Annotated in this window: 40 protein-coding genes and 2 tRNA genes; 18 read left to right on the top strand and 24 right to left on the bottom strand. The window is 71.6% G+C overall.

Annotated features, from left to right (window positions below; genetic code table 11):
- Positions 1–784 precede the first annotated feature (784 nt).
- Positions 785–3,427: a sigma factor-like helix-turn-helix DNA-binding protein gene (locus AB0K60_RS31005; protein WP_364063113.1), complete on the bottom strand. Its 2,643-nt coding sequence runs from the start codon at positions 3,425–3,427 to the stop codon at positions 785–787.
- Positions 3,428–3,599: 172 nt separating this feature from the next.
- Positions 3,600–4,391 (bottom strand): glycosyltransferase family 2 protein, encoded by a 792-nt coding sequence (locus AB0K60_RS31000; protein ID WP_364063110.1) that lies wholly within the window; start codon positions 4,389–4,391, stop codon positions 3,600–3,602.
- Positions 4,392–4,520: 129 nt separating this feature from the next.
- Here AB0K60_RS31000 and AB0K60_RS30995 point away from each other — a divergent pair, with 129 nt between their 5' ends.
- Positions 4,521–4,913 (top strand): MmcQ/YjbR family DNA-binding protein, encoded by a 393-nt coding sequence (locus AB0K60_RS30995; RefSeq protein ID WP_364063107.1) that lies wholly within the window; start codon positions 4,521–4,523, stop codon positions 4,911–4,913.
- 421 nt (positions 4,914–5,334) lie between these two features.
- On the top strand, positions 5,335–6,081 hold the full coding sequence (locus AB0K60_RS30990; RefSeq protein ID WP_364063104.1) for a hypothetical protein: 747 nt from the start codon (positions 5,335–5,337) through the stop codon (positions 6,079–6,081).
- A 179-nt stretch (positions 6,082–6,260) separates the two neighbouring features.
- Here AB0K60_RS30990 and AB0K60_RS30985 read toward each other — a convergent pair whose 3' ends face one another.
- Entirely contained in the window at positions 6,261–8,579 is a 2,319-nt protein-coding gene (locus AB0K60_RS30985; RefSeq protein ID WP_364063101.1) for a BTAD domain-containing putative transcriptional regulator, read from the bottom strand.
- A 242-nt stretch (positions 8,580–8,821) separates the two neighbouring features.
- On the opposite strand from AB0K60_RS30985, the gene AB0K60_RS30980 reads away from it, so the two are divergent.
- The gene (locus AB0K60_RS30980; RefSeq protein ID WP_364063098.1) at positions 8,822–9,616 is read left to right on the top strand and encodes an acyl-CoA thioesterase domain-containing protein; all 795 of its coding nucleotides are present in this window, start codon (positions 8,822–8,824) and stop codon (positions 9,614–9,616) included.
- Between the two features lie 231 nt (positions 9,617–9,847).
- On the opposite strand, the gene AB0K60_RS30975 is transcribed toward AB0K60_RS30980, so the two are convergent.
- The 4 genes from AB0K60_RS30975 to AB0K60_RS30960 form a co-directional block, all read right to left on the bottom strand.
- The gene (locus tag AB0K60_RS30975) at positions 9,848–10,051 is read right to left on the bottom strand and encodes a hypothetical protein (RefSeq protein ID WP_364063095.1); all 204 of its coding nucleotides are present in this window, start codon (positions 10,049–10,051) and stop codon (positions 9,848–9,850) included.
- A gap of 626 nt (positions 10,052–10,677) precedes the next feature.
- The gene (locus AB0K60_RS30970) at positions 10,678–12,804 is read right to left on the bottom strand and encodes a histidinol-phosphate transaminase (RefSeq protein ID WP_364063092.1); all 2,127 of its coding nucleotides are present in this window, start codon (positions 12,802–12,804) and stop codon (positions 10,678–10,680) included.
- 130 nt (positions 12,805–12,934) lie between these two features.
- A complete protein-coding gene (locus tag AB0K60_RS30965) occupies positions 12,935–13,951 on the bottom strand; it encodes a hypothetical protein (protein WP_364063089.1) in 1,017 nt (338 codons plus the stop codon).
- Between the two features lie 122 nt (positions 13,952–14,073).
- Entirely contained in the window at positions 14,074–15,534 is a 1,461-nt protein-coding gene (locus AB0K60_RS30960; protein ID WP_364063086.1) for a glutamate--cysteine ligase, read from the bottom strand.
- A gap of 286 nt (positions 15,535–15,820) precedes the next feature.
- Between AB0K60_RS30960 and AB0K60_RS30955 the strand changes: the two genes are divergently transcribed.
- On the top strand, positions 15,821–16,246 hold the full coding sequence (locus AB0K60_RS30955) for a DUF2267 domain-containing protein (RefSeq protein WP_364063083.1): 426 nt from the start codon (positions 15,821–15,823) through the stop codon (positions 16,244–16,246).
- Between the two features lie 59 nt (positions 16,247–16,305).
- On the opposite strand, the gene AB0K60_RS30950 is transcribed toward AB0K60_RS30955, so the two are convergent.
- Complete coding sequence (locus tag AB0K60_RS30950; RefSeq protein WP_364063080.1) at positions 16,306–16,470, bottom strand: hypothetical protein; 165 nt, start codon at positions 16,468–16,470, stop codon at positions 16,306–16,308.
- 472 nt (positions 16,471–16,942) lie between these two features.
- On the opposite strand from AB0K60_RS30950, the gene AB0K60_RS30945 reads away from it, so the two are divergent.
- The gene (locus tag AB0K60_RS30945) at positions 16,943–17,440 is read left to right on the top strand and encodes a hypothetical protein (protein WP_364063077.1); all 498 of its coding nucleotides are present in this window, start codon (positions 16,943–16,945) and stop codon (positions 17,438–17,440) included.
- Between the two features lie 182 nt (positions 17,441–17,622).
- Here the strand turns inward: AB0K60_RS30945 and AB0K60_RS30940 are convergent, their stop codons facing one another.
- Positions 17,623–19,116: an Nramp family divalent metal transporter gene (locus AB0K60_RS30940; RefSeq protein ID WP_364063074.1), complete on the bottom strand. Its 1,494-nt coding sequence runs from the start codon at positions 19,114–19,116 to the stop codon at positions 17,623–17,625.
- A gap of 266 nt (positions 19,117–19,382) precedes the next feature.
- On the opposite strand from AB0K60_RS30940, the gene AB0K60_RS30935 reads away from it, so the two are divergent.
- Positions 19,383–20,534 (top strand): GNAT family N-acetyltransferase, encoded by a 1,152-nt coding sequence (locus tag AB0K60_RS30935; protein WP_364063071.1) that lies wholly within the window; start codon positions 19,383–19,385, stop codon positions 20,532–20,534.
- A gap of 34 nt (positions 20,535–20,568) precedes the next feature.
- Here AB0K60_RS30935 and pgeF read toward each other — a convergent pair whose 3' ends face one another.
- Both pgeF and glgA read right to left on the bottom strand, forming a co-directional pair.
- Positions 20,569–21,255 (bottom strand): peptidoglycan editing factor PgeF, encoded by a 687-nt coding sequence (pgeF, locus tag AB0K60_RS30930; RefSeq protein ID WP_364063068.1) that lies wholly within the window; start codon positions 21,253–21,255, stop codon positions 20,569–20,571.
- 104 nt (positions 21,256–21,359) lie between these two features.
- The gene (glgA, locus tag AB0K60_RS30925; protein ID WP_364063065.1) at positions 21,360–22,544 is read right to left on the bottom strand and encodes a glycogen synthase; all 1,185 of its coding nucleotides are present in this window, start codon (positions 22,542–22,544) and stop codon (positions 21,360–21,362) included.
- 90 nt (positions 22,545–22,634) lie between these two features.
- Here glgA and glgC point away from each other — a divergent pair, with 90 nt between their 5' ends.
- From glgC to AB0K60_RS30905, 4 genes are all read left to right on the top strand, one after another.
- The gene (gene glgC, locus AB0K60_RS30920) at positions 22,635–23,870 is read left to right on the top strand and encodes a glucose-1-phosphate adenylyltransferase (protein ID WP_364063062.1); all 1,236 of its coding nucleotides are present in this window, start codon (positions 22,635–22,637) and stop codon (positions 23,868–23,870) included.
- A gap of 391 nt (positions 23,871–24,261) precedes the next feature.
- Positions 24,262–24,840 carry a hypothetical protein gene (locus AB0K60_RS30915; protein ID WP_364063059.1) on the top strand — a complete coding sequence of 193 codons (579 nt, stop codon included), beginning with the start codon at positions 24,262–24,264 and terminating at the stop codon, positions 24,838–24,840.
- 192 nt (positions 24,841–25,032) lie between these two features.
- Entirely contained in the window at positions 25,033–27,198 is a 2,166-nt protein-coding gene (locus tag AB0K60_RS30910) for a glycosyltransferase (protein ID WP_364063056.1), read from the top strand.
- A 310-nt stretch (positions 27,199–27,508) separates the two neighbouring features.
- Positions 27,509–28,969: a glycosyltransferase gene (locus AB0K60_RS30905; protein WP_364063053.1), complete on the top strand. Its 1,461-nt coding sequence runs from the start codon at positions 27,509–27,511 to the stop codon at positions 28,967–28,969.
- 38 nt (positions 28,970–29,007) lie between these two features.
- Here AB0K60_RS30905 and AB0K60_RS30900 read toward each other — a convergent pair whose 3' ends face one another.
- The 3 genes from AB0K60_RS30900 to AB0K60_RS30890 form a co-directional block, all read right to left on the bottom strand.
- Positions 29,008–29,949, bottom strand: coding sequence for a helix-turn-helix transcriptional regulator (locus AB0K60_RS30900; RefSeq protein WP_364063050.1), 942 nt, complete (start codon positions 29,947–29,949; stop codon positions 29,008–29,010).
- Positions 29,950–30,148: 199 nt separating this feature from the next.
- Positions 30,149–30,739 carry a hypothetical protein gene (locus AB0K60_RS30895; RefSeq protein WP_364063047.1) on the bottom strand — a complete coding sequence of 197 codons (591 nt, stop codon included), beginning with the start codon at positions 30,737–30,739 and terminating at the stop codon, positions 30,149–30,151.
- Positions 30,740–30,956: 217 nt separating this feature from the next.
- Positions 30,957–32,237, bottom strand: coding sequence for an amidohydrolase family protein (locus tag AB0K60_RS30890; protein ID WP_364063044.1), 1,281 nt, complete (start codon positions 32,235–32,237; stop codon positions 30,957–30,959).
- 89 nt (positions 32,238–32,326) lie between these two features.
- Here AB0K60_RS30890 and AB0K60_RS30885 point away from each other — a divergent pair, with 89 nt between their 5' ends.
- The 3 genes from AB0K60_RS30885 to AB0K60_RS30875 all read left to right on the top strand — a co-directional run bounded on the left by AB0K60_RS30885 (position 32,327) and on the right by AB0K60_RS30875 (position 35,414).
- Positions 32,327–32,845, top strand: a complete 519-nt coding sequence (locus AB0K60_RS30885) for a MarR family transcriptional regulator (RefSeq protein WP_364063041.1) — start codon at positions 32,327–32,329, stop codon at positions 32,843–32,845.
- A 394-nt stretch (positions 32,846–33,239) separates the two neighbouring features.
- Positions 33,240–34,595, top strand: a complete 1,356-nt coding sequence (locus AB0K60_RS30880; RefSeq protein ID WP_364063038.1) for a M14 family zinc carboxypeptidase — start codon at positions 33,240–33,242, stop codon at positions 34,593–34,595.
- Between the two features lie 117 nt (positions 34,596–34,712).
- Positions 34,713–35,414 carry a VIT1/CCC1 transporter family protein gene (locus AB0K60_RS30875; RefSeq protein ID WP_364063035.1) on the top strand — a complete coding sequence of 234 codons (702 nt, stop codon included), beginning with the start codon at positions 34,713–34,715 and terminating at the stop codon, positions 35,412–35,414.
- 64 nt (positions 35,415–35,478) lie between these two features.
- Here AB0K60_RS30875 and glmS read toward each other — a convergent pair whose 3' ends face one another.
- Positions 35,479–37,299 (bottom strand): glutamine--fructose-6-phosphate transaminase (isomerizing), encoded by a 1,821-nt coding sequence (gene glmS / locus AB0K60_RS30870; protein ID WP_364063032.1) that lies wholly within the window; start codon positions 37,297–37,299, stop codon positions 35,479–35,481.
- 11 nt (positions 37,300–37,310) lie between these two features.
- Entirely contained in the window at positions 37,311–37,616 is a 306-nt protein-coding gene (locus tag AB0K60_RS30865) for a hypothetical protein (RefSeq protein WP_364063029.1), read from the bottom strand.
- A gap of 328 nt (positions 37,617–37,944) precedes the next feature.
- Here AB0K60_RS30865 and AB0K60_RS30860 point away from each other — a divergent pair.
- Both AB0K60_RS30860 and AB0K60_RS30855 read left to right on the top strand, forming a co-directional pair.
- A tRNA-Gly gene (locus AB0K60_RS30860) sits at positions 37,945–38,017 on the top strand.
- A gap of 12 nt (positions 38,018–38,029) precedes the next feature.
- Positions 38,030–38,104 (top strand) — tRNA-Val (locus AB0K60_RS30855).
- Positions 38,105–38,208: 104 nt separating this feature from the next.
- Here the strand turns inward: AB0K60_RS30855 and AB0K60_RS30850 are convergent.
- The 4 genes from AB0K60_RS30850 to AB0K60_RS30835 form a co-directional block, all read right to left on the bottom strand.
- Positions 38,209–39,393 (bottom strand): cytochrome P450, encoded by a 1,185-nt coding sequence (locus AB0K60_RS30850; RefSeq protein WP_364063026.1) that lies wholly within the window; start codon positions 39,391–39,393, stop codon positions 38,209–38,211.
- 30 nt (positions 39,394–39,423) lie between these two features.
- Complete coding sequence (locus tag AB0K60_RS30845; protein ID WP_364063023.1) at positions 39,424–43,671, bottom strand: amino acid adenylation domain-containing protein; 4,248 nt, start codon at positions 43,669–43,671, stop codon at positions 39,424–39,426.
- 10 nt (positions 43,672–43,681) lie between these two features.
- Positions 43,682–45,076 (bottom strand): serine hydroxymethyltransferase, encoded by a 1,395-nt coding sequence (glyA, locus tag AB0K60_RS30840; protein WP_364063020.1) that lies wholly within the window; start codon positions 45,074–45,076, stop codon positions 43,682–43,684.
- A 501-nt stretch (positions 45,077–45,577) separates the two neighbouring features.
- Positions 45,578–47,098, bottom strand: a complete 1,521-nt coding sequence (locus tag AB0K60_RS30835) for an amino acid adenylation domain-containing protein (protein ID WP_364063017.1) — start codon at positions 47,096–47,098, stop codon at positions 45,578–45,580.
- Positions 47,099–47,431: 333 nt separating this feature from the next.
- On the opposite strand from AB0K60_RS30835, the gene AB0K60_RS30830 reads away from it, so the two are divergent.
- Genes AB0K60_RS30830 through AB0K60_RS30820 form a run of 3 tightly spaced genes read left to right on the top strand, consistent with a single transcriptional unit; the run spans position 47,432 to position 49,479 of the window.
- Positions 47,432–47,743 (top strand): acyl carrier protein, encoded by a 312-nt coding sequence (locus AB0K60_RS30830; RefSeq protein WP_364063014.1) that lies wholly within the window; start codon positions 47,432–47,434, stop codon positions 47,741–47,743.
- 13 nt (positions 47,744–47,756) lie between these two features.
- The gene (locus AB0K60_RS30825; protein ID WP_364063011.1) at positions 47,757–48,719 is read left to right on the top strand and encodes a chlorinating enzyme; all 963 of its coding nucleotides are present in this window, start codon (positions 47,757–47,759) and stop codon (positions 48,717–48,719) included.
- Between the two features lie 40 nt (positions 48,720–48,759).
- Positions 48,760–49,479: an alpha/beta fold hydrolase gene (locus AB0K60_RS30820; protein ID WP_364063008.1), complete on the top strand. Its 720-nt coding sequence runs from the start codon at positions 48,760–48,762 to the stop codon at positions 49,477–49,479.
- A gap of 81 nt (positions 49,480–49,560) precedes the next feature.
- On the opposite strand, the gene AB0K60_RS30815 is transcribed toward AB0K60_RS30820, so the two are convergent.
- The 4 genes from AB0K60_RS30815 to AB0K60_RS30800 form a co-directional block, all read right to left on the bottom strand.
- Positions 49,561–50,274: a TetR/AcrR family transcriptional regulator C-terminal domain-containing protein gene (locus tag AB0K60_RS30815; protein ID WP_364063005.1), complete on the bottom strand. Its 714-nt coding sequence runs from the start codon at positions 50,272–50,274 to the stop codon at positions 49,561–49,563.
- An 82-nt stretch (positions 50,275–50,356) separates the two neighbouring features.
- Positions 50,357–51,550, bottom strand: coding sequence for a cytochrome P450 (locus AB0K60_RS30810; protein ID WP_364063002.1), 1,194 nt, complete (start codon positions 51,548–51,550; stop codon positions 50,357–50,359).
- 14 nt (positions 51,551–51,564) lie between these two features.
- Entirely contained in the window at positions 51,565–51,786 is a 222-nt protein-coding gene (locus AB0K60_RS30805; protein WP_364062999.1) for an MbtH family protein, read from the bottom strand.
- Positions 51,783–57,668, bottom strand: coding sequence for an amino acid adenylation domain-containing protein (locus AB0K60_RS30800; RefSeq protein ID WP_364063255.1), 5,886 nt, complete (start codon positions 57,666–57,668; stop codon positions 51,783–51,785). The genes AB0K60_RS30805 and AB0K60_RS30800 overlap by 4 nt, the downstream gene beginning before the upstream one ends.
- Positions 57,669–57,671: the final 3 nt, after the last annotated feature.

Genomic DNA, 57,671 nt, shown 5'->3' with positions numbered 1-57,671 from the left:
TGCTCGGCCCACGCGGATCCGCAGGGCGTGGAAAGGGTGACGGCCCTACTTGAGGGGATATCCCCCGCGGCTATCCTGATGCCCTAGGGATCTCCCCGCCGAATGGGCGGGGGCAGATTCCGCTACCCATTGCGGCCGGACTGCCCATCGTCACACCCTCCCTTCCTCTGGGATGTCAGCAGCCTCGAATCAGGCTCTTGACATGCATTCTGACCAGCTTGGAATAGTCTGTCAATCGAAGTCAGATGCGTTGTCATGGTGCGGATGTGACATCCCTAGAGAGCTTCTCTCCGCGTCTCGAATTCCCGTGGGAACGGTTCACCCGTGTGATTCATGTCCAATTGCGGATGGTTTGGACAGGACCGAAACCATCGAGAGTGCCGCCCGAATCACATGACAAGGGAGAAGGTATCGGACGACCCAGTTCGGGTTTACGTGCCGCCCGAATGCGGGCCGACCCGCCGGAACGGACGCAGCACGGCCCTCACGTCATTGACAGCGATCTGTCAAGTCAGTGAGGGCCGTCTGCCGCCGGGCGGGTTGGGGCGGTTCGAGGTGACGGGCGGCGAATGTGGGATGCGGGGGGCGGAAGGGGGGCGGATGGCAGCGGGCGGGGCGGGCGGCGGCGGGCGATGCGAGAGGTCAAGGGCAGGGCCGGTCAAAGGTGACACGGAAGGGATGACGCCCTGAGCCCGCACGCCCGCCCGGTTGACGCCGGTCCAAGCGATACGCATGGAGGCCGATGCCAGCGGGCCGGGCGGGTAGCGGCGGACGATGAGGAAGGTCAGGGGCAGGGCCGGTTGAAGGTGACGCGGATGGGGATGACGTCCTGGGTTCGGACGCCCGCCTGGTTGACGCCGGTCCAGGCGATGCGCAGCACGGCGGTCCTGGTCTTTCCGCAGTTGGCGTAAAGGTGGTTCACGGTGCTGCGGCCCTGGGCGGCGAGGGTGCGGAGGGGGGTCAGCCGGATCTGGAAGCCGTCGCGCCGGTTTGGGCCGACGACTCCCCTGCTGGACGACAGCTGCAGCAGCGGCGTGGAGATCGCGGCTCGCCAGGCGATCGTTCCGTTGACGGCACGCAGGAGGATGATCTCCGACTGGCGGTCGCCTCCGGTGCCCTCCGTCACGATGAGCCTGACCGGGGCGACCGCGGCGCGGCGTCCGGTGGCGCTCGGCGACGGGCGGTGGGACGGTACGGGCGCGCCACTGGGGGACGCCTTCGCGCCTGCGGACGGTTTGGTCCCGGGGACGATCGACGGGAGGGGCTCCGGGTCGCGTCGCCCGGTCCCGCCGGGGGTTGCCGAGGCGACGCCGCTCGGCTTCGGCGACGCGCCCGCGCCGGTTCCGCCGATGCCCGATCGGGATCCGGAACCGCCGGAGCCGCGCGCCCCGGCGTCCGGGGTACGGGTGGCGCCAGGGTTGGGGGTACGGGTGGCGCCGGCGGTCGCGCCCGCGCCGGCACCACCCGAGTCGGAGCCCCCGGCACCGGAGCCCGCTCCGGCGTCGGGGGTACGGCGGGATCCCGACGCCGCGCCGTCGTCGGGATTCACGCCGAAGCCTCCGGAAGCGCCGTCTCCCACGCCCGCGTCCGTGGGCGTCGCGTCCGGGGTGACCTCGACACCGGGGTCGGCCGTGCCGGTGGGGTCGAGGGGCGTCTCTCCGGCGGCGGAGCCGGAGGGGGCCCCTCCGGGGGCGGCGGCTCGCGCCGACGCCTCCGGCGGTGCGGGAATCGGCGTCGGCGGTTCGGGACCGGTGCTCGCGGGCTTCTCGTTTGCCACGTCCAAGGTGACGGCCCGCTCGGACGGGCCGAACACCGCCCAGGCCAGTCCGCCGATCAGCACGACACCGGCGGTGGCCGCCAGCGCCTTGCCCGAACGCCGCCTCTTCTCACCCGGGTGGCCGTACAGGTCCGGGTCCAGGTCCTGCGGATCGGAGGCGAACCCGTCGTCGTACGGCCGGACCCGGCGCGGAGCGCGATCGTGGAACGTGCCAAATCCGGGCGTGGAGCCGTCGGCGGCGGCGTCGTGCGGCGTGCCGGTGCGCGGGCCGAGTTCCTCGAAGCCGTCGGAGCCGCCGGGCAGGCTCCCGTCACGGCCGAGACGACCGGACCACGGGCTGCCGCTCCCTCGGAGCGCGGCCTCCCGGGGCGCGGCCTCCCCGGGCTCGCTCCCCTGGGGCGCACTCCCCCGGGGCGCGGCCTCCAGGGGAGCGGTCTCCCAGGGCTCGCTCCCTCGGGGCGTGGCCGTCCGTGGCGCGGTCTCCCGGGGCGTGGCCTCCCGAGGTGCGGCCTCCCCGGGCTCGCTCCCCCGGGGCGCACTCTCCCGGGGCGCACTCTCCCGGGGCGCGGTCTCCCGGGAGGCGGACGCGAACGGCGGCCAGCGATCAGCGGTGCGACGGAGATCACCGGACGCGGCGCCACCACGCCGGAAGACGTTACGGCGAGGGGAGGCGTCGTCGTGGGAGGGGGCGTCTGCGCCGGATGCCGGGGTGGGGTCGTCGATGGGGACGTCCGGGGTGTCGGGGTCCCAGAAGCCGATGGTGCGGTTGGCCTCCAGGCCCGCGGACAGCACGGGCGCCTGCTGAAGCAGGGGCGGGGCAGCCGGGCGTTCCCGGTCGGGCTGGACGGGGAAGCCGTCGGCGCCCCAGGCGATGCGGACGGGCGGGGGCAGGGAGGGGTCGAGAATGAGGGCGCGCTGCTCCTGCGTGAGCGGGGTGAAGGGAATGCGGCCCAGCAGGGCCATCGCGTCGACGGTCAGGCTCGCCGGGGCGGAGCAGGTCGCGCAGGCGGTGACGTGGGCGCGTAGGCGGGTGCGGGCGTTTCGGACCGGGTGGGCGGCCCAGTCGGCGGCGAGGTCGGCTCCCTCCGCGCACTTGGCTCGGGAGGCCCGGGTGAGCATGACGACGTTGACCCAGGCCTCGTAGACGTCCTGCGCTTCGGTGAGCAACGCGCCCGCCCGCTCGGCGGACAGGCCGGTGACGGCGGCGATCTCGGCGAGGTCCAGCCCGTGGCGGCAGGCCAGTTCCAGCACCTCGCGCTGCCTGCGGTCGAGGGCCTGCAGGCCCGCGAGGATCGGTTCGGCCGCGTCGGCCTCCCGGGTCCGGGGCGGCGCCCCCGCGATCGAGGCCGCCCCTTCCACCGGACGCGTCAGCCGGATCAGGCAACATGCGCGTGCCGCGGCGTACAGCAGTGCCCGGCCCTCACCCCGGTTCCGGGAGGGCTCTCGCCGCTCCCGGACCAGGAGCAGTGCCGCGCGGACCGTCTCGGCGACCACCGCCGCGGGGGCGTCCCCTACCCACATGCGGCAGTAGTCGCCGAGTCCGTCGCCGTAGCGTTCCACCGTTTCGGCGAGGTCCGGCGGCACCGCTCCCGTGGCTGCCGCGTGGACCGGGGTGGAACCGGTGACGTCCCGGGCCGGCGAACGCTCCATGTCCAATCCCTCGACTTTCAGTCAACCTACTTGTCAACCTCATGACGTACGGGATCGGACCTCGGCTCAGCGGGCCGGGCAACGTTATTTATCTGTTATGAACCGTGCTTCGCGGCGCGTTCCGCGCGTGCGACCGAGAGCCAGCTGCCGCCGACCGTCCCCGAGGGGATGGTCAGGCGGCGGCGCGCTCCACGGTGGTGAGGGCAGGGTGCCGCGTCGGCGGGACAGGCCGCCGCTTCCGCTCACGCACGATGGTCTTCAGGACACGCCAGCCGTCGCGGACGGCGTGCAGGTTGCTCTCGCCGTGGATCCGGCAGCGCTCGTGGCTCGCCACCTCGCTGATGACCAGGCCAGCCTGCGCGGCGCGGATGTTCATCAGCGTCTCGATCTCGAAACCGTCGCAATCGAGGCCGAGGGCGTCCAGGTGGTGGGCCCAGAAGGCGTTGTAGCCGTAGCACAGGTCGGTGTAGCGCGTGCCGTACAGCAGGTTCGTCGCGGCGGTGAGCAGCTTGTTGCCCAGCGACCGCACGAAGCTGATGTCGTCGGAGCCCGCGCCGGGGACGTACCGGGAGCCCTTGGCGAAGTCGGCGCCCGCGAGCAGGGCGTCCACGAAGCGGCCGATCTCGCGGCCGTCGGTGGAGCCGTCGGCGTCCATCATCACGATGATGTCGCCGGTGGCGGCGGCGAAGCCCTCGGTGAGGGCGTTGCCCTTGCCCTTGCCGGACTGCACGACCACGCGCAGGTCGGGACGCAGCCGCCGGGCCACGGCCACGGTGTCGTCGGTGGACCGGCCGTCCACGAGGACCACCTCGTCGACCCATCGGGGCAACGTGGCGAACACGTGCGGCAGGTTCTCGGCCTCGTTCATCGCCGCGATCACCACGCTGACGGTGGCGCTCTTGGCCCGGACGTCGCCGACAGGGGCGAGGTGGCCGGGATTCGCGTTGATTCGGTACGTCGTCATGGCCGAAGCATGCTCCAAGCCACCTGCAAACCACTTAACTCCGTCTTATACGGATCTTGTAAAAGGCTCTGACCTGCGGTTTCGCGGCCGATCCGGGAGTGTTGACTTTTACGATCCGTGGATTTGTACGTGGAACCGGCCGGGATCGACACGCGCGGGCGGCTCTGCAAGGCTGGGCGGATGGTCACCGTGGAGGACGTGCGGCGACTGGCGATCACGCTGCCGCGCACCGAGGAGAGGCTCATCAGGGATCGCGTGAAGTTCCGCGTGGGGAGGCTGGTGTACGTGTCGTTCTCCCGCGACGAGACGCTCATGGGATTCGCCTTCCCCAAGCATGAGCGCGGCGCGCTGGTGGCGGCCGAGCCGGAGAAGTTCCTGATGCCGGAGCCGTCCGACGAGCGGTACAACTGGGTCCGGGCGCGGCTCGCGGCGCTCGACGAGGCCGAGATGCGCGAGCTCGTGGTGGACGCCTGGCGCATGGTGGTGCCCAAGCGCGTCGCCGCCGCATACGACCAGCGCTAGACACCCGGCGACCGCGCCGCCCGTCCCCGGCGCACGGCGCTCGACAAGGCCGAAATGCGCCAACTCGTGGTGGACACCTGGCGCATGGTGGTGCCCAAGCGCGTCGCCGCCGCATACGACCAGCGCTAGACACCCGGCGACCGCGCCGCCCGTGCCCGGGGGCCTGGCTTCGGGCATGGCGCGCGCCGGGACGGAGGCGGCGGCCGGGGCCGCAATGGGGACAGCGGATGTGATGGGCGATTCTTTGCCGTCTCTCTACCGTTCTTCGTTCTTTACCGCGTTATCGCAGGTCAGAGCGTGTTTTGGCGATGGCGGACGGCCTGAACGGGGGCGGTTGCCCAGAGGAATGCCAAAGATCGGCTGAAGGGGGTGAGTTGCTGGTCGTGTCCGGTTCTTCAGGACACGAAAACGGGGAGGGTTCATGCCACGCTTCGCCCCATATCGCCAGGGTGGCGCCGGTGCTCCGGACCTGCTGGACATCGCCGAGCGCACGTTCCAACTGCTGTGCCGCGACGGCGGGCCGCTGCGCGTCGACGGCGAGGTCATCGGGTACGGCCTGCCGCCACGGCCGATCACACTCGCCGAACTGCGGCTCATCCTCAGCCACCCGGCCATCGGCCATCCGGTTCGCGACGCCGCCTGGCGTCCGCTGATCAGGCTGGCACGCGAACACGGCGATGTATGGATCATCGGCTGCCTCGGCCTGGCCCTGCCCGTTCTGCGCCGCATGGCCGGCCGTCTGTCCGGCGGACCCGGCGACGCCGCCGATGTGACCGCCGAGGTGGTCGTCGCGTTCACGCACGCGCTCCACGGCCTGAACCTCGATCGCCCGCGTCTGACGCCGCGGCTCTACCGCGCCACCCGCCTGGCCTGCGCCCGCCCCGCCGCGCCGGGCGGACCGGTTCCGGTGGCCCCGCAGACGTTCGACACGATCGTCTCGGGCGCCCCCGCCGACCACCCCGACCTCCTGCTGGCCCGCGCCGTGGCCCAGGGCGTCATCAGCCGTGCCGACGCCCGGCTCATCGGCGTCACCCGCCTGGAGAGCGTGCCCCTGCGGGCCGTGGCCGAGGGCCTGGCGGTGCCGTACGACGTGCTGCGCAGGCGCCGCGCCGCCGCCGAGTCCCGCCTCCGGGCCGCCGTCCTCGACGGCAGGCTCCGCGCCGGGTGAGTCCGTACGCAGGCCGGTCCGGTCCGGCCGGGGCGGAGGGCGTCGCCTCGCGCCCCGGCCGACGGCCGACTGATCGGTGACGGTGTGCGCCCGTGGCGTTGCGGCACGGGCGCGCATCCGGCGTCATGACCCCGACCGCCGTGCTCGCGGCGGCGGGGTCATCGGAGTCATCAGGGTCATCAGGGGCGGTCTCGGTCGGCGGGGCGTGCGGCGGGGCCGGTGAGGTCCCGGTACAGGGCCGTGGTGAGGGGTGACGGGCGCAGGCCGCCCAGTTCGTCGAGGGCGGCGACGAGACGGCGGTAGCTGCGGTGCGCCTCGTCGACGCGGCCCAGGTCGGCGTGCAACCGCATCTGGCGGCGGCGCAGCGGCTCGTTGCACGGGTCCAGGTCGAGCGTCCGGTCCAGCAGGGCGATCAGCCGGGTCGCGTCGTGCTCGTGCTCGATCAGGGTGGTCAGCGCGCGTACGACGCTCCTGCGCAGGTTCTCGGCGATGGGGACGCTCCACGGCCGGGTGACGCCGGGCAGGAACGGGCCGGTGTACAGGTCAACGGCCCGGCGCAGGACGGTGAGACGCTCCCGCAGCCCGTCGGCGGCCGCGGCGGCGGAGAGGGCCTCGGTGAGCCGCCAGTAGTCGACGTCGATCAGGTCGGCGTTGAGGAAGTAGCGGTGAGAGACCTGCCGGATCAGTGCCGTCTCCCTGACGCCGTCGGCCAGGGCGCGGCGAAGGCGCTTGCGCACCTCCTTCTTCCTGCTGTGGAAGCGGTCGTAGTCGGACAGGGCGACGTCCGGCCACAGGAGCTCGTGCGCCTTCTCCCGGGTCAGCCCGTCGCGATGTACGGCGAGCAGCCCCAGCAGATCGGGCAGATCCTTGCCTTTCGTGCAGTCGACGCGCCCGCCGGGGCCCTCGATCACGACCCCGCCCAGGAGCCGGATCAGCAGCCGCGCCGCCTTCGGGGTCACCAAGCACGCGATGGGCGTCTCCCGCGACTCGCCAAGGAACGTCCCGGCCGCCGTGCCGAGCAGAGCTCCCGGAAGATCTGCCGTCGTCACGCCGCAGGCGACCGCATCCGCGCCGGTCGCGCCGGCATCGGTGGCGGAACCGGTTCCTGTGGCGGAGTCAGGCGCTCCATCGGTACGCCTGCCGGAACCTGAGCCGACGCCTGCGCCGGAGCCGGTGCCCCTGCCGGTGCCCCTCCCGGTGCCACTGCCGGCACCTTCGCCGGAGTGAGCGCCGCCGCGGGCGTCACCGCCGGGGCCGGTGGGGGTGCCGTCGCCGGTCACGGTGTCGAGGTCGGTGACCGTGCCGCCGTCGGCGGGGGTGTGATGGCCGCGGGCGTCGGCGGCGGCTTCGGGCCGTTCGCCGGAGTCGCCGTCCGGGGGTTCCGGCGGCGGGTCGGCGTCCGCGGCCGTGATCGTGTCGGAGGCGCGGGGGCGGCGTCGCCACCGCCGTCCGGCGCACGGGCTGAAGCGCAGCAGGGCGGTGGGATGCCGCCTGCCGCGGCGAGCGCCGCCCGGGGTGACCGGGATGACCCGGGTGATGCGTATCAGAAGCAGCGTTCCGGCGGTGATGACCAGACCGAGGACGAGCGTCACGCCGAATCGCAATGTGGCGAGGCCCTCGTCCGCGGCGCCGATGCGGTGAATCGTCCAGACCCGGTGTCGCGGCTTCGCCGATGGGGTATCGGAGGGTTCGGTGGCCTCCGCGTCCGCCGCGGCGGACTGCGAGACGGTCGTGTCGCGCATCGCGGCGGCTCCGCCGGAGCGTCGTCCGGAGACGTGACGGTTGGAGGGGGCGGTGCCGTCGGCGGCCACGCCGGAGGGGAGATCGCGGTCGTTTTCGACGCCGGAAGCGGGAGGACGACCGGTTTCGCCGCCGGGGGCGGTCAGGTGGCCGGTCTCGGGGGTGGTACGCCGATGCCAGGTGGGCGGCTCGCCGTACGTGCCGGGAGTGGAACGCTCCCTGCCCGCCGGCCGGGCGGCGTGCGGGATGCCCGCCCGGTGTTCGGCGCCCTTCGGCGGCGAAATCGCCGGCGTTCGGGCGGATGTTCGGCCGGAGAGTTTGCCTGCCGTCTTTCCGGGGGGCATGACCGGGGCGCGGCCCGGCAGTTCGCCGGGTTCGTCGTTGATACGGCCGCCGCCGTGGCCTGGGCGGACCGGCTCGGCGTCCGGTTGCCGGGGCGGGTGCCGGTGGCGGCGCGATCCGCGGTGCCATTCGGGGTGGGCTTCGGGGTGGGCTTCGGGATGGGATTCGTGGCCGGTGGCCGGGTATCTCTTGCGCCAGCCCAGCCAGGGCTCGTTCCCGGTGAGGCTCCGATGGGGGCGGCGCGCACGGCGGAGCAGGCCGAGCAGGTCGGGTACGAGCCCCTCGCGGACCGAGCCCATGGGCGCGGGGCAGTAGCCGCTCATCTCGTGCACCCGGCGGTCGGGGTAGGACGCGCGTACGCAGTGCGGCTCGGCCGCCGCGGCGGACGGCGGGAACCCGGCGATCGAGCCGCTCATGACGATCGCGATGGCGCTGTGCGCGACTACCCGATGCGATCCGGCCATGCCGTACCCCCGAGAGTGTCAACGTTGGGTGACCAGTCCAACCGGTCCTGTTACCTGTAGTACCCGATCTTGATACGAGGTTTCCGATCTCGATGATCAAAATTTGGGTAATGAACCCTTGCTCCCCGGACCCAACGCCCTCAGGACCGAGCGATACTCTGAAACCGCTTTAAAGTAGTCCGGAGGGATCACACGTGGCCGATACCGCCGATAACCTGCCATTTCTCGTCAAAGACGGTGACTTCTTCGTGCCGCAGCCGCACGCGCGCAGCCCTTGGGCGGCGCAGATGCTGCACGGCCGTCTGGTGGGCGGGCTCATCGCGCGGACCCTGGAGCTTGAGCACCGGGATCCCGACCTGCATTTCGCCCGGCTGACCGTTGACCTGTTCCGCAGCAGTCCGCTGGTGCCGCTGCGGGTGTCGACGACGAGGGTCCGGGACGGCGGGCGCATCCGGGTGGCCGACGCGGTCGTGGAGACCGAGCAGGGGGCGATCGGCCGGGCCGGCGCCGTGCTGCTGCGGCGCGGCGAGCAGCCGCCCGGCGAGGTTTGGGCGCCTCCGGCGTGGGACGCGCCCCCCGTCGAGCCCCTCGCCCCGCCGCCGACCCCCTACAACGGGTGGATCCCGCCGTTCGACCTGTGGCGGCTGACGCCGTGGGGCAGCAAGGAGCGGTCGCGGATCTGGCTGCGCGAGAGGCATCCCCTGGTCGGCGGCGAGCAGCTGACGCCCTTCGTCCGCGCCGTGCTGGCCGCCGAATTCGTCAGCCCGCTCACCCACATGGGCACGGAGGGCCTGCGATTCATCAACGCCGACTACACGCTCTTCCTGAGCCGGCTTCCGATCGGCGACGTCATCGGCATGGAGTCGGACGGCCATCTCAGCGATGCCGGCGTCGCGGTCGGCCATTGCACTCTTTATGACGACTCCGGCCCGATCGGCTATTGCGCGACGTCGGCGGTCGCGAATTCGATGGCCATCCCGCCCGCCTGATTCCGCCGTCGGCCGGGGCGGCCCAACCGAATTGCGGCATGAAAAACGACCGGCCCGGAATCGGGGCCCGGTCGCCGGTCGATCGGATCGTTCGTCGTGGCGCTTCTCACCGCCACGCCGCCACATGGGCCGGGCTCAGGGTCCCGTAGGTTCCCTGAGCCCGGGCGGTGAGCGCCTCGCGTCGATCGCCGAGGCGCTCTTCGGCGTCGTCACGCTACCTGATGCTTCGTATCACCAACCCCAGAAGAAGAAGTCATCGTCGAAGCAGTCGTCAAAACCGCCCCAGCCCCAGCCCCAGTCGCCCCACCACTGAGCGACCTGGCTGACCGAGCCCGTGGACGCGGTCGCCGTGCTGGCGGTGGAGGCGTTCGCGGCGGCCGCAGGAGCAAGGACGGCGGCGGCGATGGCACCGGTAGCGACCAATCTCTTGAGCATTCCAGTCACCTTAATGTGAATAGTCTGCGGCGCAGTTTCGTGCACCGAGAGATTCCGCTATACAGACAGAATCCCATCTGTCATGTTTTTCACCTTATGTCCACTTTAGGCGGGTTACAATCCACTCGCCGCTAACTACCGGTCAAGACTCCGCATATCCCCCGGCCCAGCGTGTCCGTCACACAGGGTCCGGCAACTCCCCGGCAATGCAAGAAATGGCACACGCGCCATATTTCATAATCCTGCCGCGCCCCGCCCGACGCTCTTTCGCCGTCCCCGCCCGCCCCGATGCCTCCGGCATGCGGCGTACGGACACCCCCGGATGTCCAGCACGAGGTGATCGGCGAAGGGGCACGTCACCCGGCTACGGAGCCGGGTGGGCGGGCGGCGCTGCGACCCGATGGCGGTGACCGGCGCGCACGTTCGACGGCGTACGCGCACATGCGTGAGATCCACCCCGTCGCTCGCCGCGCCCGCCGCCCACGGGCTCCGGCAGACGAGCCCGTGCCTCTCGGATCGCCACAGGCCGACTCGCAGCCCGGAAGGCCAGGCTTCCCGCTCGCCTCCGCAGCCGTGAAGTGCGGCCCAGCCGCCTTCGGGCATGGCGGCCGGGCCGGGCGTGAAGATCAGCTGTGGCCGCGACGCTGAATGGTGATCCAGTCGGTGCCGGGCCCCTGGTCGCGGGACTGCTTCGGCACCAGGGAGAACCGGTCGTCCACGCCGAGCGACGCGTAGCCCGAGCGGGCGTTCACGTCGGCGACCGTGGGCCGACCCGAGCCGATCTCGGCGACGGTGGGCCGGGAGGAGCGGTCCGCCTTCGCCCGGGCGCGGGCGGAGGCGAGGTCGGGCGGGATCGACCAGGAACCGGTCTCCTCGATGGAGCGGTTGCTGCTGGGCCGTACCGGAGTGCTGGTGGGGGCGGGGTCCGCAGCGGGCGTCGAGGCGGACGGGGCGGGGTTGTTCACGGCGGGCCACGCACCGGTGTCCGCGAGGTTGCGGCCTGCGGTGATCTCGGCGGCCGTGGAGACGGGCCACTGGGCGTCGGTGTCGGTCACCGAGGCGGTGCGTTGCGGGGCGGTCGCGCCGAGGGTGGCGGGTCCGAGGATGTTCCCGGTCATGGTGGTCTCGGCCAGGGCGTTGCCTCCCCCGTTCCCTGCCCCGTTGCCGCCGCCGTCGGTGCGGACGCCCGCGCCCAGGGTGCTGAAGGCGCCGGTGTTCACCGCTCCGGTGTTCACCGCGCTCGGTCCCCCACCGTTCAGGCCCCCACCGTTCAGGCCCGCGTTACCCGCCGCCGCGCCCACGGTCACGGCGCGGTGGCTGCCGGTGTCGGCGACGGCGAGCGGATGCTGGGCCGTGACGCCGGACACGGTGAGCTGCGGCATCGCGCCCGTGTCGGTGGGCTTGCGGTGCGCGCCGGTGTCGGCGTGGGCGGCGGGCCGCTGGTACGTGGGCTCGGGCACCCCGGCGGGCCGGGCGGCCACGATGTCGGCGACGGTGACCGGCCGCGTGGCGGCGATCTCGGCGACGGCGGCGGCCCACTGGGCGTCGGTCTCGGCGGCCGTGAGCGGGCGCGGCTGCTGGTGGGTCAGCTGCTGCGGCTGGGCCTGCTGCTGGGCCGGCGGCGTCAGCGTCTCCACCCCGTACAGATACGCGAACAGCCCGTTGAGCAGCCGCTGCACGTCGGGCTGCGGCCGTACCACCAGGCGCAGGAACTGGCTGGTGGACCCCAGCTTGTTGCCGCACTCGCGCACGTACACGCCGAACTCGGAGATCAGGTAGTCGCGCAGCTCGGTCCCGTCCCGCCCGTCCGGCAACTTGATCATCAGGAAGTTGCCCTGCGACGGGAAGACGGTGAGCCCGGGAAGCTGCGAGAGCTGCTCGTACATCATCTGCCGGTCGCGGGCGAGCAGCCGCAGGCTGTGGTAGTACTCCTCCTGGTGCTCCTTCAGCATGAAGACCACGACCTCGGCGAAGGAGTTCAGGTTCCACTTGGGCAGCGCCCGCCGCACCACGCCCGCCAGCGCCGGGTTCGACACCATGTAGCCGAACCGGATGCCGTGCAGCCCGAAGTTCTTCCCCAGGCTCTTCAGCACGATCACGTTCGGCCGGATCGCCGCCTCCTCGGCCACGCTCCGGTACGGCTCGGCGTCCACGAAGTCGATGAACGACTCGTCCACGATGACCAGGTCGAGGTCGTTGAGCATGTCGAGCATGCGCACGACGTCCTGGCGGGCGACGAACCCGCCGTCCGGGTTGTTCGGGTTGCAGATCACCGCCACCCGCGACCCGCGGTTCCGAATGAACCGGACATATTCCTCGACGTCCAGCCGGAAGCCCTGGCTCTCCTGCAGCGGGAACATGTCCACGCGCTTGCCGGTCTCCAGGGGCTGGTCGGTCCACCGCCCGAACGTGGGGATGGGGATGGCCAGGCTCTCCCGGACCAGCAGGTGGTCGATCCAGGTGATCAGCTCGGTGGATCCGTTGCCCATCGCCACCGTCTGGGGCTGCAACCCCAGCGTGTTGCACAGCTCCGCCGTGATCGTGTCGGCGTCGCTCGGGTAGTACTTGAGGATGCCCTCCAGGCTCCCCTTCAGGCGCTCGAACATCCCGGGCGTCGGGAAGTACGGGTTGCACGGGATGCAGAAGTCGACCAGATCGGACTGCTCCCCCGGCGCGTAATCACGCGTCAAGGCGAAGAAGGACGGGCTGTGCGCCTTCGTCCGAAGCAGCCTGAGATCGACAGATCGAGCCAACTCAACTCCTCCTCTGGAGCGGGACGGCGTCGCGGGCCCCTCGGCACCCGCCGCGGCATCCCGCACGCGGGTGCACCAACCCGGAAGTACGCGCGCACCCCGGAGGAAGTTCAGCCGATCCGACACGAATTCAGAGACCGACCGCGAACACCGCCCGCCGCCCCCGGAACTCGGTGACGCTCCACAGCGTCTTCTTCTCCCGCCAGCAGGTCAGGTCCTCGGGGCCGACGGGAAAGTCCCTGGTGGTGACCTTGCCCGCCGTGTCCACGACGACGAGCGACCCGCGGGTACGCCCGTCGCGGGCCTGGCTGAGGTACCACCGGCCCTCGTGCGACTGCGCCCCCTGGATCTTGTTCTTCGGCATCTCGAACGCGTCGAGCGCGCGGACCACGCCGTCCTCGCCGGCCGCGAGCGTGTGGTCGCCGTTCAGCGGCCAGCGCGCGACCCGGCCGACGGTGCCCGGCTCGGCGTACTCGCCCGACAGCAGCGCGTCCGGCGAGTGGCTGCGGTCGATCGCGGCGAAGGAGAACCGCGCCTGGCCCGACACCGGCCGCCAGTGGTCCACCTGCGGCATCAGGTAGCGGTAGGCGAGGTAGATCTTGGCCGGCGTCGGCTTCAGGTCGACGAGGCCGCGCACGTCGAAGACCCGCAGGCCGTTGGTGGTGTCGGCCACGTAGATCAGGTCTCCGGACCAGGCGATGCCTCCCGCGTGGATGTTGATCGGCTGGTACGACCCGTCGGGCGCGGGCCGGACCAGCAGCACGTGGGCGTACTTGCGGGTGGCGACGTCGAGGAACGACAGCCGCACGCCCTTCTCCGGGCGGCCGTCGGTCGGCTTCCAGTACCAGCTCACCGCCACGACCGGCTCGGCTCTGCCCGCCTCGGACGCGCAGGCCACGCCCTGCGGATACCAATCGGGCGTGTCGTTGTCGTCGGCCTCGAAGCAGTACCAGTCGACCGGCTGCGGGTTCATGCCGTTGAAGGCCGCGTTCCGCCCCTTCCGCACCGCGGTGCGGCCCGCCTGCGCGAGCACGTTCTTCAGCGTCGTGCCGGGCAGCGCCGCCCGCATCGCCGCCGCGCCCTCGGCGAGCCCGCCGGTGTCCCGGGTCAACTCGAACGGCTTGCCGTCCACCGGCTTCATAACCATCTCGCCCCTCCCGTAGGTGATTCTTGTTTCCTCTCCGATTCAGCCGAGAAACAGAAGGTTCGCAGGCATTGGTAAAGATGGTGTTTCACTGTGCCGCCGGGGGCCGCCGGGGGGACGCCGGGTCAGGCCGACAGCGGCGGCCAGGTGTGCACGGGGCGGTGGGTGAGCGCCAACTCCCGGTAGCGGTTGACCATCTGCGCCCAGCTCATCGGGTCGTTGCCGAGCGCCGTGATCGCCTCCCGCTGCCAGCGCGCCCCCGTGCGGCCGGTCTCCGCGCGCCACCGGATCACCTCCAGCGCGGCGTCGGCGTCGGCGGGCTCGACCCCCGACCGTTCCAGCCCGGCGCGGGCGAGCGGGACCAGCTCGCGCACGAGGGCGGGCGCGGGCACCTCCTCCTCGTGGCCCGGCCAGAACAGGCGAGCCGCCAGGCCGTCCCGCGCGGCCCGGTAGAAGTTCCGGTACGCCTCGGCGAACGCGAACCCCTCGGGTTCGCGCTCGGCGAGCTCCACCACCAGGCCCAGCAGGAAGGCGGCGTTGGCCGTCATGTCCGGCACCGACGGGCCGGACGGCAGGGCGCGCATCTCCACGCGCAGGTGGCCGCCGTCGGCCGGGTCGTACACCGGGCGGTTCCACTGCCACACCGTGCCCTGGTGGGTGCGCAGCTCGTCGAGGCGGGGGACGCCGCCGCGCCGTACGACATCGAGGGGGTCCTCCTCGTCGTCGAGCACGGGCAGCAGCGGCTCGAACTCGCGCACCCCCCACGCGAACAGCTCCTCGGCCCCGTGCCGCACCCAGTCCGGGCCGAAGTGCACGCGGCCCTCGCGGCGCCAGGGCCGCTCCTCGTCCCGGTCGTCGGCGGACTCCTCGAACAGCGCGATCCGGGTCTCCTCCCACAGCCGCCTGCCGAGGAACAGCGGGGAGTTGCCGCTCACCGCGAGCACCGGGGCGGTGGCGAGCTGCGCGGCGTTGTACACGCGGGCGAAGTCGGCGGGCGGGGTGCGCAGGTGGATCTGCCAGGAGGTGTTGGCGCTCTCCAGGATGACGTCCACGACCCGCAGGTCGAGCCGCTCGGCGCCGCTGATGGTGACGAAGAACGGTTCGGCGCGCACCCGGCGGATGCCCCGGCTCAGCGCCCGGTAGCGGCGCTCGTTGGTCATCGCGTCGCCGGTGAAGTCGAACTCGCGCAGCGTCGGCAGGATGCCGATGGGAACCTGGCCGCCGCCCTCGGGGGCCGCCGCCTCGTCCACGGCGAGCATGACCTCGCGCAGCTCGGCCGCGAGGTCGGCGAAGGGACGGCCGGCGAGGGGGCGCGGGGTCAGGTTCACCTCGATGTTGTACGCGCCGAGCTCCAGCGCGACCCGGTCGTCGCCGACGGTCTCCCGCACGGCCTTGTTGCGCTTGAGCGGGCGGCCGTCGGGCGTGACGAGAAACAGCTCCAGCTCGGCGCCGATGGTCGGCGGTCCCGCGCCGAAGCCGGGCCGGTCCAGCAGTTCGCGCAGGGCGGCGAGCGAGTGCTCCAGGCGTTCGCCGAATCGCGCGAACTCCGCCTCGGAGAAGTGTTCCTTGTCCAGGTCCTTGCCCATCGACGTCTTCCGTTCGCAGGGGGTTGCCGCGTCCCCTCCTTCTGTCCGGGAGATCGGGATTCATGCGTTCCGTCGCGCGGCGGGATCGTCCGGCCGGTACGGCGGGGCGGGCGAGAAGGATCAGGGCGGGGGGCGTGTACCCGCCGGGGCGGCGGGGAGGGGGATCCGGAGCCGGGTCGCCCGTTCGCGGCGTCCCGGCGGGGCGTCGCGGCGGAGCCGTACCCGGGAAGTGCGCGGAAACCCGGCTTGAATCTCGACGCGGACACGGGACACGGGGGAACACGAAATGGCTGACACGGGATATTCGTCGTTCAATACGACGGTGGACAAGACCAATCGGATTCTGAATGAAATAGAGAAGGCGTGCGGCTGGACGAAAGAACAGAGAAATCGGTCCTACGCCGCGCTCCGGGCTGTATTGCACGCCGTGCGGGACCGGCTGACGGTCGATGCGTGCGCGCAGTTCGCCGCGCAGCTTCCCATGCTGATCCGCGGCATCTACTACGACGGCTGGAACCCCAGCTCGGTGCCGGTCAAGGCCGACAAGGAGGAGTTCCTCGACCGGGTCAGGCGGGAGTTCCCCTTCGAGGTCGATGACGTGGAGGAGCTCTGCCACGCGGTGCTCACCACGCTGAAGGAGCACGTCACCGACGGCGAGTGGGATCACATCAGGATGAGCATGGGCAGGAAGCTCGCCTCCGTGCTCGCCTGATCGAACGCGCCCCCGGCCCGGCGGTCCCGGCCGGGGCGGGATGGGGCAGTATGCGTCGGTCAGCCGATGCCGAGTCGGCGGCGGTGCTCGTTCCAGGCGCGGACGCAGTAGGGGTAGCGCCAATCCTGCGGGGCGATGTGGCGGCACGCGTACGCGGCGCTGAGCCGGTCCCCCACGTCACCGGGGTCGGAGTCGCCTCCGGTGTGCCCTGTTCCGCCTTCCACCCCGCGCGGCGCGGGACCGGGGCCCGAGCCCTTGCCCGGATCGCCCTGGGAGCCGCGTCCCGCCGACGGTCCCGGGTCCTCACGCGAGCGGCGGTCCGATCCATCCGCCGAAGTGCCCCCGGAAGCGCGGGGCGAAGCAGGCCCCGAGCCCTTTTCGGGGCGGCCGGGCCGGGGCTGGTGGCTGTGGTCATGGCCGCGCCCGGAACCGTCACGGGATGAGGCCGAGCCACCCGGACCGGCGGGTTCGCGGCCGTTCGCACCAGCGCCGCCTCGCCTTTCGTGGCCGCCCGCGCCGCCGCGTCCGGCCGGGTCCTTCCCACCGGTCCGTACGGCCGGGCCGCGCGGTGCCGACCGGTCGCCAGAGGAGGAGCCGCCGTCCCGGCCAGGCCGTTCGATCGCCGTCGGCGGGACCGGGGGCACTCGGACAGGCGGGTTCGGGGAGGGGTGGGTCGGCACCGGAAGGGCACCGGACGTGCCTGATGGCCGGGGGTCGGCCCCGCCGACGGCGCTCGTCGGCGCGGGCGGCGACGTCAGGGAGGTCGTGGCGGCGCCTGAGTCATCGGCGGCCGACGGTTCGGCCGAGGCCGAGGGCTTGGTCGGCGATCCGTGGGCCGGGCCGCCCGGCAGGCCGGACGGCGAATCGCTCGTCACATCGGTGGGAAGGCCGGTCGGGGAGCCGGCGGAGGGGCCGATGGATGTCGCGGCATCCGCCGCGCCCGCGGGCACGCGGTTCCGTGGACCGACCGACGAGGAGCCAGACCAGGCCAGCCAGGCGATCAGCCCGGCCACCAGGGCCGCCGCCACCGCGGCGGCGGCCGTCAGACAGCTTGAGGCGGCGTGGCGGGGCCGTTCCGGATCGTCGTACAGCGGCTCGGGGTCCCAGAACCGGCTGCCGTCCACCCGTCCGGACCGCTCCGGCCCGCCGGGGCCGCGCCGGGGCGCCCCGAACGGGCCGGAGGAATCCGGATAGGGGGCACGGCGCATGCCGTGTGCTGATCGTCGCCGCGACTCCCCCACCGCGCACTCCTTCCGCGTCGCGCCATCGCCTGGCGGCCATGCTGGCGGACGCGACGCGGCAAGGGCGGGCGTTTGCCCTGCGGTAATACCAACCGGTTATGATTCAGATCCGTTCTGTAGCGATACGTCCGTGAATCAGAACGTGATCAGCGGGTCGCCGATGAAGTCGGCGATGAAGTTGATGAAGAAGAATCCGAAGAACAGGAAGTTGAGTACCAGGATCACCTGGTGGTACCACTTCGGCCGGGCCGGGCGCGGCAGTCTGCTGTTGAGGTAGATCAGCATGAACGGGTAGATCAGGGCGCCGAGGTTGGACATGTTCGCCGACCACTGCACCAGGCTCACCGGCAGCGCGAAGTGCAGGATGATCGCGATGACCACCAGCAGCACGATCATGAAGGGGTAGTAGAACCGCCGCGGGTCGCCCTCGATGAGGCCGCGCAGCCGGGGGCTGGTGCCGTGCGAGGCGTCGGTCGTCACGCGGACCATCGCCTCGAAGATGCCGAGCTGCGTGGAGAACAGGATCAGCACGCCGAGCACGAGCGCGATGTAGAACATGCCCCGGCCGTACTCCTCGTTGAGCGCGCTCGCCACGAAGGTCGGCACGTTCGCCTGGGTCGGCTCCTCGCCGGACAGCTCCACGGCGCGGTTCATGAGGATGGTGGGCAGCAGCATGCCGAGGATCGCCCCGACGAAGAACACGCCCCACATGTCGACCATGAGCAGCCGGTACCAGCGCCGCCACAGCGCGGTGTTCTTGTCGTCCTCGGGGAAGGTGACGCCGCTCGACAGCAGGTCGCGGCGGGTGCCGCGCAGGCCCGCGATGTAGCCGGCGCGGTGGCCCATGCCGTACCCCTTGTCGCGGTAGTGGCCCATGACGTACCAGTTCAGGCCGGAGGCGAGGGCGGTGAAGCCGGCGAGGGCGCCGATCTGGGTGGCGGTGATGCCCTCGGGCGGCGCGGCCGGGGTGACGAAGCCGCGGATGCCCTCCCACCACTGCGAGAACGGCACCACGAACAGGTCGATGACCAGCAGCGCGACCAGGATCGCGCCGACCATGAGCCAGTTGGCGAGTTCCAGGGCGCGGCTGATGCGGCGGGCGAGCGCGGTGATGAGGAAGACCAGCACGAGCAGCGCGATCGCCCACAGCCTCGGCTCCTCGGCCCCGGCCGGGGGCACCTCGCCGTGCACCAGCGCGTACACGCCCTGACCGGCGGAGGCCGCCCAGCCGCCCGCGATGAACGAGAAGATCACGATGAAGACCGACAGCGGCACCCAGAGCTTGAACCCCGGGGGCACGCGGCCCCAGCCGACGACCGGCACCTCGCCGGTGGCCATGACGTAGCGCGAGCACTCGATGTTGTAGAACGTCTGCAGGACCGCCGAGACGAGGATCACCCATCCGACGCCGACGAAGCCGTACTGGCCGACCGCCTGCGGGCCGAGCAGCCACTCGCCGCTGCCGATCGAGATGCCCAGGGCGATGAGGCTGGGGCCGATGGCGTACTTGAACAACTCCTTCGCGCCGATCGTGGAGACCCCGAACACCTCCTCGGGTTCGGGGAGATCGGCGACTTGCAGATCGGGGCGGCTCACTCCGAGCGGTCGACCGGTCGTGATCTCGGCCATGAGAATCCTCCTGACCCCCCGTTCACTGTCTGGTCATTCTCAGCGTGAACCCGCTCACAGAGGTCGACAAGGCCCAATCAGCCAGCAACTCCGGACTGACGGATATATCCGACTTACCGTGATTCACCACGCCGGGACAATCACGGAGCGAATGCCGGGCGAAAAAAGCATCCCCCCGTTTCGGTTCTTCACGCGAAAGCGCGATGACGCCGCCCTATGATGCCGAAGGCCATTCCCACCGAGCAGAACCTCCGGACGTGACGATCGTGAGCATTTCAACCCGGCACCCGGCACACCTTGAGCCGATCGTGGAACCGGCGCGGGGCCGCGCGGACGTCCGGGCCTTCGCCCGTCTCCCCCGCGACCTCTACCGCAAGGACCCCAACTGGCTGCCCCCGCTCGTCTCCGAGCGCCGCGCGTTTCCCGGCCGCCGCCCGCATCCGGTCCTCGGCACGGGCGAGGTGGAGCTCTTCCTCGCCACCCGCCGCGGGCGGCCGGTCGGCCGCGTCGCCGCCGTACGGCACCGCCGCCGCACGGGGTCCCACGGCGTCCGCCAGGGCTTTTTCGCCATGTTCGAATGCGTCGACGACCCGGCGGTCGCGCGCCGACTGATCGACACGGCCGCGACGTGGCTGCGGACGCGCGGCTGCGACACGATCACCGGCCCGGTGGGCCTGCTGCCCGGGCAGGAGTCCGGCCTCCTCCTCGGCGACGCCGCCGGGCCGCCGGTCGCGCTCACGCCGTACAACCCGCCGTACTACCCGGCGCTGCTGGAATCCTGCGGTCTGACGAAGGTGAAGGACCTGTGGGCCTGGTCGGCGGGCGCGGAGCCGCCCGAGCGCATCCAGCGCGTCGCCCGCGCCGCCCGGCTGCGCGAGAGCCTCACCGTACGCGCCCTCGACGCCACCGACCTCGACGCCGAATGCGAGCGCCTGCGCGAGATCCGCCGCGGCGACCGCATCCACGACTGGGGTCTCGCCCCCGTCACCGAACGCGACTTCGCCCACCTCTTCACCGGCCTGCGCGGCCTGCTCCCACCCGGCGCCGCCCTCGTCTGCGAGGCCGCCGGCGAGCCCATCGCCTTCGCCGCCGCCCTCCCCGACCGCAACCGCGCGCTCACCGGCCCCGCCGTCCGCCTCGCCCGCCTGGGCCTGCCGCCCACGCTCCTGCCCGTCGCCCGCGCCACCGCCTCGGCGGGCCGCTGGCGTGCCGTCGCCTTCGGCGTCAAGGAGGGCTTTCGCAGCCGCGGCGTCGAGGCCGTCCTCGTCGCCGAACTCTGGCGCGCCGCCCGCCGCCTCGGCTGCGACTCCTGGGAGGCCACCTGGACGCTGGAGGACAACCACGCCATGAACCGCGTCATGGAGGTCCTCGGCGCCACCCGCTCCCGTACCTACCGCCTCTACTCCCGCCCAGCCTGACCGCCGACGCGGCCGGTCGCCGCCCGCTTCTCGGTCAGGGCTCCAGCCAGACGTAGCCGGCCTGGCGGCCGGTGACGACCTCGCGGCGGTGGGAGTACAGGTCGGGGTCCTCGATCGTGCAGCGGGCGTCGTGGTGGATCTCCTGTACGCCCGCCTGGCGGAGCTGGGCGACGATTCCGGCGCGCAGGTCGAGGGCGGGGGTGCCCTGGCGGGTCGTGGAGCCCGTCTCGGGGAGGACGGCGACGGCCCGATCGCGCATGTCGGCGGGCACCTCGTAGCAGCGCCCGCAGGCCATGGGGCCGACGACCGCGACCATGGTGGACGCGCCGTGCGCGGTCATCTCCTTGACCAGGGCGGGCACGACGCCGGCGAGGGTGCCGACGCGGCCGGAGTGGGCCGCGCCGACGACGCCCGCGTCCGGGTCGGCGATCAGCACCGGGGCGCAGTCGGCGGCGAGCACGGCCAGGGCGAGGCCGGGCACGTCGGTGCAGACCGCGTCGAGTTCGGGGGCGTCGTCGCCGAAGGGCTCGGTGACGTACCGGGCGGCGGCGCTGTGCACCTGGCGCATGAACACCACGCGCTCGTGGTCGATGCCCAGATCGCCCGCCGCGATGCGCCGGTTTTCCGCCACCGACTCCGGATCGTCGCCGACCAGGCCGCCGAGGTTGAGGCTCTCCCACGGCGGCGCGCTCGTCCCGCCGCATCGGTCGGTGAACGCCATGCGCACTCTGCCTCTGCCGAATCGGAACACGCGCCCAGCCTAGTGTCCGTACGGCGGCACGGGCCGCCGCGGATGGGCGACGGCGGGAGAGAAGGCGCCCTTCGCTAGCGGCCCGCGGCCACGGTGGCGTACAGGGCGTGGACGCGTTCGGCGATGCGTGCCCAGGAGAAGTGCTCGACGGCGCGTTGGCGGCCGCGGTCGCCCATCGCGGTGGCGATGGCCGGGGCGGCGATGAGGGTGTTGACGGCCTCGGCGAGGTCGGCGGCGAACTTGCCCGGGTCCACCGGGGTGCCGTCGGGGAGTTGCTCGGTCGGGACGAGCAGGCCGGTGACGCCGTCCTCGACGACCTCGGGGATGCCGCCGGTGGCGGTGGCGACGACGGCGGTGCGGCAGGCCATCGCCTCCAGGTTGACGATGCCCATGGGCTCGTACACCGAGGGGCAGACGAAGACGCGGGCGTGCGTGAGGATCTGGATCACCTCGCGGCGGGGGAGCATCTCCTGGATCCAGACGACCCGGTCGCGGACGGCGCGCAGCTCGTCGACGAGGGCGGTCACCTCGGCGGCGATCTCGGGGGTGTCGGGGGCTCCGGCGCACAGCACGAGCTGCGCGGCGGGGTCGAAGGAGCGGGCCGCGTGCAGAAGGTGGACCAGGCCCTTCTGGCGGGTGATGCGGCCGACGAACACCGCGTACGGCCGCGCCGGGTCGATGCCACGCGCGGCGAGCACCTCGGTGCCGGGGTCGGGCGCGTACTCGTCGGTGTCGATGCCGTTGTGGATCACGGTCACCCGGTCCTCGGGGATCTCCGGGTAGCAGGCGAGCACGTCGCGGCGCATGCCCTCGGAGACCGCGATGATCGCGTCGGCGGCGAGCAGGGCGGTGCGTTCCGCCCAGGACGACAGCGCGTAGCCGCCGCCGAGTTGCTCGGCCTTCCACGGGCGCAGCGGCTCCAGGCTGTGGGTGGTGGCGACGTGCGGCACGCCGTACAGGAGCTTGGCGATGTGGCCGGCGAGGTTCGCGTACCAGGTGTGGCTGTGCACGACGTCGGCGTCCGCGCAGGCGGCGGCGATCTCCAGGTCGGCGCCGAGGGTGCCGAGGGCGGCGTTGGCGGCCTGCAGGGCGGGGGGCTCGCGGTAGGCGGTGACGCCGGGTTCGTCGCGGGGCGCGCCGAAGCAGCGGACGTGGACGTCGGCGAGCCGGCGGAGCTCACGGGCGAGGTACTCGACGTGGACGCCCGCCCCGCCGTACACCTCGGGCGGGTACTCGCGACTCAACAGCTCAACGCGCATATGCGGGAGCTTAACGAGGTTTGTCCGGATGTTTCGTTAGAGGCGTGTCTGCTGGTGTTTCGGCGTGTCATGCCGGGTAACGTCAGCGCTATGACCACGCCAAGAGTCCTCGCGATCGTGCTGGCCGGTGGAGAGGGGAAGCGGCTCATGCCGCTCACGGCCGATCGGGCCAAGCCCGCGGTGCCGTTCGGGGGGATCTATCGGCTGATCGACTTCGTGTTGTCGAACCTGGCCAACGGGCACTATCTCAAGATCGTCGTACTGACCCAGTACAAGAACCACAGCCTCGACCGGCACATCTCGCGCACCTGGCGGCTGTCGGCGATGCTCGGCAACTACGTCACCCCGGTGCCCGCGCAGCAGCGGCTCGGGCCGCGGTGGTTCGCCGGGTCGGCGGACGCGCTGTTCCAGAACCTGAACCTGATCTACGACGAGATGCCGGAGCACTGCATCGTGTTCGGCGCGGACCACATCTACCGCATGGACCCGCGGCAGATGGTCCAGCAGCACGTGGAGAGCGGCGCGGACGTGACCGTCGCCGCGATCCGGCAGCCGCTGTCGATGGCCGACCAGTTCGGCGTGATCGAGACCGACCCGGCCGGGCGACGCATCGTCGCCTTCCGGGAGAAGCCCAAGGACGCGGTGGGCCTGCCCGACGCGCCCGACCAGATCTACGCCTCGATGGGCAACTACGTCTTCCGTACCCAGGCGTTGATCGACGCGCTTCGGGAGGACGCCCTCGACCCGTCCAGCAAGCACGATTTGGGCGGAAATATCATCCCGATGATGGTCAAGTCGGGCAGCGCGGAGGTGTACGACTTCGCCGACAACGTCGTGCCCGGCTCGACCGAGCGGGACCGCGGCTACTGGCGGGACGTGGGGACGCTCGACGCCTACTACGAGGCCCACATGGACCTCATCTCCGTCCATCCGATCTTCAACCTCTACAACGAGCACTGGCCCATCTACACCGGCCACGATCCGCTGCCCCCGGCCAAGTTCGTGCACAACGACGGCGACCGCGTCGGCCGGGCCCTCGACTCGCTCGTCTCCCCCGGCGTGATCGTCTCCGGCGGCACGGCCCTGCGCTCGATCCTGTCCCCCGGCGTCGTGCTGCACTCGCACTCACAGGTCGAGGACTCGGTGCTGATGGGCAACGTCAAGATCGGACGGGGGGCGATCGTCCGGCGCGCCATCATCGACAAGAACGTGGTCATCCCGGACGGGGCCCGCATCGGCTTCGACCCCGAAGAGGACCGCGCCCGCTTCGCCGTCACGCGCGGCGGCGTCGTCGTCATCGGCAAAAACGAGATCGTCGAGCGCTGACCGGCGCTCGTACACCACCGGCGTGGCCGACCGGCGGGCACGTGGCCCGGTCTTCGCGCGACTGCCGCCGCAGGCCGCCGTTCCGGCGGGCGCCTTGGCTTGACCGTTCTCGGCGGCTTACCTGCGGCTTTCGAGCGGCTTTCGAGCAACGCTGTGCGCCGAAGGCACGGGCCCTTTGACATCGTCGGTCAGAGGCCGATCTTTCTTGGAATCGTCGGCGGCGGGCGTCCACGTGATAGTGGTCATAGCGACGAGCAGTACGCGATCAGGCCGTTGACCTGGCACGGATGCCCGTTCACAGTGATCGCTAATTGGGCTTTTAGCATCCTTCCAGGCTGATGAGCTAGGTTTTCTTCGACCTCATAACGCCACTTTTCGTAAGGTTCTTAACATGCGGATGCCAACCTCACGGCAGTTGATGATGGTCATCGCCGCCTGTGGCGGGGTCGCTCTGCTCGCGATCGTCGTGGCGGCCTTGCTGGGCGTCGTGACCCCGGAGATCGCCATCGTCCTGGCGCTGGGCGGCGGGACCCTCGTCGGCATCCTCGTGATCGGGCTCTGGGTGCGGCGCCTGGACGGCAAGGTGCAGCGGTTGTCGGAGCGGCTGGCGCGTCAGGCGGCCCGGCCCGCTCCGGTGGTGCGGAACGACGGGCGGTTGGAGCGACTGGAACGGTTGGAGCCCCGGTTGCAGCGCGTCGAGACGGCGGTAAGCCACCTCACCGTCGTGGCCGACCGGCTGGAGGACCGCGTCGGCACCGTCTTGGCCACTCTCGGCGAGGACCGCGTCGAGGCCGTCTACCGCCACAAGCACTACACCGAACTGCTCAACGACGTCGCCGCCGACCTGCGCCGCGTCACCGAGGATGCCCGCGCGCTGGTCAAACGCGCCGCGACGCCGGGCGAGGACGGGACGGGCTCCCCGGTCGCGGGGACCTCCGGGGCTTCCAAGGGAGAGCGCCGAGGCGATTGACGGCGGAGCGATCGTGCGAAGCGGGGTGGACGTGTTGCGGCTGGGTTTGGGGGCCGATCGACGACGTGGAGCGGGGCCGGGCGAGGCGAACGTGGATGGGGTGGTCCCCTCTGGAACGGGCCCGATTGAAACGGGCCTGACTGGAGCGACCTCGACGGGAACGGCCGACGGCCGGAAGAAGGAGGGGAACCTGTGATCGGCGCCTTGGCGCGTGCCGGATTGTCACCGGTGGTGCGCGAGGACGGTGCCCGGGAGCGCCTGCTCATCGCTCGCGTCGGCGTCGATGACGGCGAGCTCGATCGGCTGCTGGGGCCGGATGTCGCGTCGAAAGGGCCGGGACCGGCGAGTGGCGCGGACCGTCCGGGCGGGCTCGATCGGGGCGGCGGATCCGGGTGGACCGTGGTGGACCTGGATGAGGTCGAGGTGGATCGGCCGCTCGCCGAAGGGCCGGTGGAGCGCCTGTTGCTGATCGCGGGCACGATGACCGATCTGCGGCGGGCGGTGACCGTACGGGCTTTGCTTCCGCCTGCGCGGAACGTCACGATCGCCGTCGGGGCGCTGCCGTACCTGCATCCGGCTCCGCTGCCGGTGGCGTCCGGGCATGCCGGATGGCGGCATCTGCGCGATCTCCACGTACGGATGATCGAGAAACGGTCGTGGGTGCTGGAGACCGAGTTCTCCGAGCCGCTTCCAGCGGGCGAGGTGCTCTCCGCGGCGGCCCGCGCCTTCGGCGGCGATCACCTGGACGCGATGCCGCAGCCGCGGGCGGCGCTGGCCGGGGTCGGCGGGACCCATTGGCGGCCCGGGGACCCGAACGTGGTGCTCACGCCCGCTCCGCACAAGGGCGACTGCGATGTCGTGCTGGTGGCGGGCGCGGACGTGACCGATCTCGCCGAAGGCCGTCCCGGCGTGGAAGGCGCCGGAGACATCGGCGCGACGGCTCCCGGCCCCGCCGTCGTCGGCCTCAACGCCGGGCGGGTTGGCGAGTCCTCCGCCGACACGGCCCGCGACGCCAACGCCGCAGGGGTTAACGTCGCGGGAGTCGCGACGGACGCGGGGCCTGCGGAGGTGCCGCCGGTGGTGGCGCGGCCGGAGCCGGTGGAGTGGTCGCGATTCGCGGAGCTCAGCGGATACGGGCGTCTGGTGGGGCTGGCGGATATGTCGATGGTGCCGCCGGTGGATGAGCGTTCGGTCAATCCCGGCGGGTTTCTGCAGGTGCCGCCGTACGGATATGGGTGGCTTGAGCAGCGTGCGGGCCGGTGGGCGGCGGTTCACGACGGGCGGGTGCTGGCGCGGTTCGCCGCCTCGGGGGTCGTCACGGACGCGGATGTGGCGCGGCTGCGGAAGCTGCGCGGCCTGCGGGTGAAGTGGCGGCTGTCGCACACCGGGCCGATCGCCGCCGCCCGCGTCATCACGGGGCTCGCGGCCGCCGGGGTGCCGCTGATCGCCCCGGATCTGCCGGACTGGGTGCGTCCGCTGCTCGGCGCGGAGCTGTGCGGGCTGATCTCCGGCGTCGCCGAGGCCGATCTCGGCGACGACCTGGACCGGGAGGTCCACAGCGTACGGCTGCGCCGTCACGCGCTGCGTACGCACGGCACGCGAGCCCGATGGCTCCAGCTCACCATGGGTGAGGTGCCGGGCATGGGCGGCCCGGGAATCCCGGGCGGCCCGGTTCCGAAGGTGTCGGTGGTGTTGTGCACGCGGCGGCCCGACATGCTGCGCTTCGCGATCAGCCAGGTGGCCCGGCAGCGGGGCGTCGACGTCGAGCTGGTGCTGGGCCTGCACGGCGTGCCGCGGTCGAGGGTGGAGGAGGCGGTGCGCAGCGTCCACTTCCCGGTGACGGTGTACGAGGCGGATCCGTCGCTGCCGCTGGGCGCGGTGCTCAACCAGGCGTTCGCCCGCGCGTCCGGAACGTACGTCACGAAAATGGACGACGACGACTGGTACGGTCCCGATCATCTGGCCGATCTCGCCCTGGCCCAGATGTACAGCGGCGCGGAGTTGCTCGGCGCCCCGGCCGAGTTCGTGCATTTGGAGCAGATCGGGGTGACCGTGCAGCGCAGCCGCCGCACCGAGTGTTTCCGTGACACGGTCGCGGGCGGCACGCTGTTCATGACCCGCACCCTGTTCGAGACGGTCGGGGGTTTCCGCCCGGTCCCCCGCCACGTGGACGGCGAGTTCTGCCGGGCCGTACGCGCGGCCGGGGGTCGCATCTACCAGGCCCACGGCCTTAACTACATCCTGCGCCGCAGGGCCGCCCAGGGTCACACCTGGCGCGAGCCCATCGGCTACTTCCTCGCCCAGCACAACCGCCGCCAGTGGCGCGGCTGGTACGCCAACCCGCTGATGGAACTGTGATGCGGGGACCTCATCGCGGGCCGCGGTCCTCGACGGCCCGCCCGGCGGCATCGTCTCCGCCCCGATTATGAGACACGATGATGAGAGCCGTCACTTCCGGCGCCACCGGACCAGGAGGCGGAACGCCGCTTCCCGGCCGCGCCCGAACGGCCGCGCCACTCCCCCACATGGGCACGGCCTGCACGCCGGCGGGCTCGCCGGGTCCTGCGCCGGAAGGGCCGCACGACCGGCCATGCCGTTTCCCGCCGACTCCCCGCCGACCCTCCGCCGACGACGTCACCTTTTCAACTGCACTACTGGAATCGAAGCGATGACCCCCGTACCCGCCGAACCGGTTCCCGCCTCGCGCATGCCCCGCATCCGGGGCAATGATCACTCGGTGCTGACGCCGCCCGTCCTCGGGGCGTGGACGCCGCGGCTCAGCGTGAGCGTGATCATCCCCGCGTACCGCAGCCAGCGCACCCTGGACCTGACGCTCGCCGCGCTGGCCGCGCAGAGCTACCCCGCCCACCTCCTGGAGGCGATCGTGGTGGACGACGGCGGCGACCCGCCGCTGCGCCTCCCCGAGATCGTTCCGGAGCGCACCCGGCTGGTTCGCTCCGACCCCGGCGGCTGGGGTGCGGCCTGGGCCTGCCAGACGGCCGTACGGCACGCCGGCGGCGACGTCGTGCACCGCCTCGACTCCGACGTGGTGCCGTACCGCGATCACGTCGAGGCGCTGATGCGCTGGCACCACCTCGCCGACTACCTGGTGGTGACCGGCGCGCTGCGGTTCACCGAGGAGGAGCTCCCCTCGCCCGCCGATGTGCACGCGGCCGTCGCCGGAGACCAGGCGGCCAAGCTGTTCGACTGGTCCGCCTCCCGGCCGCACGCCTGGATCGAGGACCAGGTCGCCAAGACCCGCGACCTGTGCGACGCGCCGATCGAGGCGTTCAAGGTCCACGTGGGGGCGAGCGCCTCGATGCCCGCGTGGCTCTACCACGCGGCCGGGGGCATGGACCCGGATCTGCCGCTGGGCGAGGACACCGAGTTCGGCTACCGGCTGGCCCAGCAGGGCGCGGTGTTCGTACGGGACGCCGCCGCCCAGGCCTGGCACGTCGGCGCGCACACCATGCGTCACCGGGGTGAGGAGGCGAAACGGCACAACTGGCCGCTGCTCGCCGAACGCGTGCCCGCGCTGCGGTGGCTGCGCAAGCATCCCCGGCGTCAGTGGCTGGTGCCCTGCGTCGAGGTCGTGGTCGAAGCGGGCGGCGTGCCGTACGAGCCGGTCCGGGCCACCGTCGACGCCTTCCTCGCGAGCACCCTCCCCGACCTGGTGGTCACGCTCGTCGGCCCGTGGTCCGCGTTGCCCACCGGGCGCCGTTCCCCGCTCGACGACCCCTGGCTCGATCTGCGCCTGAGCAGATACTCCTACGAGCACGAACCCCGCGTACGCCTCGCCGAGTCGGTCCCGCCCGACGCGTCCCCGGCGATGTTCCGCCTCACCTGCCCGCCGGGCTGGACCCCCTCCCCCGACACCGTCCGCCGCCTGGTGACCGAGGCGAACGCCAACGCCTGGGGCGTGGCCTGCCTCGCCCTCGCGGAGACCGGCGACACCGTGATCACCGCCCGCCTGGAACGCACCGCCGCCGTCACCCGCGCCCGCCATCTCCAGGCCGACGCCGAGGATCTCGACGACGTCATCGACGAGGTCTTCGGCGTCCACTGGCTCGACGGCCCCTCCTACGGCTTCACCTGGCAGGACGACACCCCCGGCCTGCCGAGCAGGTGATCAATGCCAGCCGATCCGGGTGACGTCCATCGGCCGCCTCACAGTCTGTCGATGATGGCCGACACATAGGCGATGGATGCATCGACGCTGAGAGCCGACGCGCAGAGATGCTCGAAGAGCAGCTCATATCGGTTGATTTGGTCTTGCTGTTCTAAGAAAAGACTGTCGGTGGCCGTTTCCTGATAGACCACGCTTCGGTCGGCCGCCTCCGGGAAGGCGAGGATCACGAAGGATCCCGTCATGCCGGCGTGGGCGCCCGCCGAGAACGGCAGGATTTGCATCTTGACGTGTTCCAGCGACTCGGTCTCCATCAGTTTGCGAAGCTGACGCTTGTGCACGTCCGGACTTCCCACGGGGCGTAGGAGGGCCGACTCGTCGATGATCGCCCGGAGGCGCGGAGGATCGGGCTGCGTGAGAAGAGCCTGGCGCTCCAGGCGAGCCTCGACACGACGCTCGACCTCCACCGGATCGCGGACCATGCATGCGCGCATGACCTCGCGCATGTAGTCGGTGGTTTGGAGGAGTCCGGGGATGAGGGCGAGTTCGAACGTACTGATCGCCGACGCTTCCGCTTCGAGTCCGACATAGGTGGAACGGAAGATGTCCTGGTATTTGGTCCACCAACCGCGCTGGCGGGCGTCGCGGGCAAGTTTGACCAGGTCTTCGATGAGTTCGGAATCCGTTACGCCGTAGGCGGCGCAGAGAACGCGTATATTCTGTACGTCCGGGCGTTTTGTCAGGCCATTCTCCAAGCGGGAGATCTTGGAGGTGGACCACTCCAGCTCCGCCGATGTCTCATGGATGCTCTTCCCGGCGGCTTCGCGAAGTCTGCGCATCTCGTGGCCCAGGCGACGGAGGCGTACGGTGGGGCTTTGGTTGCCGCTGGCCATTTCCGTCCTTTCCGCAATGGTTGATCCGGCGACATTTCCGGACAGCCCAGACATGTTTAAGATCAGCGTTGCGCGTTCGACACTGCGCATGCTTGATGTGCAGCGTATCAGTTCTTTTACCGTCCGTGACGGAGAATCTCCATGAACACGCAACCCCCACCTCGGCGATTCCTAGGGCGCATATCGGGACATTCCCCCAAAGCACAAATGTTTCGGTGAGGCGCGCGAATGCCACCCGGCGTGCCGACATGCCGGGGTCGCGCCGAAAGGCGCTTCTACCGCACCGCCGTCAGATGTGATGCCGCCAGGAGGGCTCGACGATGGTCCACTCGGCTTCCCAGAGGTGGGCGGCCCGGCGCTGGTTGACGATCCGCGTGGTGACCAGCACGAGCGTGGCGATCGCCGCCGTGCCGAGGGGAACCGCCGTACCGCTGGAGATCGCGCCGGCCATGGTGGTGCCCCGGTCCTGCGGCGGGCGGGTCGGTTCGCCGCGCTGGTCGATCCAGATCAGAACGGTGTCGCCGGTGCGGCGGCCGGGTTCCACCTCCACCAGGCCCTTGCGGGGCGTCCCGTCGGGGGCCGTCCATTCGGCGCGGGCACGGCCGGGGATCACGCCGGTGACGGGGGCGACCCCCGGCGACCTGAGGTCCTGCACGAGCACGGCCGGCGTCTGATACCGGGTGCGCTTGTGCTCCTGCTCGGTACGCACTCCCTGCTCGTACGCGCGGGCACCGATGCCGATCCCGGCGATCACGGCCATGATGAGGCCGAGGAGTGCCATCAGCCGCAACGCGCACTCCACCCGGTCGGAGCGCCGCCGCAGCGGGTTGCGATCAAGGCCCAGCCAACGGACCAGGCGGGCGGGCGGACTGTTCGACATGACACACACCTCGGATATGTCACTACTCCAAATGTCACTACCCCGATCAGGGCTGATAGTCATACATATCCAGAGAAAGACGCATGTCACAGGCCATCCGCCGGTCGCGCGCCCGACATCGCCTCGCGTGTCCATGCCGCAGACGGCCGCGGGAACGATCCGCCGAGCGCGGCCGGACATCACGATCAGACGAGGAATCGCATCGCCGCCCGGGTCATCACGCCGTGACGTGTACGGCGGCACGGGTGGCGGCGTCCCGGGCCGCTGTCACATCGGCGTGCAGCAGGCGGCCCGACCGCTTGAGGACACGGCCGGCGACGAGGACGGTGTCCACGTTGCCGCGATCGGCGGTGGTGACCACGGCGGCGACCGGGTCGTGCACCGGGGCGATGTTGAGGGCCTCGGCGTCGAGGAGGATGACGTCGGCCTGCTTGCCGGGGCGGAGGGAGCCGACGCGGTCGGCGAGGCCGATCGCGGCGGCGCCCTCGATGGTGGCCATGCGCAGGACCTCGGCGGCGCGGATCGGTTCGGGTGCCGCGCCCGTGCCGGATTCGGCGAGGTTGCGGGCGCGTTCGGCGGCGAAGGCGGCGCGCATCACGGAGAACAGGTCGCCCGGGACGTTGGTGATCGTGTCGACGCTGAGGCCGGTGGGGATGCCGTGGGCGCGCAGGCGGCCGGTCTCCGGGGTGCCGAGGCCGACCTGCAGTTCTACGGCGGGCGAGACGGAGGCGGTGCCGCCGCTGTCGGCGAGCAGCTTGAGCGCCTCGTCGGTGAAGCCGTTGCAGTGCACGAACAGCAGGTCGGGGCCGAGCAGGCCGGCGGCGTGGAGTTGCTCGACCGGGCCCTGGCCCACGGCGTGCAGGCTGATGTGCATGCCCAGTTCGCGGGCGAGCCGCCAATCGGCCTCGATCGTCTCGGGTCCGCCCCATTCGGCGAGGGCCGGGGTGATCAGTCCTGGTTCGGCGGACGGGAAGTGTTCCGCGCGCAGGCGGCGCAGCTCCGACTCGCGGCGGTCGGGGTCGGCCGTGGCCGGGTGGGCGTAGCCGAAGACGGCGCGTACGCCCGAGTCGCGCAGGGCGGCGACGGCGGCGTCGGTGTGCTCCGGGGTGAGTTGGATGTGCGACCAGTCGTACTGGGTGGTGACTCCGGCGTCGAGGGCGTCGAGCGCGCCCCACAGGCTTCCGGCGTACACGTCGTCGGGCCGGTGGGCGGTGCCGTAGCAACCGAGGACGCGGTCGAGGTACTCGCCGAGCGTGGCGTCGGCGGCGGTGCCGCGCAGCAGGCCCTGCCAGACGTGCCGGTGGGTGTCGACGAAGCCGGGCAGCACGATGCGGCCGGTCGCGTCGATCACCTCGGCGCCCTCGGCCCGGGGATCGTCACGCAGTCCCGGTTCGACGGCGACGATCAGCTCGCCGTCGATGAGCACGTCGGCTCCGGGGAGGACGTGCGGCTCCGGCTCGGTGTCGAGGACGGTGCCGCCGGTGATGAGAACACGCATGTCAGAGATCTTCTGTCTGTAAAGCTTTCAATAAAGCTTTTCTCATAGCTTTTCTGAAAGCTATCAGTACGGCGAGATATCCTCAAGTCATGGACCGCAGCGGCGCGCGGCGCGATCACGTCGACGAGATGATCGAGGGGTGGCGCGCGGAACTCCCCGAGGCCGCCACCGTCCAACTGGAGATCGTCAAGCGGCTCACGCGGCTCAAGGCCCGGGTGGAGCAGGTCACCCAGGCCGCGCTCAGCGACTCCGGCCTCACCTACGCCGACTTCGACGTGCTGGCGACGCTTCGCCGGGCCGGCTCGCCGTACCGGCTCAAACCAGGGCAACTCGCCGCGCTGTCGTCGCTCACCACCGGCGGCACGAGCAACATCCTTCAGCGGCTGGAGGCGGCCGGGCTGGTCGAGCGCGAGCCGGACCCCTCCGACGGCCGCAGCTCCTGGGTACGGCTGACGCCCCTCGGCGTCGAGCGCGCCGAAGAGTTGGCCATCGCCACCACCAAGGCGCACCGGGAGCTCCTCGGCGGCGTGCCGGAGGAGACCGCTCGCGCGCTGGCCGACCTGCTGCGGGACGTCCTGATCGCCCTCGGCGATCGCCCCGTCCGCTAGCCGCCATCAGTTCGTCGAACGCCCTACGGCCGCACGACGGCGGTGACGGCGCCGACGAGGACCGGCCATCACAGGCGCGGCGGCCGGGGTGCGCCACAGCGGCACCGTGACACGACGCGGAGAGCATGCCCTGGTGGACACGGCCGGAGACACGGCATGGAGATCAGTGCGGAGATCGACGTCGCGGCCGGCGGCGGTGGATCCGACGGGACGTACGGGCGCCGGGTCGGGGCTGCTCACGGCTCACAGCCCGATTGGCCGCGAGATGACGCACGGCAACGATTGATAGCGGCTCGAAACGCGGTGAGGATGACGGATGGATAACACCACATAGCCCGCAGTTGGCTACGGAGGCGACATATGCCCCAGGAGGCCCGTCCGGGGAGGGACAAACGTGCTGCACGACGATCTTGCTCACGAACTCGATACGGTGCCGGACTTCGCCCGCTTCGCGGGCGTCGACGAGGTCGTGGGCGAGCTCGCCCGGCTGGCCGCCGAATTCCCCGGTGTGGCCGCCCTGCGCCGGATCGGTACCTCGCGACTGGGCGAGCCGATCCTGTGCCTGACGGTCGGGGACGGTCCGCACCACGGTGTCGTCGTCGCCATGCCGCACCCCAACGAGCCCATCGGCGGGCTCACCGCCATGCATTTGGCCAGGCGCATGTGCGAGGACGCGGCGCTGCGCCGGTCGAGCGGCTACACCTGGCACATCGTCGGCTGCATCGACCCCGACGGGACCCGGCTCAATGAGGCGTGGTTCACCGAGAAGTTCACCCCGGACAACTACGGCCGCCACTTCTACCGGCCCGCCGGGGACGAGCAGACCGAGTGGACCTTCCCGTTCGCCTACAAGGACGCGTACTTCGACCGGGTGATGCCCGAGACGCTCGCCTGGATGCGGCTGATCGACGACGTGCGACCGGCGTTCATGTCCTCGCTGCACAACTCCGAGCGCGGCGGGGTCTTCTACTACGTCAACCGCCCCGAGAACGCGCTCAACCCCCTGCTCAAGGCGCTGCCGAAACGGTACGGCCTGCCGCTGCACCTGGGCGAGCCCGAACACCCCTCAGTGCGGCGGCTCGACGACGCCATCTACCTGGCGCTCAACTCGCGGGCGCACTACGACTACCTGCAGCGGGTGGGGCAGAAGCTCAACGGGCAGATCGCGGGGGCGTCCAGCGCGGAGTACGCGGCGCGGCACGGCACGTTCGTGATCATCGTGGAGTTGCCGTACTGGCGGGACGACGCGGCGTCCGACCACTCGCCGGCGGGCGTGCCGTACGCGCGGGTGGTGCGGGAGCACGCCGCCGACCTCACCGAGCTGGTGCGGGTGCTGCGCGAGACGCTCGACGCGGTGCTCGGCGACGTGGTGTCGGACTCGCCGTTCCTGCGGGCCTCGCGCTTCTTCACGCCGCTGCTCGCGGACATCGTGGAGTTGGAGGAGATCCGCGCCGGTGAGCCGGACGCGGACCGGGAGGCGACGGTGGCGGAGATGAGGTCGGCCCAGGATCTCGTCCACACCTACCGGCTGCGCTACACCGGCATGATGCTGCGGGCGCTGGAGGCCGAGATCGGCATCGGAAACGGGACGCCGCGCATCCGGGAGCGGCACCGGATGCTGGAGGAGGTGTACGGGGCGTGGACGGCGGCGTTCGAGGCCGACACCGCCACCGAGCCGATTCCGCTGCGCGATCTTGTGGCGATTCAGTACGGGACGATTCTCGCGGGGGCGCGGCACGCCAAGACGTGAACGTCGCCGGCCCTTTGGTCGGGGAATAGCCCGGGGCGGTCAAGGGTTTAGCCGAGCAAAACGTAGGATGATCTGACATTTATCGGCAGAAGGTCGGTTTTTCTTAGGGGGATTTCGATGTCCGTCGGCGAGTTACACAAACACCACCGAGATGTTACCGGTGGCTGGCTGCGCCCGGCCGTGTTCGGGGTCATGGACGGGCTGGTCTCCAACGCCGCGCTCATCGCCGGAGTCGTCGGCGGTGGCGCGAGCGCATCCGTCGTCGTGATGACCGGCCTCGCGGGGCTCGCCGCCGGGGCGTTCTCCATGGCGACGGGCGAGTACACCTCGGTGCGGTCGCAGGACGAGCTGTCGCAGGCCGAGATGGCGGTCGAGCGCCGGGAGATCGACCGCAGCCCCGAGGCGGAGGAGCGCGAGCTCGCCCTGCTGTACGAGTCCCGCGGCGTGGAGCCCGGCCTGGCCCGCGAGGTCGCCCACCAGCTCCACCGCAACAGGGAGGTCGCCTGGCGCATCCACACCCGGGAGGAACTCGGCGTCGACCCCGACGACCTGCCCTCCCCGTGGACGGCCGCCTTCTCCTCCTTCGGCTCCTTCGCGGTCGGCGCGTTCATCCCCGTCCTGCCGTTCCTGCTCGGCTTCTCCTCCATCCTGGTCGCCGTCGTGCTCACGGCCGTGGCGCTGTTCGTCGTCGGCGCCCTCGTCGCCCGGCTGACCACCCGTCCCCTGTGGTACGGCGGGCTGCGGCAACTGCTGCTCGGCGGGGCGGCCGCCGCGGTCACCTACGGGATCGGCACCCTGTTCGGCGCCACCCTGGGCTGACCCGGTCCCCGGCCTGAGCCGGGTGCGGCCCGGCGGCGCGTCGTCCGTCGCCGGGCCGCACCGGTCACTCGACGGTGACGCTCTTGGCGAGGTTGCGGGGCTTGTCGACGTCGCGGCCGAGGGCGACGGCGGCGTGGTAGGCGAGGAGCTGGAGCGGGATCGTGAGCAGGATCGGGTCCAGCTCGATCTCGTTCTTCGGCACGACGATGGCGTCCTCGGCGAGCTTGGCGTCGGGCGTACGGTGGCCGACCATGAGGACCTGGCCGCCGCGGGCGCGGATCTCGCCGAGCGTGGTGAGGTTCTTGTCGAGCAGCTCGTCGTCGGGGACGATCGCGACGGTCGGCATCTCGGGGCCGATCAGGGCGAGCGGGCCGTGCTTGAGCTCGCTCGCCGGGTACGCCTCGGCGTGCACGTACGAGATCTCCTTGAGCTTCTGCGCGCCCTCCCGCGCGACCGGGTAGCCGCGCACCCGGCCGACGAACATCATGCTCGGGTTGGTGGCGTACTTGCGGGCGAGCGCCGCGATGTGCTCGTCCTGCTTGAGGATCTGCTCGATCTGGTCGGGCAGCCGGCGCAGGCCCTCGCAGATGCGGCGGCCGTCCGCCGGGGACAGGTCGTGCACCCGGCCGAAGTGCAGCGCCAGCAGCGCGAACGCCACCGCCGTCGAGGTGAACGCCTTGGTCGAGGCGACCGACACCTCCGGCCCGGCGTGCAGGTAGATGCCGCCGTCGCACTCGCGGGCGATCGCGCTGCCGACGGTGTTGACGATGCCGAGCACCCGTCCGCCCTTGCGCTTGAGCTCCTGCACGGCGGCGAGGGTGTCGTAGGTCTCCCCGGACTGGCTGATCGCCACGTACAGGGTGTCGTGCTCGACGACCGGGTTGCGGTAGCGGAACTCCGAGGCCGGCTCGGCGTCGGCGGGCACCCGGGACAGCTCCTCGATGAGCTGCGCGCCGATCTGCCCCGAGTAGTACGCCGAGCCACAGCCGATGATCTTGACGCGGCGGAACGCGCGGGTCTCGTGCGGGGTGAGGTTGAGGCCGCCGAGGTGCGCCACGTGGAAGCGGTCGTCGATGCGGCCGCGCAGCGTGCGGGCGACCGTCTCGGGCTGCTCGGAGATCTCCTTGAGCAGGTAGTGCTCGTAGCCGCCGGTGTCGTAGTGGCCCGCGTCCCAGTCGACGGTGAGCGGCTCCTTGGAGGTGACGCGGGCGTCCATGGTGAAGGTGTGGAAGCCGTCGGCCTTCAGCACCGCCAGCTCGCCGTCCTCCAGGTGCACCACCTGGCGGGTGTAGCGGACCAGGGCGGCCACGTCGGAGGCGGCGAACATCTCCTTCTCCCCCAGGCCGATCACGATCGGGCTGCCGTTGCGGGCCACCACGACCTGGTCCGGGCGCTCGGCGTCGATGACGGCGATGCCGTACGTGCCGACGACGCTCTTGAGCGCCTTGCGCACGGCCTCCTCCAGCGTGTCGGTCTCCTTCACCGCGCGGGCGATCAGGTGCGCGAGCACCTCCGTGTCGGTCTCGCTGGCGAAGACGGCCCCGTCGGCCTCCAGGCGGTGCCGCAGGTCGTCGGCGTTCTCGATGATGCCGTTGTGCACGACCGCGATGCGTTCCTCGCCGTCCAGGTGGGGGTGCGCGTTCACATCGCTCGGCACGCCGTGCGTCGCCCAGCGGGTGTGCCCGATGCCGAGGCCGCCCTTGAACCGGGCCGGTACGGCGGCGGCCAGGTCGGCCACGCGGCCTTTGACCTTGCGCAGCTTCAGCCCCTTGTTGGCCACCACGATGCCCGCTGAGTCGTAGCCTCGGTACTCCAGCCGCTGCAGGCCCTCCAGCAGGATGGGTGCCGCGTCCTTGGGTCCCACGTAGGCGACGATTCCGCACATACAGTCCTCCTCTAGCCGTACACGATCCGGCGCAGTTGCCGCAGGGAGAGATTCGGCGCCGCCACCCGCCGGCCCGGCAGCTCGGCCGCGATCCGCTTGAAGATCGCGTCGTTGGCCAGGCCGCGAGAGCGCAGCTCCGCGTGGCGTCGCCGTACGAACTCCTCGACCGGCTCGCCGAAGTAGGCGAGCACGTCGGCGACGACCCGCGCGGCCTCCCCCCGCCCCAGCGCCGTCGTCCTGGTCAGGTGCTCGATGAGATCCTCATGCGGATGACGCGGCACGGACGCGGCGGCGCGCCCGGCCGTCCCACCCCTCATTCCGAACCCCCGGTCTCCCCACCCGCCTGCCGGACTTCGCGTTCGAGCCCGGTGTTACGAGGAAGGACACTACGGAGTACGGGCGGCAAACACCAAGTTTCCTGCCCGAAATCGGGCAGGAAATGTCTCACGGGGACCGGCAAAGCGGACGTCAACGGCACGCCAGGAGGGCATCAGGCCCGCCGGCCGCAACCATGGGGCCGCCCGGTTTCCCCCAAGCCCGCCCCTCCGATCCCGGCGGCATGACCGGCCCCGGGCACGGGCCTCCCCCAGCGGTCACATGGACTCTCCGGATCCGCTAAAGTAATCAACGCATCAGCCGATGCGCGCGGACGTGGCTCAGTTGGTAGAGCATCACCTTGCCAAGGTGAGGGTCGCGGGTTCGAATCCCGTCGTCCGCTCTGCAAGTTCTCGGGCGATTAGCTCAGTGGGAGAGCGCTACCTTGACACGGTAGAGGCCACTGGTTCAATCCCAGTATCGCCCACCACACCTTTTCCAGGTCGGCGCAGCCGCCAATGCGCACATGCCGGAATCACACGGAATCACAACGGCGCTCCGGGTTTATACGCATCGGCTCGGCGTGGACGCGCCTCAGCGGGTACGGACCGTCACCGACTTCACTCCGGTGAAGTCCGGCGACTCGAAGTAGACGGGCGGAATCTCCGGATCGACATGCAGCACCGGGAAGCGGTCCATGAGCAGGTCAAACACGATCCGCGTCTCCACCCTGATCATCTGTGCGCCGATGCAGTAGTGGGCGCCGCGTCCAAACCCTAGATGGGGATTGGGGTTGCGGGAGAGGTCGTAGGCGTCCGGATCGGCGAACGCCCGCGGATCCCGGTTGGCCGGCCCGATCTCCACGCGGATCATCTGATCCTTGGGAATCTTCCGCCCGGCGACCTCCACGTCCGCAAGGGTGGCGCGGTAGGTGGCGTTGCCCGGTGTCAGGAAACGCATCGTCTCGTCGAGCATGGTCGGCACCAGGGAACGGTCCGCGCGCACGCGCTCGTACTGCTCGGGGAACGAGTCCAGGCACAGCATCGTGTTGCCGATGAGAAGCGGGGTCGCGAGGTGCCCGGCGCCCAGGATGCCGATGATGAAGTTGATGATCTGATCCCGGGTCATCGGGTCGCCGTTGAGCTTCCTGACCTGGCACAACAGGCTGATCAGGTCCTCGCGCGGGTTCCGCGCGCGCTCGTCGACATGCTCGCCGATCATGTCGCGCAGCGGCTGCAACGGCACCGTGAGCTTCTGGAAGTAGTCCTCGCCCTCGACGGTGGTCATCATGGCCGTCTGGTCCATGTTGACGTCCACCATCCGGAACATCGCGCGGTCGTCGGCGGGGATGCCGAGCAGCTCGGCGAAGACGATGCCCGCGAGGTCGTCGACGAAATCACGCAGCAGGTCGAACCGGTCGCGCCCGCCGAGCCCGCCGATGCATTCGTCGCACAGTTCGACGATTCGCCGCTCGAGGCGGTCCATGAACCGCGGGTTGAACACGCGGATCACCTGCTTGCGCAGGTGGACGTGTTCGGGCCCGTTCATCTGCGCCAGGTCGCCGTCGAAGTACTTCGCCGTCTCCTCGTCGACCTCGAACAGCTTGGTTCCGTCCGGCGTGAAATGCTCCGTGTCCAGCAGGACCTCGGACGACTCCGGGTGGCCGTAGAGGTGCCAGACGCCGTGCGCCTCGTCGAATTCGACGATCTCCTTCTTCCGCTCCCCGCGCAACCAGAACTTGTCCGGGCCGAAACCCCACCGGTCGGCGAAATCCTGCATCGCATTTCTCCTTTGATCCAGGGCGCGTGTTCAGCGCGGTTCGTCGCGGTTGCTCGCGCCATCGGTGTTCCCGTGACCGGTTCTGCGCAGGGCCGGCCGGTCCCCGCAGGCCGGCCTGCGGACATTGGCGGAGAGCTTGGCGATGGTGGCGTGTTCGAAGATCGTACGGATCGTCGCCTCCAGCCCGAGGGCCCGCCGGATGCGGCCGGCGATCCTCGTCGCCTTGAGCGAATCGCCGCCGAGCGCGAAGAAGTCGTCGTCGATGCCCACCCGCTCCACCCCCAGCACGTCCGCGAAGATCGCGCAGAGGGCCTCCTCCCGGGGTGTACGCGGCTCTCGTGAGGCGCCCTCCGGCGGCTCGCCGAGGCCGATCGGGGCCGATCGCCGAGCCGCGAGGCGCCCGGCCGTGCCGCGGAGGTCCGCCAGCGCCTCCTCGACCGCGCCGAGAGGGCGGTGGACGTCGGCGGTCATCTGCCGTACGGCCGACCGGAATCCCGCCAGGATCGCCTCCGCCGCCTGACGGCCGAACGCGCGCTCGTCGTACTGGAGCACAACGCGGTGAGGCTCGACGAGCAGGGTGAGCGGGTAGCTCCCGGCGCCGATCGAGTCGACTCCGGTGAGCCGGACGGCGGCCGGCGCTCCGGCCGCGACGCGGGGAGCCGAGCGGGTGGGATAGGACTGGAAGACCACCAGCGTGTCGAACAGCGCGGGCAGGCCGGTCGCCCGGTGAAGGTCCGCCAGAGCATGGTGCTCGTGCTCGATGAGCGCGGTCCGTTCGCTCTGCACGGCGGTGAGCAGGTCCGCGACCGTGCCGTCCGGCGGCCGGCGTACGCGGACCGGAACGGTGTTGATGAACAGCCCGACCGCGGTCTCCACTCCGTCGAGGGGCACGGCCCGGCCCGAGACGGTGGTGCCGAAGACGACGTCGTGGCGGCCGGTGATCACGGACACCAGCAGCGCCCAGGCGCACATTGCCAGGGTGCTCGGGGTCACCCCGAGCGCGGCACAGGTCGCGCCCTGCCACCGGGACTCCCCCGGCGGCGGCTCGTGCACGACCTCGCCGACGGCGCTCGCGGCGGTCCTGGGCCGGTCGGCCGGGGCCAGCAGCGTTGGCTCGTCCACGCCGGCCAGGTGATCGGCCCACGCCTGCGCGCTCCGCCGCACGTCCTGCCGCCGCGACCATTCCAGGAAATCCCGGAACACGTGCGCAGGCCCGAGGGGCACACCGTGGTAAAGGTCGATCAGCTCACCGCCGAGCACCTGCTGCGACCAGCCGTCGATGAGTGCGTGGTGGCTGCTGAGCACGAGCCGGGCGCGCCCGTCGCCGAACCCGGCCAGGGTCATCCGCAGCAGCGGCGGCGCGGCCGGATCGAACCGCGCGGCCCTGTCCTCGGCGAGGAGCCGCCGCCACGCCCGCTCCCGCTCCTGCGCCGGAAGGTGACCGAGGCCGACCTCCCGCCACGGCGCTTCGAGCCCGTCCAGGACGACCTGCCACATGGTTCCGCCCGCGTCGGAGACGAACCCGGCGCGCAGCGCGGCGTGCCTGTCCAGCAGGGACCGGCCTGCCGCGCGCAGACGGACCGGGTCCACGGGTCCGGACAGGTGGTAGACGGTCTGCAGGTGGTAGGGGTCGGCTCCGCCGTCGCGGAGCATCGACTCGAACACCATTCCGGCCTGCAGGGGGGTCAGCGGCCACACGTCCGCGAGATTCGGGTAGCGGCGCGTCCACGACCGGAGGTCCTCCGGGGCCGTCGCGGCCGCCGGCCGTGCCGGAGCGCCGCCGTCCGCGTCCGTGAACGGCCCCTCGGTCACCTCACCGGCCGCACGGGCCAGCGCGCCGACCGTGCGCCGCTCCAGCACCTGCCGCGAGGTGACGGCGATCCCCCTGGCCCGCGCGCGGATCATCACCTGGATGGCCCGGACGCTGTCTCCCCCGATCGCCACGAAGTCGTCGTCCACGCCGACCCGGTCCCGCCCGAGCACGTCGGCGTAGATCTCGGCCAGCGAACGCTCCAGCGCCGACCGCGGCGCCCGATGGGCGGGCCGGGTCGCGGGCGGCGCGGGAAGACCGCGCCGGTCCAGCTTGCCGTTCGGCGTGAGCGGCATCCGCTCCAGCGGTACGACCACGGCGGGCACCATGTACCCGGGCAGCCGGGCCGCGACGAGGTCGCGCAGCTCCTGCTGCCCGACCCCTGGGGAATCCGTCGCGACGTACGCCACCAAGCGCCCGTCCCGCCCCACGACGGCCGCCTCGCGCACCATCGGATGCGAGCGCAGCGCCGCCTCGATCTCGCCGGGTTCCACCCGTAGCCCGTTGATTTTGATCTGGAAGTCCGCGCGGCCGAGCAACTCGATCAGGCCGTCCGGCCTGAAGCGGGCCAGGTCTCCCGTACGGTAGACACGCTCGCCGGTGACCTCGCCGTACGACCAGTCGAAGAAGCGTTCGGCGGTCCGCTCCGGCTGGTCCAGGTACCCTTGGGCCAGGCCGAGCCCGGCCAGGTACAGCTCTCCGGTCACGCCCGGCGGGACCGGCTGGAGCGCGTCGTCGAGGATGTAGGCGCGCTGATTGGCCATCGGCCGCCCGTACGGGATGCTCGTCCACTCCGGGGCGACCGCCTCCACCTCGTAGATCGTCGAGTGGATGGAGGCCTCCGTGGCCCCGCCCATGACGACGAAGCGCAACCCCGGCATGAACCGCCGGATCCGGTCCGGCAGCGTCACCGGCACCCAGTCCCCGCCCAGCAGCGCCAGCCGTACGCCCGGCAACCCGGGGGCTCCCACCTGTTCCAGGTAATCGGCCAGCAGGCCGAGCAGCGCCGGAGCCGAGTTCCACACGGTGACACCCTCGGCCGCGATCAGTTCCGCCCAGTGCGCGGGGTCGCCGACGCGGCCGGGATCCGGAACGACCACGGTGCCCCCGGCCGCGGTCATGCCGAGGAACTCGTACACGGACATGTCGAAGCCCGGCGACGACAACGCCAGGACCGCGTCCCCCGGGCCTACCGCGAAACGCTCGTTGAGATCCGCGATGTTGTTCATCACCCCGCGATGGCGCAGCGCGATCGGCTTCGGCTCCCCGGTCGAGCCGGAGGTGTGGATGACGTAGCAGAGGTCGTCGGGTCCGGCGGCGAGGCCGAGGTCGTCGTCGGGCGGCCCGGCCCACTCCTCCGGGTCGCCGTCCAGCAGCAGCGGGCGGGCGCCGTCCGGAAGGTTCCCGGCCGACGCCGCGCGGCTGATCACCAGAGCACAGGAGGAGCCCTTGATCATGGCGGCCAGCCGCCGGGACGGATGGTCCGGATCCAGCGGAAGGTAGGCACCGCCGGATTTCAGCACGCCGAGCACGGCGACGAGCAGCAGGGGCGACCGGTCCAGACAGATCCCGACCCGCACGCCGGGACGCACACCGGCCGCGCGCAGGCGGCGGGCCAGCTTCCCGGCCGCGGCGTCGATCCGGCCGTACGTCCACCGCTCGTACGTGCCGCGCCCCGCCTGGACGACGGCCACCGCCTCGGGCGACCGGGCCGCCGCCGCCTCGAACGCCTCGTGCAGGCATCGGCCGTGCGGCAGATCGCGCTCGGTCCGGTTGTAGTCGAGGAGGATGCGCCGCCGCTCGGCGTCCGGCAGCAGGCGCAGGTGTGCCACCGGCCGGTCCGGGTTCCGCAGGCCGTCGCGGACGAGCGTCCCGTAGTGCCCGAGCAGCCGCGTCACGGTGCCGGCGTCGAAGAGCGCGGCTTCGTAGGCGCAGGTCAGCGTGAGGTCTCCGGACCGATTGTGCCGTACGACAAGTTCCAGCTCGCGAGCCCGGCGGGCCACGAGCCGCTCATCGGGTCCGCCGGCGTCGCCGTGCTCATCGGCGGGCTCCTCGACGGGCTCCTCGACGGGCTCCTCGACGGGGACGAAGCGGATGCCGACCGTGGCGGGCTCGCCCGCGGGCCCCCCGCCGGCCCTGATCGCGACCGCCAGGTCCGGCAGTGTGGAGCCGGCCGTGACGGTGAGACACACGTGCTCGGTCCGCCCCTCCGCGCCGGTGCGGTCCAGGCCGATGCGCTCCTGGCCGGTGTATCGGTACAGCAGCGCCGCGAAACCGGCGAGCACCAGGTCGTCCCGGCCGGGTCCGGCCGCGGGGAGGGTCGCGGGCAGGGTCAGTCGGACCGTCCGGACCGCCGTCCGGGTGGCGGGGGCGTCCGGGCGCCGGGGGTGGTCCACCGGGAGCAGCACCGGCGGCGCGGTGTCCGGGGCGTGGAAGCCGGAGGTGTGGATGCCGGAAGTGGGGTTCACCAGCTCTCCCTCAGGAAATCGGCGGCCCGGCCGCGGGCACCGGGTGTCGTTCGCACAGCGCCCGTACGCCGGCTCGGACCTCGACGGCCGTCTCGGGGTCGACGCTGTGGGCGGTGGCGCCGAGGGGGGTTGTGGCGTCGAGCACCGCGTGCAGCAGGCGGGCGCACTCGCGCGTCTCGTCCGGGCCCAGGCCCCGCTGCGCGAGGATGTTGGTGCCCAGCCGCAGTCCGCCGGCGACCATCGGCGGCTGGTCGTCGCCGGGGACGCGGTTGCGGTTCGCGAGGATCCGGCACTCCTCCAGGGCGCGTTCGGCGACCAGGCCGGTGAGCCCGCGCTCCCGCAGGTCGACGACCACCATGTGGGTGTCGGTGCCCCCGGTGAGGATCCGGTACCCGAGCCGGGTCAGCTCGTCCGCGAGCGCCGCGGCGTCGGACACGACCCGCCGCATCGTCCGCCGGAACCGCGGCTGTGCCGCCAGGGCGAACGCCCTGGCCTTGGCGGCGACGGCCGCCGGGTTCGCGGTGCCCTGAGTCTGCGGGAACACCGCGCGCTGTATCAGGCCCTCCAGTGTGTCCCGCCCGCCGGGCCCCGGGGACCGGTGCTCCACGCCGCTGAGGATCAGCCCGCCGCGTGGACCGCCGAGTTGCTTGTACGTGCTGGTCGTCGTGATGTGGGCCACGTCGATCGGACTGGGGTGTCTGCCTGCGGCGACCAGCCCCGCGATGTGCGAGATGTCCGCGACGAGGTACGCCCCGACGGAGTCGGCGATCGCCCGGAACCGGCTGAAGTCCAGCGTGCGCGGGTAGGCGCTGGCCCCGGCGATCAGCACATGGGGCCGGTGCTTCGCGGCCAGTTCCGCGACCTGCGCGTAGTCGATCCGGCCGGTGGCGTCCAGGCCGTAGTGAACGGCGCGGTAGTGCCGCCCGGTGACCGACGCCGGCGACCCATGGCTGAGATGGCCTCCGGAGTCCAGGTCGAGGCCGAGCAGCGTGCCGCCCGGAGGGATGAGCGCCACGAGCACTGCCAGGTTCGCCGAGGAGCAGGAGTGTGGCTGCACGTTCGCGTACCGCGCCCCGAAGAGCCGCTTGGCCCGCGCGACCGCCAGCTCCTCCACCTGGTCGAACGCGGTGGCGCCGGGGTGGTAGCGGGCCCCCGGATACCCCTCCGCGGTCACGTTCGACAACGCCGACCCCGCGGCCGCGAGGACCGACGGATCGGCGAGGCTCGCCGACGCGATCATCGCGAGCGTGTCCCGCTGCGCCCGCACCTCGGCGTCGAGCAGCTTCGCCAACCCGGGGTCACTCTCGTGCAGGAGCTCCATGCCGACCCGCAGCAACTCCGCCTGACCCGGCTCCGCGACGGCGGCGCCCCCGCGCGGCACCGCGCGCGTCTGCGTGGTTGCCATCCCCCCACCTCGTCCTTCTGGCTCGTCCTTCTGGCTGTGGCCGGGCACGCCGGGTCAGTGTCGCGGGTCAGTGTCGCGGCGCGGCCGGCGAAGGCCGACCGGTTCAGGTTCGTCCGCGATGTTCCGGAAGGGCGAACATCGAAATACCTCGGATCGCGATCCGAGGTATCGCGCATCAGCGGGTATCGAAAACGCGATGATCGTCGCGGCCGGCGTCGGCACACGACTCGAAACCGTCGGCAGCACCGTGACTCTCTCAATTCGGGATTCGGATGCCGAATCGCCGGTGTTGCGGCCCTGGATTTCCGTCGCGTACACGGGCCGGCGGCGATCGCTAAGGAGAGGGTAATGCCGGGCATCGCGCTTGGAAATACACGCGGCATGCCCTGGGCGATATCGCGAGAGATTCGCAGGAATTCGACCGCGACTGCTTGACGATCGCCGGGGCATCGCCGGAGCGCGGAAACCGGATGTCCGGTCGACGGGACGGCCGGTGCCGGGTCAGCCCCGTTCTGGCGCGGAGACCACGGCCGACAGCGCCGCCATGTCGAGCTTGCCGTTCGGGGTCAGCGGGAGCCGGTCCAGCACGACGAACGCCGCGGGCACCAGGTGGCTCGGCAACCGGTCGGCGACGAACCGGCGCAGCGTGCGTGCGGAGAGGTCGGCGTCGGGGCGGGCGGGGACCACCGCCGCGACGAGCGCGGCCTGCCGGCCCGCCCGCCCCGGGCGGAGCATTGTCACGGCGCGGGCGATCCCGGGATACGTGCCGAGCACCGTGTCCACCTCGGCCGGTTCCACCCGGATGCCGCGGATCTTCACCTGATGATCGGTGCGGCCAAGGATCTCCAGGAACCCGTCCTCGTTCCGGCGGGCGAGATCCCCCGTCCGGTACATCCGCCGCCCGGGCGGGCCGAACGGGTCGGCCACGAACCGTTCGGCCGTCAAACCGGGGCGGCCGTGGTAGCACCGGGCCACCATGCCTCCGACGTACAGTTCACCCGGCGCGCCCGGCGGCACCGGGCCCAGCCCCGGATCGAGCACGTACGCGCGCATGTTGCGCAGCGGCGTCCCGATCGGCACGCCGCCGACGCCCGCGAAGCCGTCGGGAACGGTGTACGTCGTGGCGTAGAAGCTTTCGGTCTGGCCGTACGCGTTGACCACCCGCACGCCCGGGACGGCGTCGCGGACCCGCGCGACCAGTGCGGCGGGCAGGACCTCGCCGGCGAAGAAGACCGTGGCCACGTCGATCTTCCCGCCGCTCTGCGCGAGCATCTCGGCGAACACGGAGGGGACGGTGTGCAGCACGTCCCCGGCCCAGTTTCCGTCCCCGGCCGCGAAGACGTCGCGGACGACCTCCACGACGGCGCCGGCGGTCAGCGCGGCAACGATCTCGAACACCGACACGTCGAAGTTGATCGAGGAGCTGGCCAGCATCCGGGAGCCTGCGTGCAGGCCGGCGACCGCGGCCAGTTCCCGGACCCCGTTGACGACCGTCGCGTGGGTGATCACCACGCCTTTCGGCGTTCCCGTCGACCCCGAGGTGTACATGAGGTAGGCCGGGTTGCCCGGCCGGAGCCCGGCCTCCGGCAACCCGCCTCCCTCGCCCTCTCCGGCGCCGGGGAGGGCGAGGTCGTGATCGTCGAGGAGCAGGCGCGGCGGACCGTCCGCCGGCAGGTCCGGCAGCGTCGCGGACTCGGTGAGGATCAGGGCCGGGGCGGCGTCGGCCAGCAGGTACCGCAGACGCGGCGCCGGGTACCGGAGGTCGAGGGGCAGGAAGGCCGCGCCCGAGGCGAGCACTCCGAGCAGGGCGACGACCAGATCCGCGGTGCGGGGGAGCGCCAGCGCGACCACGGTTTCCGGACCGGCGCCCGCGCTCATCAGCCGCCGCGCCACGCGCCCGGCACGGTCGAGCAACTCGCGGTAGGTCAGTGACCGGCCCGCGTGCAGCACGGCGGGCGCGTCCGGTGTCGCCGCCACCTGACGCGCCACGAGCCATGGAATCGTCTCTCGAAGTGTGCTCACAATCGCTCGTCATTCGGGCGGGGCCGCATACCGAAACGGCCTGCGGGATTACCGTCGGGAGCACCACGTTAAAGTCGGCGCGCCGTGGCGTTCAAGGCCGCGCCGTGGTCGCGGCGCCGGTGGAATCGGGCGTTGTCCGGTGGACGGGACATCCGCCGCCGAGCCTGGCGTACAAGCTGCTGACCGCATCGGAACGACGGTGATATATTCCGCCCAGTTGGCATTACGCAACGGATCTCCACATGCCTGGAAATCGCCCGGGCGACGATCCGTCTGCCGCTTCGCATACCATTTTCGAATTTCGGCGCGCGCCAGCGTCCGGCGTGCCCACGAATGGACGACAGCGGATGGGAGCGCACTTCGATGATGCCCACGAGCGGCATGGCGGCCGGCACGGCCGCCCATGAGGCCGTCGAGCAGGCCGTTGTGGAATGGCTGCGCGAAGAGCTCGACGACCCCGAGATCACCGCCTCGGACAACTTCCTCGACGTCGGCGGCCATTCGCTGACGTTCCAGCGCCTGAACAGGTACCTGAGCACCACGTACGGCGTGACCCTGGACCAGCGGACGACGTACGACGACGAACTCGGCGCGGCGGTGGCCGCCGTGCGGGTCGATGCGCGCAGAACGCACGAAACGACGTGAGGAGCGGATTGCCATGGCCCTTGGCGCGGAGCGCGTCTCCCACCGGCTGACCGACGAGGAGCGTGCGTTCTTCCACGAGAACGGGTACATCGGCCCGATCACGATCTACAGCCCGGACGAGATGTCCGCGATGTGGAAGAAGATCCACCGGGAGACGCTCAACCGGTCGTACGCCGCGTATCCGGAGGTCGACCGGGAGATCGGAGCGCCGAACATCTACAACTACGACCGCCACCTCGACATCGACCTGCTCGCTGAGCACATCTGCCACCCGAAGATCGTGGACCGGGTCGCCGACATCATCGGGCCGGACATCCTGTGCTGGCGCTCAGAGTTCTTCCCCAAGTACCCGGGGGACGAGGGGACCGACTGGCATCAGGCGGACACGTTCGCGAACGCCAGCGGAAAGCCCCAGTTGCTGTGGCCCGGCGAGTCCGAGGACGACTTCGGCGCGGGCACGATCACGGTGTGGACCGCCTTCACCGACGCCACCCGGGAGAACGGCTGCCTGCAGATCATCCCGGGCACTCAGCACCAGATGAACTACGACGAGACCAAGCACATGCGCTACGACGAGCGGCGCATCAACCACGAGGTGAAGAACGGCGTGCGCCGGGGCTTCTTCGGCTACGACTACCGGGAGTTGCAGATCGATCCGGACTGGAGACCGAACGAGGAGGACGCGGTCCCCCTGGTGATGGAGAAGGGCCAGTGCGTCATCTTCTGGTCCACGTTGATGCACGCCTCACTGCCCAACATCAGCAAGGGCAGGGACTACCGGATGGGGTTCGCGGTTCGCTACGTCCCGACGAAGGTGCGCGTCTACCCGGACACCAACCACATCGAGGAGTACGGCGGGGCCATCTCACTGGAGCGGTGGGGGGCCGTCCTCGTGCGGGGCCGGGACGAGTACGGGCACAACAAGATCGTCACAAGGACGCTGCGCGGCACGCCGTACCCCAGGGTGCCGGGCTGACGGCCCCGGGCGGGACCCGGAGCAGGACAGGGGGAAGCCGATGGCCGATCCGCGGCGATTGGCGGCGAACGGCCCTCCGGTGGTCGCGCTCATCCCGCCGTCGTGCTGCGGGGCGGGCTACTTCCGCCGGCTGCGCCGGTCCCTCGGCGACCGGGCCGACGCCCGCGCCGTCGAACTCCCCGGCCACGGACGCCGCCGCCTGGAGCCGCCGATCATCGAGGCGGCCCTGGCCGTACGGGACGTCGCCGAGCGACTGTCCGGGACGGGGGTCGACGCCGTGTACGGCGAGAGCCTGGGCGCCTACGTCGCTCTCGCCCTGACCGGGATCCTCGGGGTGCCGCTGCTGCTCGTGGCGTCCAACTCCCCGCCCTCGGTCAGGCCCCCCGTCGCCGGTGGCGGCGTCCGCTCCCTCGAGGACGCCGTCGCGGCCTTGACGGCCACGGGCGCCCGGATCCCCGAGGAGGTCCTCACCCACCCCGAACTCGCCGAGCAGGCCGGGGCGATGATCGTCGGAGACCTGCGGCTGTCCTGGTCGATGATCGAGGCGACCCGCGCGGCGAAGGTCGGGGCCGACGTCCACGTCCTCACCGGCGCCGCCGATCCGGCCACGATCGCGCCGGCCGCCTGGGCCGCCCACACCACCGGCCGGTGCGAGGTGTCCCGGATCCCCGGCGGCCATCTGCTGTCCGCCACGAATCCGCGGGGGGTCGCCGACTGGATCGTGCGGGTGCTGAGCGGGCGCCAGGCGGCGGCCGGCTGAGCGGCCCGCCGCGGTGTCACCTACGTGACGACCGGCAGGTTTGTGCGATGTCCGCGAACGTCCACCGGGCCGGACGTTCTCCTACGTCTCCTGGGCGACTCCTTCGCCGCCTTCCGCCTGCCGCCTGCCGAGCCGCTCTTCGAGACCATCGAAGATCACCTCAAGGCCGAGTTCGAAGCTCTTGTCGGGGGCCGCGAGGTAATCGGTGTCCGTGACCGTCGCGAGCCGGGCCTGCAATCGCGGGAACTCCTCCACGATCTTGATCTGATCCGCCATGGTCTGCCGGATCAGATCGTCGGGGTTCGAGCCCTCCCGCCGCAGCCGCCGCCGCAGTGACACCGCCGCCGACTCGCCGATGGCGTTGCCGAGCACGAACATGAACACCACGGCCATCGCCCGATCGGCCTCCACGCCGACGAAGCCCGCCTTCTCGTAAACGGCGAGGCTGTATTCGTCGTAACGCGACTTCCCCGGCCCCTGCAGGAGGTGGGTGCCCAGCGCCTGCACGAGCCACGGATGCCGCGTCAGCATGCCGAACAGGCCCCTGGCCGCCATCATCCCGGCCGTACGCCAGTCATGGGCGTCCAGGTCGGGGAGCTCTATCTCGTGCCACACCTCGTCGCCGGCCAGCATGACGAGGTTGTCCTTGCTCTTGACGTGCCAGTACACGGCGGTGGCCGCGGACTCCAGTCGTTCGCCGAGGCCGCGCATGTTCAGGCCTTCCAGGCCTTCGGCGTCCAGCAGTTCGATGGCCGTCCGGACGATTCGTTCCCTGGTCAGGGTGTCACGCGGCATGCCCGCAGAATACCCCACTCTTGAACACGGTTCATCTGCGACTTGTACAACGTTCACCCCTTCGGATCGGCGGGACTCGAGGTCACTCGTGGGTGCGCAGCGGCAGGGACGCCGTGCCGATGATGTCCGGCGAGGGGAAGAACCGCGGCGGGTCGTCCGGGTCGGTACGCAGCACGGGGAAGCGGTCCAGCAACGCGTTCATGGCGATCCGACCTTCCAGCTTCGCCAGGGTCGCCCCGATGCAGTAGTGGACGCCGTGGCCGAAACCGAGGTGCGGGTTCGGGGTGCGCCCGGGGTCGAAGGTCTCCGGGTCCGGGAACCTGCGCGGGTCCCGGTTGGCGGCGCCGGGCCAGACGAGGATCATGGTCTCCGCGGGAATCCCGACGCCCCCGATCTCGACATCGGCGGTGGTCCGCCGGGACAGGGCCGCGGACGGGGTGAGCGTGCGCAGCGTCTCGTCGAGCATGCTCGGCACCAGCGAGCGGTCGGCCCGCACGCGGGCGAACGCGTCGGGGTTGGAGTCGAGGCAGGCCACCGCGTTGCCGATCAGCATGGTGGTGGTGATGTGGCCGGCGACGAGCATGAGGTTCCCGATGGTGACGATCTCGTTCTCGGTCAGCCGGTGGCCGTCGACCTCGGCCGCGACGAGGTGGCTCAGCAGATCGTCGCCCGGGTTCTTCCGGCGGTCGGCGATCTGGCCGCGCATGAAGTCGACCATGGGCCGGAACTTGTCGACCGCCGCCTCGATGGTCCGCTGCGCCTCCTCGTCGTCGTACAGGAACGAGTAGCCGTTGAGCTGTTCGATGATCCGGAACGCCTGCTTTTTGAAGACCTCCAGATCGCCGGTCGGGATGCCCAGCAGCTCGGCGATGACGATGACCGGGAGCGGGTAGGCGAACTCCTCCACCAGCTCGACGCGTTCCTTGCCCTCCATCGCATCGAGGAGGTTACGGCTGATCTCGACGATCCGCGGTTCAAGCTGGGCGACCACCCGGGGGGTGAAGGCCTTGCTGACCAGCTTGCGGTAGCGCGTCTGGTCGGGCGGGTCCATCTGGGCGAAGTCGCCCTCGAGGAACTCCTCGTCGATCGTGACCGGCGCGAGGTGCGCCGTGCTGGAGGAGAAGGTCTTCGGGTCGTTGAGGACGCCGTGCACCTCCTCATAGTCGAGGACGTTCCACAGCCCGATCTCCTCGTTGTAGTGCACCGGCCCGGGCCGGATGCCGCGCAGCCAGGAATGGAACGGGTGGATGTTCCAGCGCTCCACGACTGTGACCATCGAATGCCACCTCCCTACCTGGCGTCGGCTTCCATCGCGAGGCGCAGGCTCCTGGGCCGCATGTCGGTCCAGTGCTCCTCGACGTACTCCAGGCAGGCGCCGCAGCCCGTGGGCCCGTACACCGCCCGCCACCCTTCTGGAACGGCGGCGAAGGCCGGCCACAGGGAGTGCTGCTCCTCGTCGTTGACCAAGACGTAGAAGTCCTCGTTGTCGTCGTCGAACGGATTGGTGCTCATCCTTGTCGTCCCTTCTGGATTTCCTGAAGTTCCTGGAGTTGACGGCCGATGACCTCGCAGATCGTGGCGGCCGGTCCGGGCAGGCACATGTCCGCGTGCGCCGTTTCGACGTCGAATTCACGGATCGTGCCGGAGATGTACGGCCGCCATGGTCCGGCGAGCGGCTCCCCTGCGCCGGGCACCGCCCGGAAGAGCACCGCGTCGCCCCGGTAGACGGGCGGCGGGAACGCGGCCATGAGGGCCGCGTGATTGGTGACGATCCTGACGGCGTTCTCCACGAAGGCCGCGTGGTCGTCGCCGCCCGCTCCGGCCGGGAGCGCCTGCCGGAAGTACTCGCGGAACGCGTCGGCGTCCGGCGGTCCCTGCTCGGCGAGCCTGACGCTGGGCACGCTGTCGAGCAACACCAGCAATGTCACCTCGTGCCCGCGCCGCTGCAGCCCGGCGGCGATCGCGTGGGCGAGCGTGCCTCCGATGGAGTACCCGATCAGGTCGTACGGGCCGGTGGGCTGCACGGCCAGGATCTCGGCGACGTAATCGTCGACGACCTCCTCGATCGACCCGGGCAACGGGGACACCCCGTCGAAGCCCTTCACCTGGACGCCGTGGACCGGCCGGTCGGCGGGCAGCCGGGAGACGAAGCCGAGGTACGGCCAGCAAAGCCCGCCGCCGGAGTGGACGAACCACAGCGGCCGGGCGCCGGAACCGTCGCCGGCGCCGAGGGTGATCACCGGAGCGAACGGGTCGGTGTCGTCCTCCGGGGTTCCTGCGGACTCCAGCCGGGCGGCCAGCCCGGCGGCGGTCCGCGCCTCGAACACCCACCTCAGCGGCAGGTCGACGGCGAGAACCATCCGGATCCGGGCGATCAGCCGGATGGCGGACAGCGAGTGCCCGCCCAGGGCGAAGAAATCGTCGTCGGCACCGACCCGGGGCAGTTCGAGCACCTCGGCGAAGAGGCCGCAGAAAATCTTCTCCAGGCTCGTGCGCGGCGCCCGGCCACCGGCCGGGGTCGCCGGGCGCCGCGGGGCGGGCAACGCCCGGCGGTCCAGCTTCCCGCTCGCGGTCGTCGGGATGCCGCCGACGACCGTCACGGTCGCGGGCACCAGGTGCTCCGGCAGCCGTGCGCGTAGATGCCGGAGCAACTCGTCGGCCAGATCCGGCGATCGATCCGGCACCCGATCCAGCCCAGTGCCCGACCCGATGTCCGGCCGGCCGGCCGCAACGACGTAGGCGGCGAGTCCGCGGTCATGCGCCGTCTCGTCGGCCACGACCACGGCCCGCTCGACCGCGGGATGATCGGCCAGCACCGTCTCGATCTCGCCCGGCTCGACCCGGAACCCTCGGATCTTGACCTGGTCGTCGGCGCGGCCGCGGAAGACGAGTTCCCGCTCCGACGTCCACTCCACCAGGTCGCCGGTCCGGTACATCCGTGCCCCGGCGGGCCCGAACGGGCAGGCCGTGAAACGCTCCGCGGTCAGACCGGGTCGGCCGCCGTACCCTCGGGCCAGGCCGGGCCCGGCGATGTAGAGCTCGCCCACGACCCCGGCGGGCACCGGCCGCAGCGCCCCGTCGAGGACGTACGCCCGCGCCTGCGGGATGGGCCGCCCGATCGGGACGTCCCGCGGGCCGGCGGTGAGCGGGCCGCTCAGGGTGACGGCGACCGTCGCCTCCGTCGGGCCGTACGCGTTCACCATGCGCCGCCCGGCCGACCACGTGGCCACCAGCTCGGGCGGAACCGGCTCCCCGCCGACGACCAGGCACCGCACCGACGCCAGCGCGCCCGCGGGCACGGCGGCCAGCATGGACGTCGGCAGCATCATGTGGGTCACCTGATGCCGTTCGACGGTGCGGGCCAGGGGCGGCCCCGGCACCAGGTCGTCCTGCGCCGCCAGCACCACGCTCGCCCCCGACAGCAGCGCCGAGAACAACTCGCCCAACGAGACGTCGAAGCTCGGCGAGACGAGCTGGAGCATCCGGCTCGCGGGGGTGAGCCCAAGCGCGGCGACGTGCGCCTCCACCAGTCCGGCCACGCCGCGGTGGGTGACCGTCACGCCCTTCGGCCGCCCGGTCGAGCCGGAGGTGTAGACGATGTATGCCGCGTTGTCCGGGAGCGGCGGGCGGCCGAGGTCGCCGCGGCGTCGCCATCTGTCCGGTTCGTCCGCTCGCAGGCGTGGCACGGGGTGCCGGGCGAACGCCTCCGCCGTCGTCGCGTCGACGATGGCCAGGCGGGCGCCCGAGTCCGCCAGGAGCAAGGAGATCCTCTCGGCCGGGTGGGCGGCGTCGATCGGCAGGTACGTCCCGCCCGACCTGAGCACGGCGAGCAGGGCCACGACGAGCTCCGGCGAGCGCCGCAGCGACACCCCCACCACGGACTCGCGCCCGACGCCGCGACCCGCCAGCTCCCCGGCCAGCGCGTCGACCCTCCGGTCGAGCTCCCGGTAGGTCAGCGAGACGTCCTCGAACCGCAGGGCGACGGCGTCCGGCGTCGCGGCGACCTGCCGGGCGAAGAGCTCGGGAACCGTCGGCCCGGGTTCCCCGGCGCCGGCCGGTTCGCCGAGCAGCCACCGCCGCTCCCCCGGCTCCAGCAGGTCGAGCCCGCCGACGGGCAGGTCGGGGTCCGTCGCCATCCGCCGCAGCGCCTCGGCCACCCGGGCGGCGATCCGCCCGGCGGCGTCGTCGTCGAACAGGTCCTGCTGGTACTGCAGGACGAGGGTGAGATACGGGGCGGCCGCGGCGGCGAGCCCCAGCGGGTAGTGCGTGCCGTGCGCCGCCCGGACTCCGGTGATCGTCAGCCCGGTCGCCGGGTCGGCGAGGCCGCCGTGGTCGATCGGGTACGACTCGTACACGGTCGCGGTGTCGAAGAGGACGGGCATCCCGGTCGCCCGGTGAATCTCGGCCAGGCCGAGGTGGTGGTGGTCCATCAGCCCGTTCTGCCGCTCCTGGAGCCCGGTCAGCACCGCGCGCAGCGACCGCCAGGGCGACAGCGGCACCCGGATCGGGATGGTGTTGATGAACAGCCCCACCATGGACTCCACGCCGGGCACCGCGGCCGGACGCCCGGAGACCGTCGTGCCGAACACCACATCGCTCCGGCCGGTCAGCCCGGCCAGGACCACCGCCCACGCGGCCTGGACGACCGTGTTGAGGGTGACCCCGAGTTCGGCGGCGCGGCGGGACAGCTCGTGGGCGTCGGTCGCGGACAGCGGCACCCGGACCCGGCCGATCCGCTGCCGGTCCACCTCCGGTCCCGCGTGCGGCGCGACCAGGGTCGGCCCGTCCAGCCCGTCCAGCTCGGCCGCCCAGGCCGCCGCCGACGCCTCGGCGTCCTGCTCGGCGAGCCAGGTCAGGAAGTCCTCGTACGGGCGAACAGGCGGCAGGGCGGAGGCGTCCCCGCCGGACCCGTGAAGCCGGAGCAGCTCCCGCGCGAACAGACCCATCGACCAGCCGTCGAGCAGGGCGTGGTGCGTCGTGAGCACCAACTCGCCCCGCCCCGGCCCGGTCAGCACCAGGGACAACCGCAGCAGCGGCGCCACGGCGGGATCGAACCGGTCGGCGAGGTCCCGCGCCAGGAACTCCTCGAACGCGGCGGCGCGCCCCTCCTCGTCGTGGGCACGCAGATCCAGCTCACGCCACGGCATCTCGACGCCGTCGAGCACGAGCCGCACCAGACCGCCGGTCTCGTCGCCGACGAAGGCGGTGCGCAGGCCGGGGTGCCTGTCGAGCATCGCCTGCGCGGCCGCCCGCAACCGGTCCGCGTCCACCGGGCCGGACAGGTGGTGCACCACCTGCACGTGGTAGGGGTCGAAGCCGTCGCCCGCCATCAGGGACTCGAAGATCAGGCCGGACTGGAGCGCGGTCGGCGGCCACACCTCCGCCAGGCCGGGGTAGCGCCGTCGCCACGCCTCCGGCGTGCCGCGCCGTACGGGCGCCGGAGCCACCTCGGCGTGCCGTTCGCCGTGTCCGGCGAGCCCGCGGAGCGCGGCGCACCACAGGTCGGCCAGCCTCCGTACGTCGTCCTCGGCGAGCAGGCCCTCGGGCGCCCCGAAGGCGGCGCTGAGCCGGGGCCCGTCCGCGGAATCCAGCACCACGGCGTCGATCGTGAGGGTGGCCATCGCGGGCATGCCGGCGTCGGGGGCGGCGAGCAGGTCCTCGGTCCCGGCGGCCAGGGTCCAGCCCCGGCCCGCGGTGGCGTCGGAGGCGCCGAACCGGCCCAGGTAGTTGAAGGCGATCTGGCCGTCCGGGTATCGGGCCAGTTCGGCGGCGGTCTCATCGTTGAGGTACCGCAGCAGGCCGTACCCCATGCCCTTGTACGGGACGGCCGCCAGTTGTTCCCGGACGGCCTTGTACGCCGCCGCGCCGGCGGCCCCGCCAACGGTGAGGGCCTCCTCCAGGTCGACGGCCCCCACGTTCAGCCGCACGGGGTGCATGCTGGTGAACCAGCCGACCGTTCGGGTCAGGTCCGCCCCCGGCGCCACGTCCTCCTCACGGCCGTGGCCCTCCAGCCGGACCAGGACCGACCGCTCGTCGACGCCGCGGTCGCGCCGCCACGCCGCCACCGCCAGGGCCAGCCCGGTCAGCAGGACGTCGTTCGGGCCGCCGCCCAAGGCGCCGGGGACCCGGGTCAGCAGCGCCTCGGTCACCGGCGCGGGCAGCCGTACCCAGGTGCGCCGGACCGTGTCGGCGCGGTCGACCGCCGGGTCGAGCGGTCGCGCTCCGAGCAGCGGGTCCGGCCCCTGCAGGAGGGAACGCCACAGCGGCAGTTGCCCGGCCCACTGCGGCGCTCGCGCCGCCTCGGCGAGGGCGTGCGCCCACCTGCGGGCCGACGTCTCGACCTTCGGCAGGTCCGGCGTGCGCCCGGCCCGGACGAGGTCGCAGGCCGTGCCGAGGTCCTCCAGCAGGATCCGCCATGACACGGCGTCCACCACGTGATGGTGGGCGACGGCGAGCAGTCGCCCCGCGCGGTCCGGTCCCGGGTCGAACCAGACCCACTGGGTCATCACGCCGGCGGCGGGGTCGAGGCGGCCGGTGGCCTCGTCGAGGTGGGCGGCGGCCCGGGCCCGCCACGGCTCGTCCCAGCGGCCGTCGCACGCGATGCGGTGAATCAGGGCGTCGGCGTCCACCGATCCGGGCGGGAGGGCCTCGAGCCCGCCGTCGCACAGCCGGGAACGCAGCATGTCGTGGTGGTCCAGTACGGCCGACACCGTCGCGACCAGCACGGCCCGGTCGACGCCGGTGGGCAACTCGACGACGAGGGACATCGCGAAGCGGTCCCCGCCGCCCAGTTCCGCGAGGTATCGCGCGGCCGGCAGCGCCGGCATCCGGCCGACGCCGCCGCCCTCCAGCTCGGCCGGCCGCTCCGGGGCCGCCACCCGGTCGCGGACCAGCCGCGCGAGCGCGGCCACCGTACGGTGCTCGAAGATCTCCCGCGGGCTGATCTCCAGACCCTGCCTGCGGGCCTGCCAGACCGCCTGGATCGAACGGATGCTGTCCCCGCCGATGGCGAAGAAGTCGTCCTCGGCGCCTACCGCGTCCAGGTCGAGGAGCCGGGCGAAGATCCCGGCGAGAGCGATCTCGCCGGAGTCGCTGGGCGCCCGGTAGGGCGTGACGGCGAGGTCGGGCTCCGGGAGCGCGTCGCGGTCCACCTTTCCGTTGGGGCCCAGGGGCAGTTCGTCCATGACGACGAACGCGGCGGGGACCATGTACTCCGGCAGCCGGGCGGCGGCGAAGCGGCGCAACGCGCCCGCGGACACATCCCGGGTGAGGTCGAGTTCGTCGAGAGCGTCCTCGCGGACCGGGACGATGTATCCGACGAGTCGGGTCGTTCCGGTACGGCCGGGCCGCGTGGTCACCACCGCCCGGGCGACACCCGGATGAGCGGCCAGCACCGC

Source organism: Thermopolyspora sp. NPDC052614 (assembly GCF_040678635.1).
Classification (GTDB): Bacteria; Actinomycetota; Actinomycetes; order Streptosporangiales; family Streptosporangiaceae; genus Thermopolyspora.
This window is presented reverse-complemented; position numbering and strand designations above follow the sequence as displayed.

Coding starts and splice junctions, on each gene's coding strand:
- AB0K60_RS30895 (WP_364063047.1), bottom strand. CDS start 30,739: ATGTCGAACAGTCCGCCCGCCCGCCTGGTCCGTTGGCTGGGCCTTGAT.
- AB0K60_RS30820 (WP_364063008.1), top strand. CDS start 48,760: ATGGCCGATCCGCGGCGATTGGCGGCGAACGGCCCTCCGGTGGTCGCG.
- AB0K60_RS30865 (WP_364063029.1), bottom strand. CDS start 37,616: ATGAGGGGTGGGACGGCCGGGCGCGCCGCCGCGTCCGTGCCGCGTCAT.
- AB0K60_RS30990 (WP_364063104.1), top strand. CDS start 5,335: ATGCCACGCTTCGCCCCATATCGCCAGGGTGGCGCCGGTGCTCCGGAC.
- AB0K60_RS31000 (WP_364063110.1), bottom strand. CDS start 4,391: ATGACGACGTACCGAATCAACGCGAATCCCGGCCACCTCGCCCCTGTC.
- AB0K60_RS30850 (WP_364063026.1), bottom strand. CDS start 39,393: ATGCAGGATTTCGCCGACCGGTGGGGTTTCGGCCCGGACAAGTTCTGG.
- AB0K60_RS30830 (WP_364063014.1), top strand. CDS start 47,432: ATGGACGACAGCGGATGGGAGCGCACTTCGATGATGCCCACGAGCGGC.
- glmS (WP_364063032.1), bottom strand. CDS start 37,299: ATGTGCGGAATCGTCGCCTACGTGGGACCCAAGGACGCGGCACCCATC.
- AB0K60_RS30975 (WP_364063095.1), bottom strand. CDS start 10,051: ATGCTCAAGAGATTGGTCGCTACCGGTGCCATCGCCGCCGCCGTCCTT.
- AB0K60_RS30915 (WP_364063059.1), top strand. CDS start 24,262: ATGCGGATGCCAACCTCACGGCAGTTGATGATGGTCATCGCCGCCTGT.
- AB0K60_RS30900 (WP_364063050.1), bottom strand. CDS start 29,949: ATGCGCAGTGTCGAACGCGCAACGCTGATCTTAAACATGTCTGGGCTG.
- glyA (WP_364063020.1), bottom strand. CDS start 45,076: ATGGCAACCACGCAGACGCGCGCGGTGCCGCGCGGGGGCGCCGCCGTC.
- AB0K60_RS31005 (WP_364063113.1), bottom strand. CDS start 3,427: ATGGAGCGTTCGCCGGCCCGGGACGTCACCGGTTCCACCCCGGTCCAC.
- AB0K60_RS30960 (WP_364063086.1), bottom strand. CDS start 15,534: ATGGGCAAGGACCTGGACAAGGAACACTTCTCCGAGGCGGAGTTCGCG.
- AB0K60_RS30875 (WP_364063035.1), top strand. CDS start 34,713: ATGTCCGTCGGCGAGTTACACAAACACCACCGAGATGTTACCGGTGGC.
- AB0K60_RS30885 (WP_364063041.1), top strand. CDS start 32,327: ATGGACCGCAGCGGCGCGCGGCGCGATCACGTCGACGAGATGATCGAG.
- AB0K60_RS30825 (WP_364063011.1), top strand. CDS start 47,757: ATGGCCCTTGGCGCGGAGCGCGTCTCCCACCGGCTGACCGACGAGGAG.
- AB0K60_RS30985 (WP_364063101.1), bottom strand. CDS start 8,579: ATGAGCGGCTCGATCGCCGGGTTCCCGCCGTCCGCCGCGGCGGCCGAG.
- glgA (WP_364063065.1), bottom strand. CDS start 22,544: ATGCGCGTTGAGCTGTTGAGTCGCGAGTACCCGCCCGAGGTGTACGGC.
- AB0K60_RS30940 (WP_364063074.1), bottom strand. CDS start 19,116: ATGGCCGAGATCACGACCGGTCGACCGCTCGGAGTGAGCCGCCCCGAT.
- AB0K60_RS30955 (WP_364063083.1), top strand. CDS start 15,821: ATGGCTGACACGGGATATTCGTCGTTCAATACGACGGTGGACAAGACC.
- AB0K60_RS30810 (WP_364063002.1), bottom strand. CDS start 51,550: ATGGTCACAGTCGTGGAGCGCTGGAACATCCACCCGTTCCATTCCTGG.
- AB0K60_RS30905 (WP_364063053.1), top strand. CDS start 27,509: ATGACCCCCGTACCCGCCGAACCGGTTCCCGCCTCGCGCATGCCCCGC.
- AB0K60_RS30890 (WP_364063044.1), bottom strand. CDS start 32,237: ATGCGTGTTCTCATCACCGGCGGCACCGTCCTCGACACCGAGCCGGAG.
- glgC (WP_364063062.1), top strand. CDS start 22,635: ATGACCACGCCAAGAGTCCTCGCGATCGTGCTGGCCGGTGGAGAGGGG.
- pgeF (WP_364063068.1), bottom strand. CDS start 21,255: ATGGCGTTCACCGACCGATGCGGCGGGACGAGCGCGCCGCCGTGGGAG.
- AB0K60_RS30805 (WP_364062999.1), bottom strand. CDS start 51,786: ATGAGCACCAATCCGTTCGACGACGACAACGAGGACTTCTACGTCTTG.
- AB0K60_RS30815 (WP_364063005.1), bottom strand. CDS start 50,274: ATGCCGCGTGACACCCTGACCAGGGAACGAATCGTCCGGACGGCCATC.
- AB0K60_RS30965 (WP_364063089.1), bottom strand. CDS start 13,951: ATGGTTATGAAGCCGGTGGACGGCAAGCCGTTCGAGTTGACCCGGGAC.